At 40.8% G+C, this 44422-nt stretch carries 32 protein-coding genes and 1 pseudogene; 11 read left to right on the top strand and 22 right to left on the bottom strand.

Annotated elements, in window-relative coordinates; translation table 11 throughout:
- The first annotated feature begins 935 nt into the window (after positions 1 to 935).
- Positions 936 to 2885: an amino acid transporter gene (locus tag V7L20_RS22490; protein WP_334746212.1), complete on the top strand. Its 1950-nt coding sequence runs from the start codon at positions 936 to 938 to the stop codon at positions 2883 to 2885.
- 1094 nt (positions 2886 to 3979) lie between these two features.
- Here V7L20_RS22490 and V7L20_RS22485 read toward each other — a convergent pair.
- The 3 genes from V7L20_RS22485 to V7L20_RS22475 all read right to left on the bottom strand — a co-directional run bounded on the left by V7L20_RS22485 (position 3980) and on the right by V7L20_RS22475 (position 7164).
- A complete protein-coding gene (locus V7L20_RS22485; RefSeq protein ID WP_334746211.1) occupies positions 3980 to 4864 on the bottom strand; it encodes a hypothetical protein in 885 nt (294 codons plus the stop codon).
- A gap of 70 nt (positions 4865 to 4934) precedes the next feature.
- Entirely contained in the window at positions 4935 to 5528 is a 594-nt protein-coding gene (locus V7L20_RS22480) for a DUF1517 domain-containing protein (protein WP_334746210.1), read from the bottom strand.
- 58 nt (positions 5529 to 5586) lie between these two features.
- Positions 5587 to 7164 (bottom strand): pentapeptide repeat-containing protein, encoded by a 1578-nt coding sequence (locus V7L20_RS22475; RefSeq protein ID WP_334746220.1) that lies wholly within the window; start codon positions 7162 to 7164, stop codon positions 5587 to 5589.
- Positions 7165 to 7234: 70 nt separating this feature from the next.
- Between V7L20_RS22475 and V7L20_RS22470 the strand changes: the two genes are divergently transcribed.
- Together V7L20_RS22470 and V7L20_RS22465 are read left to right on the top strand one after the other, a co-directional pair.
- Complete coding sequence (locus V7L20_RS22470) at positions 7235 to 8074, top strand: prephenate/arogenate dehydrogenase (RefSeq protein ID WP_334746219.1); 840 nt, start codon at positions 7235 to 7237, stop codon at positions 8072 to 8074.
- A gap of 119 nt (positions 8075 to 8193) precedes the next feature.
- Complete coding sequence (locus V7L20_RS22465; protein WP_334746209.1) at positions 8194 to 8484, top strand: hypothetical protein; 291 nt, start codon at positions 8194 to 8196, stop codon at positions 8482 to 8484.
- A 149-nt stretch (positions 8485 to 8633) separates the two neighbouring features.
- Here the strand turns inward: V7L20_RS22465 and V7L20_RS22460 are convergent, their stop codons facing one another.
- Entirely contained in the window at positions 8634 to 9146 is a 513-nt protein-coding gene (locus V7L20_RS22460; protein ID WP_334746208.1) for a DUF3122 domain-containing protein, read from the bottom strand.
- 916 nt (positions 9147 to 10062) lie between these two features.
- Here V7L20_RS22460 and V7L20_RS22455 point away from each other — a divergent pair.
- On the top strand, positions 10063 to 10983 hold the full coding sequence (locus V7L20_RS22455; protein ID WP_334746207.1) for a polysaccharide deacetylase family protein: 921 nt from the start codon (positions 10063 to 10065) through the stop codon (positions 10981 to 10983).
- 193 nt (positions 10984 to 11176) lie between these two features.
- On the opposite strand, the gene V7L20_RS22450 is transcribed toward V7L20_RS22455, so the two are convergent.
- From V7L20_RS22450 to V7L20_RS22425, 6 genes are all read right to left on the bottom strand, one after another.
- Positions 11177 to 11788: a prolyl hydroxylase family protein gene (locus V7L20_RS22450; protein WP_334746206.1), complete on the bottom strand. Its 612-nt coding sequence runs from the start codon at positions 11786 to 11788 to the stop codon at positions 11177 to 11179.
- A 1226-nt stretch (positions 11789 to 13014) separates the two neighbouring features.
- Complete coding sequence (locus V7L20_RS22445; protein ID WP_334746205.1) at positions 13015 to 18594, bottom strand: translocation/assembly module TamB domain-containing protein; 5580 nt, start codon at positions 18592 to 18594, stop codon at positions 13015 to 13017.
- A 1101-nt stretch (positions 18595 to 19695) separates the two neighbouring features.
- Positions 19696 to 20082, bottom strand: coding sequence for an ISAs1 family transposase (locus V7L20_RS22440; protein ID WP_442943611.1), 387 nt, complete (start codon positions 20080 to 20082; stop codon positions 19696 to 19698).
- A 270-nt stretch (positions 20083 to 20352) separates the two neighbouring features.
- The gene (locus V7L20_RS22435; RefSeq protein ID WP_334746203.1) at positions 20353 to 20697 is read right to left on the bottom strand and encodes a transposase family protein; all 345 of its coding nucleotides are present in this window, start codon (positions 20695 to 20697) and stop codon (positions 20353 to 20355) included.
- A 157-nt stretch (positions 20698 to 20854) separates the two neighbouring features.
- The gene (locus tag V7L20_RS22430; protein ID WP_334746202.1) at positions 20855 to 21970 is read right to left on the bottom strand and encodes a DUF3466 family protein; all 1116 of its coding nucleotides are present in this window, start codon (positions 21968 to 21970) and stop codon (positions 20855 to 20857) included.
- Positions 21971 to 22047: 77 nt separating this feature from the next.
- Positions 22048 to 22446, bottom strand: a complete 399-nt coding sequence (locus tag V7L20_RS22425; RefSeq protein WP_334746218.1) for a glycerophosphodiester phosphodiesterase family protein — start codon at positions 22444 to 22446, stop codon at positions 22048 to 22050.
- 505 nt (positions 22447 to 22951) lie between these two features.
- Here V7L20_RS22425 and V7L20_RS22420 point away from each other — a divergent pair.
- Positions 22952 to 24016: a vWA domain-containing protein gene (locus tag V7L20_RS22420; protein WP_334746201.1), complete on the top strand. Its 1065-nt coding sequence runs from the start codon at positions 22952 to 22954 to the stop codon at positions 24014 to 24016.
- A gap of 496 nt (positions 24017 to 24512) precedes the next feature.
- On the opposite strand, the gene V7L20_RS22415 is transcribed toward V7L20_RS22420, so the two are convergent.
- The gene (locus V7L20_RS22415; protein ID WP_334746200.1) at positions 24513 to 25457 is read right to left on the bottom strand and encodes a hypothetical protein; all 945 of its coding nucleotides are present in this window, start codon (positions 25455 to 25457) and stop codon (positions 24513 to 24515) included.
- 478 nt (positions 25458 to 25935) lie between these two features.
- Here V7L20_RS22415 and ligA point away from each other — a divergent pair, with 478 nt between their 5' ends.
- Both ligA and V7L20_RS22405 read left to right on the top strand, forming a co-directional pair.
- On the top strand, positions 25936 to 27972 hold the full coding sequence (ligA, locus tag V7L20_RS22410) for an NAD-dependent DNA ligase LigA (RefSeq protein WP_334746199.1): 2037 nt from the start codon (positions 25936 to 25938) through the stop codon (positions 27970 to 27972).
- A 46-nt stretch (positions 27973 to 28018) separates the two neighbouring features.
- Positions 28019 to 28249: a DUF6737 family protein gene (locus tag V7L20_RS22405; protein ID WP_334746198.1), complete on the top strand. Its 231-nt coding sequence runs from the start codon at positions 28019 to 28021 to the stop codon at positions 28247 to 28249.
- Between the two features lie 394 nt (positions 28250 to 28643).
- Here V7L20_RS22405 and V7L20_RS22400 read toward each other — a convergent pair whose 3' ends face one another.
- The 3 genes from V7L20_RS22400 to V7L20_RS22390 all read right to left on the bottom strand — a co-directional run bounded on the left by V7L20_RS22400 (position 28644) and on the right by V7L20_RS22390 (position 33588).
- The gene (locus V7L20_RS22400) at positions 28644 to 30134 is read right to left on the bottom strand and encodes an SIMPL domain-containing protein (RefSeq protein WP_334746197.1); all 1491 of its coding nucleotides are present in this window, start codon (positions 30132 to 30134) and stop codon (positions 28644 to 28646) included.
- Positions 30135 to 30947: 813 nt separating this feature from the next.
- Positions 30948 to 31301 carry a hypothetical protein gene (locus V7L20_RS22395; RefSeq protein ID WP_334746196.1) on the bottom strand — a complete coding sequence of 118 codons (354 nt, stop codon included), beginning with the start codon at positions 31299 to 31301 and terminating at the stop codon, positions 30948 to 30950.
- A gap of 667 nt (positions 31302 to 31968) precedes the next feature.
- Positions 31969 to 33588: an ArnT family glycosyltransferase gene (locus V7L20_RS22390; protein ID WP_334746195.1), complete on the bottom strand. Its 1620-nt coding sequence runs from the start codon at positions 33586 to 33588 to the stop codon at positions 31969 to 31971.
- A gap of 668 nt (positions 33589 to 34256) precedes the next feature.
- Between V7L20_RS22390 and V7L20_RS22385 the strand changes: the two genes are divergently transcribed.
- Both V7L20_RS22385 and V7L20_RS22380 read left to right on the top strand, forming a co-directional pair.
- On the top strand, positions 34257 to 34520 hold the full coding sequence (locus V7L20_RS22385; RefSeq protein ID WP_334746194.1) for a hypothetical protein: 264 nt from the start codon (positions 34257 to 34259) through the stop codon (positions 34518 to 34520).
- Positions 34521 to 34537: 17 nt separating this feature from the next.
- Positions 34538 to 35437, top strand: coding sequence for a hypothetical protein (locus V7L20_RS22380; RefSeq protein ID WP_334746193.1), 900 nt, complete (start codon positions 34538 to 34540; stop codon positions 35435 to 35437).
- 239 nt (positions 35438 to 35676) lie between these two features.
- On the opposite strand, the gene V7L20_RS22375 is transcribed toward V7L20_RS22380, so the two are convergent.
- The 4 genes from V7L20_RS22375 to V7L20_RS22360 form a co-directional block, all read right to left on the bottom strand.
- Positions 35677 to 36993, bottom strand: a complete 1317-nt coding sequence (locus V7L20_RS22375; RefSeq protein WP_334746192.1) for a recombinase family protein — start codon at positions 36991 to 36993, stop codon at positions 35677 to 35679.
- Positions 36994 to 37185: 192 nt separating this feature from the next.
- Complete coding sequence (locus tag V7L20_RS22370; protein ID WP_334746191.1) at positions 37186 to 37545, bottom strand: VOC family protein; 360 nt, start codon at positions 37543 to 37545, stop codon at positions 37186 to 37188.
- A 152-nt stretch (positions 37546 to 37697) separates the two neighbouring features.
- Positions 37698 to 38177 (bottom strand): nuclear transport factor 2 family protein, encoded by a 480-nt coding sequence (locus tag V7L20_RS22365; RefSeq protein ID WP_334746190.1) that lies wholly within the window; start codon positions 38175 to 38177, stop codon positions 37698 to 37700.
- A gap of 46 nt (positions 38178 to 38223) precedes the next feature.
- A complete protein-coding gene (locus tag V7L20_RS22360; RefSeq protein WP_334746189.1) occupies positions 38224 to 38853 on the bottom strand; it encodes an MOSC domain-containing protein in 630 nt (209 codons plus the stop codon).
- A 33-nt stretch (positions 38854 to 38886) separates the two neighbouring features.
- Here V7L20_RS22360 and V7L20_RS22355 point away from each other — a divergent pair.
- Positions 38887 to 39123: pseudogene (locus V7L20_RS22355) on the top strand (hypothetical protein); the annotation flags it as partial.
- Positions 39124 to 39665: 542 nt separating this feature from the next.
- On the opposite strand, the gene V7L20_RS22350 reads toward V7L20_RS22355, so the two are convergent.
- Positions 39666 to 40754, bottom strand: coding sequence for a mevalonate kinase family protein (locus V7L20_RS22350; RefSeq protein ID WP_334746188.1), 1089 nt, complete (start codon positions 40752 to 40754; stop codon positions 39666 to 39668).
- A gap of 143 nt (positions 40755 to 40897) precedes the next feature.
- Between V7L20_RS22350 and V7L20_RS22345 the strand changes: the two genes are divergently transcribed.
- Positions 40898 to 41431 (top strand): isochorismatase family cysteine hydrolase, encoded by a 534-nt coding sequence (locus tag V7L20_RS22345; RefSeq protein WP_334746187.1) that lies wholly within the window; start codon positions 40898 to 40900, stop codon positions 41429 to 41431.
- Between the two features lie 156 nt (positions 41432 to 41587).
- On the opposite strand, the gene V7L20_RS22340 is transcribed toward V7L20_RS22345, so the two are convergent.
- The 3 genes from V7L20_RS22340 to V7L20_RS22330 form a co-directional block, all read right to left on the bottom strand.
- Positions 41588 to 41908: a GNAT family N-acetyltransferase gene (locus V7L20_RS22340; protein WP_334746217.1), complete on the bottom strand. Its 321-nt coding sequence runs from the start codon at positions 41906 to 41908 to the stop codon at positions 41588 to 41590.
- Between the two features lie 12 nt (positions 41909 to 41920).
- The gene (locus tag V7L20_RS22335) at positions 41921 to 42073 is read right to left on the bottom strand and encodes a hypothetical protein (protein ID WP_334746186.1); all 153 of its coding nucleotides are present in this window, start codon (positions 42071 to 42073) and stop codon (positions 41921 to 41923) included.
- A gap of 307 nt (positions 42074 to 42380) precedes the next feature.
- Positions 42381 to 44108: a peroxidase family protein gene (locus tag V7L20_RS22330; protein ID WP_334746185.1), complete on the bottom strand. Its 1728-nt coding sequence runs from the start codon at positions 44106 to 44108 to the stop codon at positions 42381 to 42383.
- Positions 44109 to 44422 lie beyond the last annotated feature (314 nt).

Raw genomic sequence — 44422 nt, 5'->3', positions numbered from 1 at the left:
AAAAAAACTTATGGTTATCAAGAAAGAGATGAAGTTAAACGACAATAATTTCGAGAATATATTCAGAAGTATCAACAAGAGTCAATCGTCTATATCTAAATCAAGCAATTAATTCGTCGCTTTTACCTGGCTTGCAACTTCGCTTAGATGATATTCTCCTACGTTGAATGCATGAGAAAGTTGAGGTGCGATCGCATGAAGCGAGATTATGATTCTTAAGGGTGTGTCGCCAGCTTGAACTCTATCAGCAGAAGTGCGTAAGTGTAGGCCGTCGTAGACTTCGCCTGTAGTAAAGTATTAGATGTGATCGCCTGTTTTAAACTTCTCACTAGAAGTGCGATCGCATAAAGCAAGAGTATGATTATTAAGGGTGCATTGCCTGGTTTAACTCTATACCACCAAGTACGTAAGTATAATGAGCAACCTTCCCAATCTGAAAAATTGACACTGTTTGAAAAGTCGCAAAGTATACTATAAACCCCGCTTCTATTTCTTTCCCAAAAGGAAATGATGCTTTGAAACCCCCATTCTCTTGTAGGGAAAGCTCGCTCCGTAGGTCAGGTTTACGCGGCTAAGATGTTACCAAAAATACTTTTTAAACATTCTTTTACAACAACCTCTTAGGACAAATTTGCTAATTGCGTAGCTGCCTTATTTAGCAGTGCCCTTTTTTTAGAACTGATGCAGCTTGAAGGTGCAAACAGTGCTAAAGGGTTAAACCGAAAATATACGGATACAGTATTTATTATTTATATACTGAAGTCTGCAATTTAACTTAATACGCTAGACGGCTACAAACAGCTACGATATATTTTGCAAATCGAACAGGATGCTTAACATACAATAATAATGCTATACCTTTGTAGTTGAAAATTTTAATAAACCACAAAGGCTTAAAAATCACAAAGCCGACTTTTGCAATACAACCGTATTTGATGGCTAAATCAATTGTTTCAACAAAACGCCTCAGCAGACAGTTCATCCACTGGTTGCTTGAAGAAGACCGACGAGAGAAGGAAAGACCTCACCGCAAGCAAGAAATACATCGCCAGCATCCTTGGTGGCAAGTGATGTGCTTGACTGGTGTAGATTATTTCTCGACTCTTGGCTATCAACCTGGGATTGCAGCACTGGCAGCTGGCGCTCTTTCTCCTCTGGCTACCCTGATTCTGGTTTTGCTGACGCTCTTTGGAGCATTGCCAATCTATCGGCGCATTGCTGCCGAAAGCCCTCATGGTGAAGGGTCGATCGCAATGTTAGAGCGTTTGCTCCCTTGGTGGCAAGGCAAATTACTTGTACTGTGCCTACTAGGCTTTGTGGCAACCGACTTTATTATTACCATTACCCTGTCGGCTGCTGATGCTACAGCCCATATCATCGAAAATCCGCTGGCTCCAAATTGGCTTCACAATCAGACGATTGAAATCACCCTGGTATTAGTTGCATTACTAGGTGCAGTTTTCCTCAAAGGTTTCCGAGAAGCAATTGGTATTGCAGTAGTTTTGGTGGGAGTTTATCTGGTGTTAAACTTCATTGTCGTTGGCGTCGGTGTATATCAGATCCTAACTCACCCGGGAGTGATCGCTAACTGGCAGACTGCACTTTTTGCAAGCCATTCCAACCCTTTGATACTAATCGGTATCGCTCTTTTGATATTCCCCAAGCTAGCACTGGGATTGTCAGGCTTTGAGACTGGCGTGACCGTTATGGGTCTGGTAAAAGGGAGCAGCAGTGAGGACACTCAAGAGCATTCCAAAGGGCGGCTTCGGAATACACGCAAGCTGCTCACCAATGCTGCTGTGATTATGAGCTTCTTTTTGCTTACTACCAGCTTTATAACCACTTTACTGATTCCAGCCGCAGAATTTGCATCTGGGGGGAAAGCCAATGGACGGGCCCTAGCTTACCTGGCGCATCTATATCTAGGCAATGGCTTTGGCACAATTTACGATTTAAGTACTATTTCAATTTTGTGGTTTGCAGGTGCATCTGCAATGGCAGGGTTGCTGAATATTGTGCCTCGCTACCTACCACGCTATGGCATGGCACCCAATTGGGCCCGAGTAACACGACCTTTAGTGTTAGTCTACACAGTGATCGCTTTTGTGGTCACAATTATCTTCCGGGCAAATGTGGAAGCCCAAGGTGGGGCTTACGCAACTGGTGTGCTTGTGTTGATTACCTCAGCTGCCTTTGCCGTCACCCTATCAGCTCACCGTCACAGACAGAAGCGGGCAAAACTCGTCTTTGGAATCATCACACTGTTGTTTATATATACTACTGTTGTCAATATCATCGAAAGACCAGAAGGTATTAGGATTGCTGGGTTTTTCATCGGGGCGATCATTTTTACCTCGCTGGTTTCTCGTGTTTGGCGTTCAACGGAACTGCGAACAGAGCGGATCGAAGTTGACGAACTTGCTGGCCAATTCCTTGCCGAAGAAAGCCAGGGAGCGATCAGGCTGATTGCTAATCGATTGAATAAGGGCGATGTCCTAGAGTATTTTATGAAAGAGAAAGAGGTACGCGAGGACAACCATATTCCACCCAACGATCCAATTCTGTTTCTAGAAATTAAGGTATCCGATGCTTCGGAATTTGCGGATGTGATCAAAGTAAAAGGGGTGCAAGTTGGTGATTACCGCATCCTCCGGGCTGAGAGTGCAGCAGTACCTAATGCGATCGCGGCTTTACTACTCTATATTCGTGACCAAACAAATAAGATTCCCCATGCTTACTTTGGCTGGGTTGAGGGCAACCCCATACAATATTTACTGCGTTTTATCTTGTTTGGGGAAGGTGATATTGCTGTAGTCACCCGTGAAGTACTCCGTCGGGCTGAAAAGAATCCCAATAAGCGTCCTGGCGTTCATGTCGGGGGGTGAGGAAGAAAGGAGAGCAGGGGAGGCAAAGGGAGCAGAGGGAGCAGGGGGAGGTAGGGGAAGAGAAAATTTATAGCGATTCTCATTTGAATGAGTACTGGTGAATGGGTACTGGCTAGGGACACGCCATTACCGTGTACCTACGAGTATCTGTATTATCTGGATTGGGATATAGTGAAGCTCACATAACTTCAGGAGTACTCACAATGAATCAGATACAACTGACTTTAAGTATTGTTTACCTATTCATGACATGCTATTTTCTAAGCAATTGGTTAATATTTTCTCTACGTCATCCTACTTCTACTCCAGAAGATAAATTGTTATCAGGTGTGATGTTTTTGGTAACAACTATCTTCTGGCCTCTGATGATTCTAATGTCTTATTTAGAAATGTTTCAAAAAAAGCAAATAGATTTTAATAAAATGGTTCCTGTTCTCTTAGCAATATTTGTATTTAGTATTTCATATTATTTAACCGAATAATTCATAATTAATTCTCACAAATTGCATATATAGCATTCCTAAATCATTTGTGAAAATTATATATCTCTTCCTTTTTTCCTTTGCGTCCTTTGCGGTAGCCTGCGGCAAGCCGATGCAGCGTTTACGTTTTTCTTTCTTATCCTTAAACATGGTTTAGCGCATCTTCATACAGAATTGGCATAACGAGAGGCTGCGCCATCGCGTAGCGTTCTCTAGTGAAGGAAAGGCGGTTCGTTTCCTTATCTATAATTTTTCACAACTCATTTAGGATTGCTATATATAAAGAGAAGCCGGAAACTCACAAGTCAAGTCTCCGACTTCTTTATACACCAGACTACCTTTACTTCTTAGGCAGTCTATTGATTGAATTTGGAATTTTTCAACCTAGTTTGGCGTTGAAGTTGTATAGCTTCTATCAAGCAGCGCAAATGGAAGTCTAAATCTAAATCCCTGTCACAAAACATAATTGCTTAAAGCCTGCGGCATAGCTTTGCTTATAGCGAAGCGGGGCGTAGCAAGAGTAGGAATTGCTCTTTTCTCTACGAGACGCTTTGCAAACGTAGCAGGGCATTCGCTTTTAGCGTCTCCAAGAGTTGCCCATTGCGAATTGGTTTAACGGCGTCTGCTGCCGAAACCAGTTGAGCGGCGGGGTGCTGAACTACGCCCACTACCAAAACTACTACCAGAATCGCGTCTAGGTGAAGTGGCTCTGCCAGATGGCCGTAACGTACTACCACCAAAACCAGAACCAGAAGGACGGTTATTACCTGTAGTGCTACGCGGTGTGTTACGTATAGTTGAATTTCCTGGATATGACCTTCTAATTGTTCCTGTACTGCGAAATGCAGTGCGATTTGTCACTGCTGCTGGTGGTGCATTATAGCGAGTTTGGTAGCTCTCAACTGCTTGGCCATAGCTTCCGCCATATCCACCGAAGCCAGTTAATCCTCGGCCTGATTGATAGACAGGGGGTACATAATATTGGGGTCTAAACAACATACTACCAATTGCCTGACCAGCCAAGCTACCAGCCACAGATCCAGCAAATGGTGCCCAGAAGCTATTTTCTCGACGAACTACAACAGTCTCTTGTTGTCCTGTTTGAGGATTAGTTTTATTTTCCGTGACGTTGTGGACGTACTCAATTTTAAAGTCTTCCGTCAGATATAAAATTGGTTGACCTTTTTCTATCTTTAGATAAGTTTTCTTACCCTGCTTGATTTCATCATCACTTAACCGTGCCATTTGCAAATTTTCGGTTGCAAAGGTTGGGGGGTTATTGTTAAGTAAAAACAAGCTGTATTCACCAGTTGCATCGTCATAAGTAGCTTGTTGTATTTGATACTGACCGTCACTTAGCTTCGTGTTAGTAGAGTTTTGACTAACGTTCCTAGCTGGGGGATTAGCTTCGTTTCCCCCACCACAAGCAACAGTTGTCATACACAAACTCAGAGCTAAAAAAACGGCTGTAAATTTACGTACTATCGTCATGATCATTGGATTATTGTCCTATCTCTGAGCTTAACAATTTCTGGATGTGAGTAGTAAGTACGGACTACCCAACATATTATAAAGGAATCAATTCCGGGTAATATTGCAACAGTTGATCGCTAGTGAGTTCATCACCTAATTGTGCTGGTGAAAAATGTACCTGGATTGCTCTAAATCTATGTTTATAATGCAAATTTATCAATGCTTTGAAGCCTTCCTTAAGTGCCTGTACGTTAGAAAGATCAGTTTCTAACTGTGGTACTTCTCCTTCATAAGCTACTGTAATCATCACAATGACGTTGCGGGTTACAGGTATAGATAAAGGCTCGTTCAATCCAGAGTCAGAACTGTAACCTAGATCGCTAAGATATCTTTGGGCAGAGTCAGTAAATAATTCATTCACATAATCTCCTGCCTCGCCTTCATCAAAAAATACATCACCTTCGTTGGCAGCAGAAAGCCAATATTCATCGTATTGCAGCAAGGTTTGGCTAATTTCTACCAATCCTTCTCCCAAAACTTCTAAGTTGCCATCGGCATCGATCGCATCTCGTCCAGCACTATTTAATACTCCCAAAATTGGTGCTACCTCGCCTCCTCCTAAGTGCAGAAATAGGCGAAAGACTACATAGCGAGTTCGACCGATCATTTTATTAAAGGTATCGCGCATTCTTTCCTCCAAAATTCATTTGTCATTTGTCATTTGTCTAATGCCTAATGCCCAATGACTAATGATTAATATAGTGAAATCCTTTGACAAAATCTATAACCATATTTAACGAAGGCAATATATATTTTATTGGTTCACTGGATATATCATCATAAGCTGAAGCAGCATTGAGAGCGGAGCGATTAATAAATCTTTTTCCAAATAGAGGATTGTCATGAACAATCAAAGTGTGGGCGCTGGAATTCGTTAAAATTATTTGGCTAGGTGCTTTACAAAAATTTAACTTTGCAGCTACTTCAATATTTTTTTTCATCTGTTTAATGGTTGTAGCCTGACTCATCGCTTGCTCTACAAGAATATTTAATTCTTTTACGATTTGTGGTGATTTTAGCGATTTTAAATTTTGGTTATCAACAACTTCATTGTTAATCATTTCCATCATCCTGGAAATATTCTTTTGGGTAGATACCGCATCTAGAAAGGGAAGAATCACAATGTAAGCAGTGGGAAATAATGCTTCGTCGCTATCTAGATAAAATGTGAAAACAGTTCGACGGGCCCCACTTTCCATGCTTGGGGGTTGTTTCAGCCCCCGGTATTCTTGAGCAATTTGATAATAAGCACCAGCAAGAGCAAAATTGGCTTCGTGTTCTATAGCTGCATCAACAATAATTCGGATTGTTGGCGGTGTTTCGTTAAAAAAATCTCGTGACTCTTGGGAATGGAAGTTTTGGATAATGGAGCGATCGCCTGCCGGGCTAAGATCAACCCATTCACAAATCATGCCTTCAGTTTTTAAACCAAACCTGGAGGTGGCATAAAGTTTTGCCCCAGTTAATGTTGCTCCTGTTAAGTCAGCACCAATCCATTCCGCTCTGATTAATTTTGTCTGAGTTAAATCGGCGTGGATGAAAATTGTATTCGTTAAATTGGCATTGCTTAAATCTGCACCAATTAAAGTAGCTCCGCTCAATTTTGCGCCGCTCAAATCTGTCCACCGGAGATTTGCGCCGCTCAAATCTGCCCATCGGAGGTTCGCGCCGCTCAAATCTGCTCCGCTCAAGTTAGCATGTCTGAGATTTGCTTGTCTGAGTTCGGCATCTCGCAAATTTGCGCCGCTAATGTCACAACGACTCAGGTCACTGGCATTTAAGTTAGCCATCTCTAAGTTGGCTCCCGTCAAGGAAGCGCCTTTCAATAGGGTCTCACTCAAGTTAGCGTGACGGAGATTGGCTTGGCGGAGTGTCGCCTCCCGCAAATCGGCACTGGTGAGATTAGCCTCCAACAGATCGGCGCGACTGAGGTCAGCACGAATTAATTCAGCGCGGATCAATGAGGTTCCTTTAAGTTGAGCACGGGCCAGATCGGCTCGAATCAAATTAGCGACGTTAAGACTGGCGTTGTTTAAGATAGCGCTACATAAATTTGCGCCACTCAGTCTTGCTACATTCAGCTTGGCATTGCTCAAGTTAGCTTCACTCAGATTCGCGCCGCTCAGGTTGACTATACTCAAATTAGCATCGCTAAGATTCACGCCACTGAGTTTAGCCCCACTCAGGTTAGCTTCTGCGAGGTCAACACCATTAAAGTTTAAGACTCCTGCCGCGTATTGTTCCAATAATTCGTCTACAGTCATCGATGCTACCCCTTGGATGCCAACTTTAATAGTTGGTAAAGTCATAAAAAACGGAATGTCAAAATCAAAAATGAATATTGGGATTTTAGGATTGGGACTGATAGGCGGATCTTTGGGTTTTGATTTGCGATCGCTTGGACATCATATCTTAGGAGTCAGTCGCCGTGAATCCACTTGTCAAAAGGCAGTTGCTCTGGGCTGTGTCGATCAAGCATCTGTTGATCTGAGCCTATTGGCAGCCGCAGAGGTTGTATTTATTTGTACACCTCTAGCGCTTATTGTGCCCCAATTTCAGGAAATGATCGCTTATTTGTCTGCTTCTTGCGTTGTTACTGATGTAGGTTCGGCGAAAGCACAGATAGTCAAGGCGATTTCTCCTCTTTGGGATAATTTTATCGGCGGTCACCCAATGGCGGGAAGAACAGATAGTGGCATAGAAGCTGCACAGCGAGATTTATTTGTTGATAAACCTTATGTACTAACACCGATAACTACAACAAAAACTAGTGCAATTACAGTTGTGGAGGAAATTGTGCGATCGCTTGGGGCTAAAATTTACTATTGTCAACCAGAGCAACATGACCGCGCTGTTAGTTGGATTTCTCATTTACCTGTAATGGTCAGTTCCTCGTTGATTGCTGCTTGTTTGAGTGAAACTGACCCCGATGTTTTGGAATTAGCTCAAAAGTTAGCTAGTTCAGGTTTTCGGGATACCAGCCGTGTGGGTGGTGGGAATCCAGAGTTGGGTGTGATGATGGCCCGGTATAATCGTCAAGCATTGCTGCGATCGCTCCAACAGTATCGTCACAATCTCGATGAGTTGACTAACTTAATTGAGCAAGAAAATTGGGCAGTTTTAGAGCAAAAGTTGAAATCAACCAGAAAGGCACGACCTGATTTTGTTGATTAGTTTTAGGGTGCGTTACATTATTTACAACGCACCTAATACTGCGTAGGTTTTGCCTAAAAAAGCAGATTTTATAGTCACCAAACCGATGTACTATACAGATAAATTTATAAAAATAAACAATGGTAGAACGCCCAATTAAGAAATCGGAACGTCAGTCCCAAGGAAGCACTGACAACAATTCCAAAAATAAGGATTTTATACCTCCTATTGAATCCAACCCTAAAAGCTCAAAACCGAGCCGTAATCGCTCGTCTGACAAGGGTAAAAAAGCATCATCTGGAGAAGAAAACAGGCAGCAAGGGAATCCTGCCCTAGCACGCGGTCCAAAACCTGTTAAACCTCCAGTCAAAGTTAAAACAGAAGAACTTGAAACCGAATCAGAACCTAATTCTGAGGAGTCTCAAGACTAATATTACAAGTGTTGCATGTGATGTGGGAAGCTATCAGCGCATGAAGACTGGGATTTCTAGCTTGAAGGCAGTTATCATACCCCACATCACCATTGGTTTATTTTTATGTTGAATCCTTTTAGATTAAACTTTACCATTGGTGGATACAGTTAATCAATTTCTGTAACTAGTAATTGCCACTCAGTTACTACAGTGTTAGATATATTAAGAACCAATTGCTGTCCACTAGAGAGTGGCACATAGAGTTTAAGTCCATCAGTTGTTGGCAATTTAGGCAAGATATCAGTTAAGTTATATTCGCCTACATTAGGAACGGGTGCATTTAAAGCGTATGCATCCGATGCATTTAGCAATTTTCCTACTGCTGTCTCAATCAACAATGGTTGGGGGTGAACAATTTCAACAACGCCTGGAAAAGCAACCAAGCGCAACCGCAACTCTTTTATCGGACTATTGTAATTCTGTTTGAACAGTAGCACTTGCCAAGCATGTCCTTTTTCATCTTTGATAGATACTTGTGAGTGGTAGCGTAAAACACCAGGAGAATCATGGTGTTGACGCAGCAGTGCTTGTGCTGACTGCATATTCCATCCACATCCAGTTAATGCCAAAAACACAACTAAGGCACAATGCCAAAAATATTGTTGGAATTTTCGCTTCATTTAATACATTTTACAGTACAAATCAGGAGTAGAGCCACGGACGCTTTGCGTCTATGCGGTTCGTTCTCTTACCCCTCAGAATTAATAATATGAAGCATTAATACTAAGGCTGCGATATATACTGGGATAAAAAGCGATGCCTACGATGGGCTATTTGGCGTTCCACAATTTGGCTAACTCTGTTAATTAGTGGTGGATTAACAAGTTTAGGGAACACTAAAAAGTAAATTATCCAATTTTTGGAATCAAAACGATTTTTCCTCCCCCTGTTCCCTACTCCCTTGCCCTAAAAGTGATGAGATATTTTTTTATTTGTCAGTCCCTTAGCTGCTGTATGCAAACTTTTGGTCTCTTTTGTTCACCTACGGACTGGCATTTCTCTTAGTTACGGTTATACTGCCATTATTAGTCGATTAAATCCACTGGGTATTATTTTATTCAGCTTACTAAAAACACTTTTGTACATAAGCGACCAATTAGTGTAGATTAAATTGGGACTTTCTTTAGCTTTAGCTGCGATGTTTCAATGTATTTTATTCTTTTATTCTTTTAGCAACAGATATATTAATTTACAACCAAGTACGAGTGAGGTAACAGGGAATTGGAGAATAAGAAGTAAGGGGGCAGGCAAGGCAAGGGAAGGTAGGGGGGAGATTAACTATTGACTTAATGACCAATACTTCGGCTTACCTCGGCTCTGGTTCCATCGAGCGAACTTGTACTTACCTTGTCCTGAGTTCAGCCCGAGCGGACTTGTACTGAGCGACTTGTACTGAGCGTAGTCGAAGTCAGTCGAAGTAGCCGAGGGGCGTAATTGAAAGGCATAGTCGAAGTAGTCGAGATGTTCGGCACAAGTCGTTCAGTACAAGTGACTAATAACTAATGACTAATGACTAAATATTTAAGGAGATTTAATGTGTCTAATCGAAAATTATCGCTGTTACTAAAGGTAGTAACTGTTATATTGGCTGTTGGTGTCAGTAGTGTAAGTATTAGTCTGCTTGTAGGCATAACTAGACTTGACCAACTGTTGGGAATTCAAAAGCCAAAAGGCGAGAGTGCTAAAACGAATTCAGATAGGGTAATGAGTGCATCTGCTGTGGCTATCACCCTAGCCACAGTCAAGATGAATGAAGTGCCAAAGCCTTTTGAAGGAACAATTGTTTATCAAGCGAAACTAAAAGCAAATGAGAAAGTCATTGCCCTGACTTTTGATGATGGCCCTAGTCCCAAAAATACGGCGCAGATTTTAGAAATTTTAAAGAAAAATAATATCAAGGCGACATTCTTCATGGTTGGGCAAATGGTGAAATATTTTCCCCAAGTTGCCAAGCAAGTGGCTGCTGATGGTCATGTAATTGGCAATCATACATGGCATCATTGGTATTTTCAAATGGATGGAGCCACTGCATCTAGTGAAATTGATCGCACAGCAGACATCATCTACAAGACGACAGGAGAGAAAACGACTCTATTTCGTCCCCCCGGTGGCTTTCTGAATAATGGACTAGCCCAATACGCCAGAAACGAGAAGTACGCTGTCATGATGTGGTCAGAACAGTCGGGAGACGCTGAACGTCGTTCGCCTCAAGTGCCAATGCTGGTAAAAAATGTGCTCAAACAAGCAAAACCAGGTGCAATTGTACTGTTGCATGATGGGGGCGGTAATCGTTCCAAATCTGTCAAGGCTTTACCAGAGATGATCGCAGGTTTGAAGGCCCAAGGCTATCGATTTGTGACGATTCCCCAATTACTGGAAATGCAAGCCCAAGAAGAAAGTGTGGTAACAGCAGTATCATCTGTAACCACAAATCATGAACATCCAAATCATCAGTGATAGGCTAGAGGTAGTTACACTTCTAACTTTGCTGACAATATTGGTCTGTCTGATTAATTTTGCTGGGTTCATAATAAGTACTTCAGCGCTTAAAAATCTAGGACTTTAGTCCTTATTACGAACTTACTTATTCACTTTTTGTAATTAATAAGACATACTATTAAGTGAATTTAGTGACTGATAAAGCGGGGTGTTAAACCTGAGCGTTGAAGGAATGATGCTGGTTGAGGCTGTGACGGTACATAATATCTGAGCGTAAAACGTACTTCCGTCCTTGGATAATAGGAGCGCCTTCATGTAGTAATTCATGGACAAAACATAAAACCATACCTGTTACGGGAATCACAGCAATATTAGGCAAATCTTCATAGTATCGGCGAGAAAGATGAAAAAGGGTATTACCGCCTTCAAAACCTTCATTAAGGTAAATCATGAAAGTCAATAGACTTTCCTCACCGTTAGTCCGCCGATAAGAACCATCATGATGAAGCGCAAACCTCTGACCTGGGTCATAGCGATAGAAACGAAAACGCTCATTCAATCCTACCGCTTGCCATCGGCCAATGGTACTAGGTATATAATTTGATACACGCTGCCATAAATGAAAAGCCCGTTCCTGGTCATCTAGGATGACACGCTGATTATTGCGAATGTCGGGACGTATTTCAAAACCTCGGATGGTAGTAATAGGAGCATCTGTATAACCAATGTTTTCGGTTAAAGTAATATACTCAGCACATTCTTGTGGTGAAAGAATATTGTCTAATGTGAAAATTTCGTTGCCAAGCAAATTTTTCTTGGTCATGGTTGAGCCGATTAAGATTTAAGTTTTCTGATAATGTAAACTAAGCATTTGTTTTGGGAAGCACAGTTAGTTTCGATAATCTATCTTCAAACTATAACCCCAGCATTATCGAGATATCCTCCCGCAGTTGTTTAATCCGTTTCAAATCTTTACATACAATCTAAAAGATTTCATAATGCGACACCTCATATACTCCAGCCCTACAATCACAAGCACACGCGATTGTAGGGTTTTTTATGTTGAATGCTTTTACCCCAATACGCTTGGGTTAAGCAAATTTATCTGTTAAGGCAGGATGAGAGAAAAAAGCTTAACTAAACTATATTGGCTTTTACCCCACATTCCGCACTTCGTTTTGTAATATACAAATATTACAATTCTTGTCCTAATGATAGTTGAATAGCAATGTCTACGACGGGCTATCACGCTCGTTCGCGCAGCCTACCGTAGGTAAGAGTCGCTATCAGCATCGCCAAAAGCCTAAATTACCTCAGTGTTAATACTTAAAAATTTATTATTTGTAATACTTTTTGAAGCATTTAAGAATGACATTTTGAAGTGCAGAATATAATATAATGATGTTATGATGCATCAACTATATTGCTATTTGAATGTTATGTATTTGTGCGATCGCTCTCTTGCCATGAGAAATGTCATTGTCATGATGTAACAAAGTTAGCAGCTAACTGTTAACAGCAAATAGCTTTGGAAAAGCGTCTTTCATGTCATTTCTAGAAGGAAGGAGCGTAGAAGGTATCTTTTTCTAACCTTAAAAATTGGAACCATATTATGTCTGTTCGCCGTTTTAACCTGTCATAATTTGCAATAATCCAAGAAATTCTCGATCTGGAGAACAACAGTCTCAAAACACCGATCCCATTAAACGTTGGGACTGGCATTATACCTACTAAGATTTCCTCTAATTTGAACTCTGCTGCCAATACCATGACAAATTACTAACGATAAAATATCCAGAAGTTGCAATAGAATCTACAAATACTGATTATACAAAATTGGCAAATCTTCATCAAACAAGAAGACATTGAAACATCTGTTAACTTTATTGCGATATAGTACAATACAGTTGGGTTAAGGCTAAAACTCTTTATCAAAGTCAATTAATTTTTTAATGTAGACGCAAAGCAGCTTACTGCAGAGGTACAGAGGAAACAGAGACAAGAGAAAAAACTTTTAGCCCGCCACTACGAAAGTTAAACTGTATTTATCTAAAATCTAGTTTCATACTCAACTTGTAATTGATTTTCATCCCCTAAATTAGTTGAGCCTCGCATCAAAATTTCATCATTGAGTCTGTAAAGCACGTTATAACGAAAAGACTCATCTGTAGATAAAGGCCGTGATAAAGAGGCAGAGAAATTTCTATTGATGTCAAATACACCTTCTGCTGATAAATTCAGAACTGAAGCTGTCCTTGTTTCATTACTAGTGGTAGGCGTGGGAAATATCCGAAATTCGCTGAAACCAACAGCCTGTCCGATCGCAGTAATAGTTCCTTGCAAACCACCTAAAATAGTAGAGCTAGCGAAATTAGTCAGCCCTTGTCCTGCATCTGCTTGTTGACCAAAAGAATTCAGAATCGAGCCACCCAGTAAAGCAACTATTTCTCCCTTACTACGGCTAGGTTCACTTGTCAACTCTAGACTGTCGCCTAATTTACTAGCAGGGCCGTTGACCCTGGCTTGAACGGTAACGGTACGTAAAGTCCCAAAGTTGCTAGCAGAAATATCGCTGACTTCAGCAGACAATGGTGATTCCAAAACTTGACTGTTTCTTGCTGATGTTTCCGGTACAATTGCGGTAAGTCGGACATTCAAAGTAGGGTCAAGCCCTTGACTTGGAGTAAACCGCGCAGTTTGTTCGTAACCTCGGGCTAAGGTAAACTCAGTGGAAAATAAGCTGATTCGTCCTCCTGTCAAACGAATTACTCCTTCAGGAAGCGGCTTGGCTAATGTACCATTAATCGTCAAGTCACCTTTGGCGTCAAAGCTCAATAGCGGCTGACTGAATACGGCTCCTCCTGGTATAAAGTCGAGTGGTGACTGAGTAATAACACGAATCTTGTCGTCTAAACTTAATCTTAAATCTCCAAACTGTATAGGTAAATTGGGTGGAGTTACTGCACTAGCGTTAGTATCTGCTGTAGTAACTGGGGTAGCATTACTCTCTGCTGTAGGTGTGAGATTAACTGTAACCTCTTCTCTATTTATGACGTTAGTATTAGCTTGCTCTGTAGCTGCTGATTTTTTTGTCTTAGGAGTAGAATTTCCAATGATTACCTGACCATCACTGAGCTGAATCTCTCCACCAATTACAGGTTTTAGTGCTGTTCCGCGAATTACAATATCGCCGCCGACACCGCCTTGATACAGTCCTGGAAGCTTAAAATTGAGTTTGTCTGCTATTGATACTGTCAGGGGATTCGCTAGGGCTTGCTGAGGATTTAAAATTGGCAGGATACCTGACGCATTTATTTGCCCCTTATTGTAAATACCTTGGATACCTGAGACATTCACTGTATCACCATTAAACTGCGCTGTCCCTGTGACATTTGTTAGGGGTTCAGATAAGGCTTGAGCGCGAAAAGTTGCATTGTTGAGTGTAGCATTTCCGTTAATAATTGGTTCGTTTAAAGTACCCCGAACGTTTAAATCTACTTGCCCTTGACCGTCTACCCAAGCGACTTGATTGTTGGTCAACAGGTTTAACAGTGCCAACCCTTCATTGTTCACGTTGGCGTTGATGTTGATTTGATTGCTATCTGGTTGCACTTTGGCAAAAGGCAAAGCAGCAGGTACGCTACCTGTAACTGTAACTGGTTGGGTTCCAGTCACTAACAAAGTACTGTCAAAATTCAAGCGAGCATTGTTGTAGTCAAAGTTCACCTGTCCTGTTTGCACAGGTTGCTTGTTGAGAGTTGCATTGGCTAGTGCCACTTTTCCTTGCACTCTCGGATCTTGTAAATTACCTCCCAAGGTGGCATCAGCATTTACATTACCAGTGATATCTATCGGGTATTTTTCTATAAAAGGTTGTAAAAGCGATAGAGGTAGACTTGCTACATTCAACTTTCCAGATAGTTGCTCAGTTCCTAACTGTCCGTTAAAAGCCACCAGTCCTTGATTTATCCCAATACTCAAGGGCGAAAGTGTGACTACACCATCAGCAAAATTGCCTTGAGCAACGACTTGATTAATGGAGTATTCACCCCATTGCCAATTAGCACCTTGGAAATTAAAGCCGACATTTAACCCAGATTTTAACGAGCCATTAGCTGTAATTCCTCCGCTCAAAACACCCGTTAATTCTGCAAGGGTAGGCAAAGATGCCTCTTTTCTGGTTTCTTGTTGCTGTTGTTTTGCTACGGATGTTGCAATATTAGAATAATATGCTAACTGGGTTTTCAAATCTGCATTGGGCAAACTGACAGGATTGGTATCAAGTACTTCTGCTCCAGCCAACTTCGGAGGCTGCAATCCTGTACCAAGGTCTTTATAATCAAAGATATTAAACGCTTGTAGAAGTCTTTCAACTCTGGCTTGGTCTAAATTAGCTTGGAATTGAAATTGCGGGTCATTCCCTGTTTTTACATTTCCACTCAGGGCAATGTTGCTATCTGCAATCCGCAATTGACCATTAGTCAAGCTAGCAGTACCATCAGCATAATTGATGCTGCCGCGAAATTCATCTGCTGCGACTCTGGCAACACGAGGCCCAGCGATCGCAACGTCTCCCGCAATGGCATAATTATTCAGATTGACAACTAAATTCCCCGATAGTTGCCCCCCCAAAGGTTTCAATTGATTGTTAGGTAAAAAGCCGCCAACCAAAGCTATAGGAAACTGTTGAGCGTTGATGAATAAGTTATCTCCCTCAGTTCTACCTGTGGAAACTGCCTCACCCCGCTTGACTAAAAATGAAGTCGGACGATAATCTGCACCCACGTTAAGCGCTATCCTATCTTGCTTCCCGCCTAATCGCAGACTTCCTCCTTGTCCTCCCTGAAAATTCACGTTTCCAGTTAAAAGTGGGTCAAATTTCAAGTTACTTACATTGAAATTCCGCAGGCGGATATTACCGTTAGCTTGCGGTACATCTGGAGTACCTGTAACTTGCCCATTAAAATCAAGTAACCCCGCTATGGCTACATCTCCAAGAACTTGAAAGCCTGTATTTTTTAAGTTGAAATTCTGTGCCAGTACATTTAAATTAAATCCGGCAATCTGAGGTGTGCCACTTGGTGGAGACTGAATAGCGATCGCACCATTAGCACTGAATCCTGAGGTACTTGCGTTTTCAACGATAATCTGCTGTCCATTCCACTGAAATTGTGCAGTCAGTGGTTTTGCCAGCTGCGCTACTCCTTGGGGAAGGCTGATTTGTCCGGCGGCGCGAATATCTGCAAGCTGGAAAGATTGTGTTGTGCCTGTTAACTTAATATTGCTATTGAGCCGTCCTCGTAGTTGTGGTGAGAACCGGTTGAGTTGAATTTGAGAAGCGTTGACAACCCCTTGCCAGCGACCAGCATCAAGGTTAATATTGCTGACATTAACCGCACCTCCTGCTACATTCAGTCTTGCTTGCCCTGTAGCTTGAATGGTTGAGGGTTGGAAAGAAGCAGTGCTTCCTGACAAATTCAACGCCGCATTGCTTAAAACTCCCTGGAACTGGGGTGGTATCTGTTTAAAACGGCTCAATTGCAGCTGTTGGGCATTCACAGAAGCCTGCCAGCGTTGTTGTGCAAGTTGACCACTAGCTCTGATTGTCCCACCTGCTACGTTCAAAACCGCATCTGGAAAGACGATATTCTGTCCTTGTTTGGTAACAACAACTCGTCCGCTAGTGGGATAGGTGGCTTTCGGCGCTTGCACCCGCGCTACTGTTTGCAGATTGCTCAGTGTACCAGAAATATTGGCATTTGCTGATACATTCCCAATGGTGATGGATGGTGATGAGTTGTATGCTTTTGCGATCGCATCTCCTGGTAAATTTTGTGCTTGGACATTCAACGCCACCCTACCTTGCGGTGCAAGCTGAAGTTGACCGCTAGCTGTTACTTGCCCTCCCACCTCTGGATTTGCTTGAACGTTAGCAACATTTACGTTTAATGGTCTATTTAGAGAACCAGTAACTTTGGCGTTTGCAGATATACCACCAATATTAATTGGAGTTGAAATACCGTAACCTTGAGCGATCGCATTTCCTGGTAAATTTTGAGCTTGAATACCTAAAGCTACTTCACCTTGGGGAGCTAGTTGAACTTGACCACTGGCGGTAATTTTTCCTCCTGTTGGCGGCGTTACTTGAACACTGGAAACATCAAGTTTTAATGGTTGTTTGCCAAATGAACCAGTAACTTCTGCTTTTGCTGAAATATTGCCAACTGCGATCGGTAGAGCAACGCCGTAGCTACGCGCTAGTATATCCCCAGATACACCATCAACTTGAGCATTAAATATTACGTCATGTTTGGCTCCGATATAAGCTTGACCGCCTCCTGTGATTTGACCACCTGCTGCGGGGACTATTTTCAGATTAGAGACAGCAATTTGAGATACAGTTTGAGATACATTCAAGCGGAAATCAGTATTTACGGCTGTGAAGAGAACGCGATCAACTTGAATAGGTTTTGTATTGCTTACCGTACCGTTAACGACTGGTTGCTGTAGTGCGCCGCCTACCTTAATATTTGCTTGAACTTCGCCACTAGCTGGGATTGACGAATTTACATTCAGCGTGTCTAAGATATTTTTCGCGCTAACAGGTTTTATTTGAGCAGAGAGATTAAAACCTGTTTGGGTATTAATTGTTCCATTAGCCACAAGAGGAACTTTGCCAAAGTTCGTATTCAGATTTTCTAAAGAAACCGTCTGACCTTGAAATATAAATCTGCCATTTAAATTAGAAACTTGCTGAGGAATCTTAGAAATTTTAGCAGCGATTTGATTAGCTGTAGCTGTTCCTGTAACGGCTATTTCTGACAGTTTTGGTGGAATTTGAACCCCTAAGTCAACATCTAAACGCCCTGCTTGCAAGGCAATTGGCAACTCAATTAATCGACTTATATCAGATGCTTGTAAATTTTGTGTTTGCAGCTTTAGGTTAGTTTCTTGAGCTTTTGTTTGTGTCTCACCAGAGATTTTAACTGTACCTCCTCTAGCAAGTTGACCATTAATGTCATAACCAATTCGTTGATTTTGATCAAAAAATCGGGCAATACCACCAAATTGATTTAATATTACTGACCCTTTCGGTCTAGTTGGTGCGGAGGCTGGGGATAACTCTACATTCCCATCTTGAATTTGAAGTGTTTCCAACTCAGTTTGAATAGTACCTTTTCCTTCCGCAGCCTTAACTTGGGCTGTGACCCAGCGGCCATCTTGATCCTGTTGGATGTAGACATTGGGTTGAACTAACGTAACATTTAATGCTAATTTTCGGGTAAGGAGGAGTTGCAAGGGCGAGAACTGCACATCTAAGGCTTTTGCCACTACCTGATCTGGATCGGTGGAAGTTGCTGGTATTGATAGAGAGCTAAATCTTAAACTAGTTAGCGAAAAACGATCAACTTTCCCTACTTTTACTGGACGTCCAAGCAATTGTTCGAGATTTTGCTGTACTAATGGTGCTAAATCTTTATATATGTAGTTTCTAGCCCACCAAGCACCGACTGCAATTCCAACCAGCAAAACGACACCGAGAGCCAAACTGCTACGTCCTAAGATCAGGAGCCATAAACGACGATTAAATGGTTTCTGGTTATTTTCTGATTTTGGAGAGTGCTTCATTATAGTTACAACACTTTTATCTGGAATAATCCGAGAGACAGGCTAGTACCGCAAGGCGCAAGTCAAAAGCTCTAATTTTGGACTTTGGCTGTAATGAAATAGTAAGTTTATTTCCAGCGATCTGTGCTAATAGGAGTTGGATCAGTCAGTCACAAGCAATATCTATCGAATAACAAATTATTACCCGAATTAGTTTTTCTCGCCTTTCAATTTGGAGATTTAATCTAGAGTATGGTACTTAATTAGCACTTCCTCAATCTGAGCAGTAATTAAGGCTATTCTCTGCTTCACCTTTTGAAAGTCTATAGTCATCCAAATAGTTGTCTGACAAATTGTCCCTCCTTTCTGTTAGGCAAAGTAGATGATTACCATGTCTTTTCTCACAATACTTATATTGTGAGCAACTATCTTTTGTACAAAGAATTGATATCTTAAGATAGATTTTCTTTGCTTAACGATTATTCATCAGAGTTTAGATAAAAAATCGTTAAATATCAAACTGCTCCATGATAACTCTTGTAAATACAACGGTGGTTATAAAATTCAACCCTGTATAATCTTACCAAGTAGTGATGACTTTGTTATAGTAAGTGCCTAAAGTTTTTCTACCAGGAAGGAGTAACCTATATAGGGTAATGTAGAAGGAATTTATTTTGTGTCAGAGTAACTTAAAGATTAGGTTGCCATTGTTACAGGTGCAGTAAAAGGTATTGGTCGGGCAATTGTGTTGACTTTAGAGCCAAGGTACGACTACTTTTGCTGTTGCCAGTGCTGATTAAGCCCTTCTACCAATTCCGCATCCTTGGCCTTGAGGTTGTTGAGAATTATTTGGTTCTTTACTTGAGCGATCGCCTATCAATACGGTTCAGTTAAGATCCCCCCGCCTACGGCGACCCCCTTAAAAAGCAGGGCTGTTTCATTCCACAAGGGATAAGAGTTTGTCAATATCATTAAAGGTAAATCTCTGGGCTTGGGTGATGGAGGAATAACTATTTCGGCGCAAAATATTGAGTGCGTTAGCGAAGCTTTGCCGAAGGCATCGTTCGCATAACCGACAGATTTGCAGGGGCGTTACCCATACGTATGGTCGAATGATCTTGATCAAAAATTACATCCTTGAACGGCAGTCGCCTCAAGTCGGGAAACCCGCCCACAGCGCTCGCTGCCTCCCCAATGAAGACGATTCTCAATACCCCAATGTCCGTGAATCCCCTTGGCAAAATCAATTGCTGAATAGACCTTGCTACTGATGTAGTAAGCAACTTGGTGATATGGTTTGCCTTCACGAGTGCCTATTGTTTCAACTTTAATTAAGGATTCTAACCCAACCCATTCTCGACTGATACCAGTTAAATCATGAAAAACTTCTACAGTACGCTTTGTAACTCGGTTCCCTTGTTTTTCAACTGTGATGTAGCGACTTGTTGACTTGGAGTTCTCGGTATTTTGTCGAATTTGGCAATACAAGTTTTTTTGATTTGCTTTCAGTGCGATAAGCCCAACGGCATGGCTTCGCTTACCGCATAGTCATTGCCACCATCAATAATTAGCTGGCAAGTTTTTTTTGGCAATGTAGAGCATCTAAACTGAAAACGACATCCTGAATATCTAATAACGCAATTAAATTTTGGACTGTGCTAATTTCACTACCCTGCTTGTTCTCCAATTTGCCCATACTTAAGACTAGCCCTCTTTTATCAGTAAATATCGGTATAATATATAAAAACTTTGATACTCAATTCTCTATTCTTTTACAGTTCATTTAATACTTTTACCATCAATTCCAAACCACTCAGATGCATCCACATGAACGTAGTTTTGCGCCCACTGATTGAAGATTTTTGCCAGAATATCAAAGTCTACTCCTATTAGTATCCTCCTGATCGTCGAGTAGGAAGGCACGCCATGTTTTTCAATTCCAAATTTCTCGATCAATACACGACGATGGCGTTTGACAAAGTCCCCCCATGCACGATAACCTACGTAGCCACTCATTGTTCCCATAATCACAAACAGCAACACCAGCCACAATTGGTGCCTTTGCCCGTCCTTAGTCCGAAAGTCTTTAACTTGCCGCAGTTGTTCAATCAAGTTTGCACCCATGATTTTTCATCCCCTAGATGCTTGTCATTTTACGCCTTTTAGGGGATGAAACAGCCCTGCTTTTTAAGGGGATCGCTGTAGGCGGGGGGATCTGAATTTAGGACGACTCAATCTTTATCTGAGAAGTATTGAATACAGACTAAATAAATCCGTATTCTCAAGTAATCGCTTTGTTTACCTGAAGTTTTTGTTGTATGACTGCACTGGTAGAGTGAAGTTGGCGCTTGAGTGATGCAAATAAAATTACAACAGCACCGAACGACAAAATAGGAAAGCCTGAAGTTGGTTCAGGTACAGAGACAGATGAGGTTGGCGTCAACAGGAAGGCATGTAATTCACCATTAACTGCACCACGACCAGCAATTTGTCCCTTATTATTAATGGCAGATGCTGCTGTTAAGGTAAAGCCAGCGTCTGAACCAGGAGCAATCAGGTCATTTAAGTCGTACAAAGTGTTATCACTATAAAGAAAAGCCCGCAAACCATCACCATCTGTTGTAAAAAAGTTACTGTTACTCCCAGAAAACCCAACTGCTTGACCTAAATTATTGATCCCTACACCAAAACTGAACAAATCTGTAGGACGTAACCTACCGAGGTCTTGGAGTCCCGTGCTGGAATTATACAGAAAAGCACGACCATCATCTACTTCACTGAGTCCAGAACTACCTACCACTTGTCCTAAGTCATTAATATCATTTGCTACGCTGTACTGGTAAACTGGCAAAGTTCCCAAATTAGTAGTTAGGCCGTTTTGGTAGAGAAAAGCTGTGTTTGAACTGAGTAAGCCTACTATTTGTCCCAAATTATTTATACTGTAGGCAACATTACCAGGAGTTCCGATGCTGGTTGCTGTACCATCACTGTATAAAAAAGGCCCAAATCCGCTTGCTCCTCCTACTATTTGGGTGCGATCATTAATGGCATAAGGAATAGCGTTTTTGATAGCGAGGGGTTGGGTGATGCCGTTGCTGTATATGAAAGGGTTATTCGCAGTAAAGTTATTACTATTAACCGAATTACCGACTATTTGCCCCAAGTTATTGATACCAGTTACTGAAAGTTGATTATCGCCAGGTAGGGGACTAATTTTTTTAACTGAACCATTGCTGTAAAAAAAAGAACGACCCAAAGAATTAATGGCTACCTCACCTGAGTCATTGATGTCTGTAGCGTAACTGTAGGTTTCTCCTGTAAGACTGCCTAAGTCAGTAACTGAGTAAAGAGATACTGCTAATGCCGACTTGGATACAGTAAAACTGATTGCAGTCAAGGTTATTGCTGTTATACAGGATTTCCACTTAAGTAAAAGCATCTGACTTTTCCGTAATTTTTTATTCCCTTATTAAATTACCACTGAACAGTAAAGTGAAAACCTGTTGTATCTGGATAGTCACTAAATACGCCATTAACACCTAAGCTGAAAAATAGTTCATATTCGCCTTGGGGATTTCCTTGAAAGTCCAGTAGCAAAAAACAGTCTTCATTGCAGAAAGTCCAGACATGAACCAGCAAACCAACTGCATGAGCATTGATGACTAGAGATGTTGGCGATCGCAGCTTACCACTGCTGTCTTTAGGAACCAACAAATTTTTATGAATACCAACCGCCTGTGCATATTTAGCAATTTCTTCTAAACCTGATGCTGTGACTAAATCTATATATGTGCGTTCATTAGCACTAAGTATCTGTCCGAATTCAATCAACGACTGCCTGAATTCAATCAACGACTGTCCGAATTCAATCAACGACTGCCTGAATTCAATCAACAACTGCCCGAATTCAATCAACGACTGCACCAATGCAAAATTCGCCCACCCTGCGGGATCTTGCTACATCCCCCAACCCCCAATACTTCTCGGTTAGCGCAAGGGAGCAATGCGATAAAATCGCATTGCTCCCTATGCAAGAAGTCTAATATAGGAATTTAGCAAACTTGCTTTTATTAAATACAAAAGCGATGGCTTTGCCAACGCCTGCCGTAGGATGCCCGAACCCGAGTGCGTCTCTTTTAGGAGAAGGACTCTAGGGCGATCGCAAGAATTGAACCAAAGCCTAGACGTTGCATCTGCGAGTCAAGAGACATCGCACAAAAATGTACATCAATTCCTCATGTCTCAATCTATGTAAAAATACTTATAAAAATATTAAAGTATAAAAAAATACTCTTATCTAAAGTAAGAAAGGTGATGCCGATTGTGTGCCATTTGTAATTTTGTAAGTTAAAAATTAAATATTAATTTAGGTAAGCGGATGACAAGTAATAACATTGAGATTGTTTTCAGTTTTGATACAACTGGAAGTATGTATCCTTGCCTTACCCAGGTACGGCGAAAAATCAAAAATACTGTTACCAGACTGATTGACGAAATTCCCTTGATTCGGATTGGGATTATTGCTCATGGTGACTACTGCGATGCAGGCTCAACTTATGTCACCAAAATATTTAATATATCCGGTGATGTTGATGCTATCTGTGATTTTGTGCAAAATGTCGAACCTACTGGTGGTGGAGATGCACCAGAATGTTACGAATTGATATTACATGAATCTCAATCTTTATCTTGGTCAAAGTCAGCAACAAAATCACTAGTTTTGATTGGCGATGATATTCCCCATCCTCCAGCACACAATCCGAAAAAACTGAATTGGCGCAAAGAGTTAAATAAATTAGCTGAGGCAGAAATTACAGTTTACGGAGTTCAAGCACTCAATCGCCCTCATGCCACTCCTTTTTATCAAGAACTTGCAGAAAAGTCTGGCGGTTTTCATATCAACTTAGACCAGTTTTCGTATATTAGTGACTTGTTTTTAGCAGTTTGCTACCAACAATCATCTAATGACCAGCTCCAAGCTTATGAACAAGAAGTAATTGACCAAGGGCGCATGAGTCGGGGGTTAAATAAAATATTTAACACCATGATGAATCGGGAAGCAACATCCTATTACGAATCAGCTGATTTACGGGCAGTTTCTCCAGGACGTTTCCAGATTTTAGAGGTTGAACAAGATATTTCAATTAAAGCGTTTGTTTTGGAAAATGGTTTGAGTTTTAAAGTTGGGCGGGGTTTCTACGAATTTACAAAAACAGAAACTATCCAGGCTCAAAAAGAAATTATATTAATGGATCGAACAACGGGTGATTTATTTGAAGGAGGTGCTGCACGAGAAATGTTAAATCTACCGATGGATGCAACGATTCGGATTAAACCGAGTAACCTAGAAAAGTATGTTGTGTTTGTCCAAAGTACCTCTGCTAATCGTAAACTGATTGGCAAAACTCGATTTTTATATGAAGTCGAAGACTGGGATCGCTAAGTGCCAACCACTAGGGACTGTTTTCAAACTCGAAGATTCTAACCCCCTTAAAAAGCAGGGCTGTTTCGTTCGCTCAGGTCAAAATTTTGTCAAGGTCTCAGCCAGAAATTTTAGTGAGTTGGGAATCGAAAAATTACTGTTTCAACCAGTAAATTTAAGTGCGTTGGCAAAGCCTTGCCGTTCGCGTAGCGTCTCGTAGAGAAGGCATCGCCAGGCTCATAAGCTTTCTAAACTTTTGAACTAGCTGATTTTTTTGGTTGATACGCTTGTAAATTAGGGTCTTTCAGGGAATGAAACAGCCCTGCCTTAAAAAGGGGAAAAGATGCCTGACTTTTCACGGGATGTGGAAAAGCTCATTTTAGGGGTTTCCCAATCCCTTATTGTTCGGTTAGCTATTTTCATTAACTCAGAGCTATTGAGAATTAACTTGTGGAAAAAGCCACGTTTTTTTGAGGCTTGATGACTTCCCGTGAAAAGTTAGGAAAAGATGCTTGTATTAGTAGCCACTAACATTAACTAATCGATATCCTTGACCAACCAATTGATCAAAAGTCGCTTGATACTCGGCTGAGGTTAATCCATGTCGCGCCTGCCAAGCCGAACCACTAGACTGTTCCCAAATAGCAGCATATCTGTCTTCCCCGTTTACACGGTAACCACTAACGTGAACTAATCGATATCCTTGACCAACCAATTGATCAAAAGTCGCTTGATACTGGGCTGAAGTCAATCCAGATCGCGCTTGCCAAGCTGGACCACTAGACTGTTCCCAAATAGCGGCGTATCGGTCTTGTCCGTTGACATCATAACCACTGACATCAACCAACCGATATCCTTGACCAACCAATTGATCAAAAGTCGCTTGATACTGGGCTGAAGTCAATCCAGATCGCGCTTGCCAAGCTGGACCGTCAGACTTTACCCAAATAGCAGCATATCGGTCTTGTCCGTTTACACTGTAACCACTAACGTGAACTAATCGATATCCCTGACCAACCAATTGATCAAAAGTCGCTTGATACTGGGCTGAGGTCAATCCAGATCGCGCTTGCCAAGCTGGACCACTAGACTGTTCCCAAATAGCAGCATATCGGTCTTGTCCATTGACATCATAACCACTGACATCAACCAACCGATATCCTTGACTAACCAATTGATCAAAAGTCGTTTGATACTGGGCTGAGGTCAATCCAGATCGCGCCTGCCAAGCCGGACCGTCAGACTTTACCCAAATAGCGGCATATCGGTCTTGTCCGTTAGCTATTGCTTGTCTTATGCCTTGAGGACTTCTCTGTAACTGGATGACATTTTGACCAAGTACCTTTGTCTTTGTCTCGGTCTTGCTGACAATATTAGCAAAGTTGCTGGGAGTAGCAAAAGCGGAACTGACTAAAGTTAAAAGCAATACTACACTAGAGGCAGTATATGTTAAAGAGCGCATGAACATAATTAGTGAACTAAAACTATAACATTGGGTTTTTGGGCTGCACTAACTAAATATATTGGCATTTGTTTTTTATACAATACTTCTTAGCAGTACTAGCAATTGTGGATACACTCGATTTACAGACAATTTCGAAAATCGTAATACTGGTATTATTACTTATATATTTTATGTATGGTATTGGTGCTTTGATTTGAGTCTAGAAGACTTAGTATCTTAAAATTATCTATATAAGAAGAAAAAATTATTTTGAGGTATTGAACAGGAAATGATTTCTTGTCAGGAAGTGCTACACGTAAAATGTTAGATATACCGTTAGATGCAATGATTGGGATTAAATTGAGTAACCTAGAAAAGCCCGTAGTGTTTGTCCGTTGACCCGATGACAGAAAGTCGCGGCTATCCAAACAAAGCCTGTCAAAGCAGGTTTGCTTGTCTTTAAATTGTATTTTCTAGGTATTTTGTAATAAGTCTAATGACCCAGATTAAGCCTGAAGTAAAACGTACAGAAGAATTGCGCCAGTTATTGCAACAAGCCAGCTATGCTTATTACGTTTTAGATGCTCCAATTATGGAGGATGCAGTCTATGACCAGTTATATCGAGAATTGCAACAACTGGAAATTCAATATCCAGAATTGGTGACTCCTGATAGTCCGACTGTGCGCGTGGGTGAGAGGCCAGCAACGCAGTTTACCTCGGTGCGGCATAATATCCCCCTGTACAGTCTAGAGAATGCATTTAATATCGATGAGTTGCAAGCCTGGGATCATCGTTGGCGGCGACAAGTACCGAAAATAGAATCGGTGGAATATGTCAGTGAACTCAAAATTGATGGTTCTGCTTTGGCTCTTACCTATCAAAATGGCATTCTAGTTAGGGGTGCAACTAGGGGTGATGGGGTGACGGGTGAAGATATCACCCAAAATGTGCGGACAATTCGCTCAATTCCCTTGCGTTTGAATTTTGAAGGGTTAGAAATTCTAGAAAGGGTGGAAGTACGTGGTGAGGCATTTTTACCATTGGAAGTATTTAAACAAATTAACCAGGAAAGACAAAAAGCAGGTGAGCAATTATTTGCCAATCCTCGTAATGCCGCAGCTGGTACACTCAGGCAATTAGACTCGCGCATTGTCGCTAAACGGCGGTTGGATTTCTTTGGCTACACGTTACACATCCCTGGTAGAGATGACGCTAGTATTGCCAATACCCAATGGGAAGCATTGGAGTTATTGGAAAAGATGGGTTTTCGAGTCAACCCTAACCATAAACTGTGTGCCTCGATCGCAGAAGTGGCAAAATATTACGAATACTGGGATACGGAACGGCTGAATTTACCCTACATGACTGATGGGGTAGTAGTAAAGCTGAATTCTTTTAAACTTCAGGAACAGCTAGGGTTTACGCAGAAATTCCCTCGCTGGGCGATCGCTCTAAAGTACCCAGCCGAAGAAGCACCTACTCGTGTAGAAAATATTGCTGTGAATGTGGGACGAACAGGGGCGTTAACGCCGTTAGCCGAGATGCGCCCTGTGCAACTGGCGGGGACAACGGTTTCTCGCGCTACTTTACATAACAGCGATCGCATTACTCAATTAGACATTCGCATTGGCGATACTGTGATTGTCCGCAAAGCTGGAGAAATTATCCCAGAAGTGCTGAGGGTATTAAAAGAACTCCGTCCCTCTGACACTGAACCTTTCGTTATGCCCACCCATTGCCCAGTTTGTGGTCAACCAGTGGTGCGAGAATCAGGTGAGGCGGTAACTCGGTGCGTCAATGCTTCCTGTGCAGCGATTCTCAAAGGTTCTATTGAACATTGGGTAAGTCGTGATGCCTTGGATATTAAAGGCTTGGGCGAAAAGCTGGTGCATCAACTCGTTGATAAAGGTTTGGTGCATTCTGTTGCCGATTTATATGAGTTGACAAAAAGCAAATTGTGTGAGTTAGAAAGGATGGGGGAAAAATCGGCAGAGAAATTAGTGGATGCGATCGCTCAATCGAAAAACCAACCTTGGTCAAGGGTATTGTATGGTTTAGGCATCCGTCACGTTGGCAGTGTGAATGCCCAATTGTTGACTCAGAAATATTTCACTGTAGATCAGTTAGCTACAGCAAAGCAATCAGATATTGAAGGAATTTACGGTATCGGTGCTGAAATTGCCCAATCTGTATACCAGTGGTTTCGGATTGATGCCAACCAAAAGTTAATAGAACGCTTACAAGCAGAAGGATTGCAATTAGCTGCCACAGAGGAAACAAAAACAGTTGGTGATGGTAATCAAAAGTTAGCAGGTAAAACTTTTGTAATTACGGGAACATTGCCAACCTTAAAGCGAGATGAAGCGAAGGCTTTGATTCAAAAAGCTGGTGGTAAAGTGACTGAATCAGTGAGTAAAAAAACAGATTATTTGGTAGTAGGCGAAGATGCAGGTTCTAAATTAGAAAAAGCGGTTTCCTTGGGAATTACGCAATTAAGCGAGCCGCAGTTGTTAGAGATACTGGAGGATTGATGCATATCTTGCCAACTCGTAACACTCATATCAACAAATAAAACCAATGTCTGAACAAAAGCCCATAAGTCCGTGGAACTACAAACCTTGGTGGTGTCAGCCTTGGTCTATAGTTCTCACAGGTATAACTCTGATTGGTGGTAGCTGGTTACTATTTAAAACTATCTGGCTAACAGTTCTCGTCTCTATCCCTGTAATGATATGGATGGGATTTTTTGTGTTGTTTTGGCCACAACTAATGATTCGCAGTGGGATTTTGGAGTCATATAAGGACTAAGTACAGCATTTCATTAATTCGTAGTGAATTAAATTTGGCGATACCTTGCAATGCCAACCCATCGGCTAACAATGCCAACCCGTCCCCTTGCATTAAAAACGCTACGATTTTATGCAAAGCTGTCAGGACTTACGCAATAACTCTCTGAAACTCTTATTCCTTTGTGTTCTTTGCGTCCTTTGCGGTTCGTTTTATCATGATTTTGCGTAAGTCCTGGCTGTACTAAGGAATGAGGATTAAATTAGATCCATAACTTTTTTCTAGGGGCATAGCACTCAAATGCTTCTATGCAGGAAATCTGGAAGTTAATAAATCCTCATTCATAATTCGAGTAAAATGTCCGAAATATTCCTATGTCTATGGCCTAGTTGTTTGACAGTTGCGTAAGTTTTGATTAAGTAGATTGTTGCAATCCATAAAGAGCTAGACCGAGAGTACCTGCTGGAGCTGAAGAATAAGCGATATCTAGAGAAACACTAGCTTCTATTGTCTGAGGCCCACCAAGTAAAGGAGTTTTAATACCTGTTGCAAAAGCTTTATCTGCTACTAGATTAAACTCTAAAGGAGATGGGCTAGGATTGCTAGCTGAGTTAATATCAATGTCAATAATCTTTCCAGGGGTTAACTGCAAGGTATTAAAAACAGCGCCAGCCTGAGCTTGAGCGTCCTTAACTGCTTCGCTAAGAACCTGCAAGCGTGCCTGTTGCAATGCTTCGTCTGAGGCAGTGAAGCTGATATTCTGGATTAGATTCGCGCCTGCTTGGATAGCTTTATCAATTGCTGCCCCAGCTTGATCTGTTGGTAACTCAAACTGAAGTGTGTTGAGTCCTTCAAAGCCAGTTAGGGTTTGAGTCCCATCTTTATCACTATAGACAGGATTTAGTTGAATAGATGTAGTTTGAAGTTCTTGCGCCCCAAGCTTTTTTAGCACATCAACTACTGCTGTTGAACGTTGAGCAACTTCTTCTTGAACTTCGGTTGCGGTTTTTTCATCTACTTGAATTCCCAATTGTACCTCAGTTAAAGTAGTGGGAACAGTGACCTTTCCTTGACCAGTAACCTTCAATATCTGAGCAGTGTTTGGATTAGTGCTACCAGTCAGGGGATCGACGATCGCAAGAGCCTGCTTAATCGCACCTGTGAGATTATCAGTAGCTGAAGCCAGAGTGCCTGCTGAATTTGGAGAATAACCAATATCTAGAGAAACACTAGCTTTTACAGTCTGAGGACTACCAATTATAGGAGTTGTAGTATCTGCCGCTTTATTTACTGCTTCAAACAGCAAAGGAGATGGGCTAGGATTGCTAGCTGAGTTAATATCGATGTCAATAATCTTTTCGGGGGTTAACTGCAAGGTACTAAAAACAGCGCCAGCCTGAGCTTGGGCGTCTTTAACTGCTTCGCTAAGAACCTGCAAGCGTGCCTGTTGCAATGCTTCATCTGAGGCAGTGAAGCTGATATTCTGGATTAGATTCGCGCCTGCTTGGATAGCTTTGTCAATTGCTGCCCCAGCTTGAACCGTCGGTAACTCAAACTGAAGTGTATTGAGTCCTCTAAAGCCAGTTAAAGTTTGAGTATCATCTTTAAAGCTATATACGGGATTTAGTTGAATAGATGTAGTTTGAAGTTCTTGCGCCCCAAGGTTTTTTAGCAAATCAACTACTGCTGTTGAACGTTGAGCAACTTCTTCTTGAACTTCGGTTGCGGTTTTTCCCTCTACTTGAATCCCCAATTGCACGTCAGTTAAAGTAGTGGGAACGTTAACTTCTCCTTGACCTGTAACTTCCAATTTCTCGGCAGTATTTGGATTAGTGCTACCAGTCAGAGAAGGGATGATCACAACAGCCTGCTCACTCGCAACTGTGAGATTATTTGTGTTAGCCATCTTATTCTCCTTGCTTAAATGATGTTTTAAACCTGTTGATGTTTTAATCTAAGAAAATGTCTGAAAACTAAGAAAGCCCATCCAACGGTATCCTGTCAGTAGAAAAAATACTTAAGTATGACAGAGTTACAAGAGCCATGAATCCATCATACCTAAGTAGCTTGACTTAATTACAGCAAGAATTGCTATCGAGACTAATTCCAGCAGCTAAAAAAGGCAGTAGAAAACACAGTCTTGACATGTCAGCAGTAGTAAATACAATCTTTTCACGCCATCTGCAACTTAATCTTACGTAACAAGTATATCCAAATTAAAAGGGACACAATTGTAGCAATTAAGCCAGAAACAGAAGGTATGAACTAATACGGTTTAGTTAAGGAAAATTGTAGGCTGGGTTAAGCAAAGCGCAACCCAACAAAGCCTCAGAAATGTTGAGTTTTGTTCCTCAATCCAACCTACACAGTTTAAGGTTTTTGGCATTAACCCAAGCGTATTGAGGTCTGAACTAGTTATTTTGGATAGATAATTTATTTATCAGATAATGGGTGAGTCTTCTTTAAACAAGATTTCATTGAAAGCGACAGGAAACTCCATCCCCGGACTTCATCTTGCTACGCACTCCGTGGATGGACGACGTTGTTCCCCCCGTCGCTTTGGGCATTGGCCAAACAGGTAGTTTCTTCCCCATGCCCCATGCCCAAAAACTCCATCCCGCAAGTAGTGTGGAGTTTTTTATAAGATTTTTGTACTGTTTAATAAATTAACAAGCTGAGGATTTTGTAGGATTAATATTATTACACAATATTCAATTTTTCATAATTCTTGCTTTTGTGTAACAATCCACATCAAATCTAACCACAATTTAGGATAAACCTTCTTAATTTGCGATTTGGGATCGTGTAACAAATTTGTAGCATTCACGCAAACAACTTCAACTAGACCCAGATATGCTGCCACTTCTATCAGTAAATTTTTTTCTGCTACTACAGCAGCAATCAGTCTGTCAGGACAGTAAATTCTTATATATTTGGCATGAGGGATATACGCTTCTTTTGATTTATAATTTAGTACTTTTATATAGCAGTACTGTAGTAATTTCCATGCTCTTGGGTGAGCTTGCTCAATAATAAGGGTAAATTGTTGGGCTAAGTCTTCTTCAGTAATCATTACTCTCTCCATTGCTCTTGTGCTAAAAACTGTAATTTCATCTCATTTGTGTACAGTAAACTTGACGCAGTATTGCTAATGCTGTGTGTATTAATATCTCAGTAAAATTAACAAGTTTTAGTTGAGGTAAAATTTACCCATGCGGCAGAATTTGTTGGAAAGTTTTCTATGGCTTTTGTTACTTTCCTATCAAGAATCAAAGCTGAAACCAATTATTAAAACTGTATCAATCGCTGCTTTAAAGCAAATTAATTGGTATAAAGCGAAGTTACTGAAAAAAAGAATTAAGCAGCCAGAATCACTCTTGTGCAAGTAGCAGATGAATCAGAGCAAAAAATTTGACCCGTTGCAAATAAATTGGCGATATTTATGATATTCTGATCTTAGAGAAAATCAAGAGTGCGATCGCACCCTGTTCTCCCTGCTCTTTTTATGATGATCTCACTTTTTCGCGTCGCTCCCTGGTTCTGGAACTTTTGGCGTGTTATTTATAGTTTTTAGGCTTTGAGTTTCCCTGTATCAAATCATCTCTGCGCTTATGTGCAGAGATGATCGAGAGCGATCGCTCAAGCAGATGGTGAAAAGAGGCAAGAAGATGCCCAAGGCAGGGGGAGCAGGAGAAGAAGAATTATTGATTGATTCTTGAGCAATGCCCCATGCCCAAAACTTAAAGACGATTAATATCTTTTGTAACTAACTTCCAGCTTTCAGCTTCGTCAACTAGCTTCATTGACTCTAGTTCGAGATTGTTGAAAGCAGATGCATGAAGGAGAAAGTAGGGTTGCCCGTTGTAGTGCCAATAATATTCGAGTTCGCCAACAGAGGCGGGTATGATGGTGCGATCGCTATAAAAATCCAACGAGGGACGATGATAGGGAAAAGATGTGTAAATTTTCTTCGTAGCTGGATTTGCCCGCACGATCATGGCGGCGACTGGTTTAACTGGATAAGCTTCCGATAATTCCCAAACCCAGTAGTTAGATTTCATTAACAGTAGCAGCGAAATATAACTTCCCCAAAACAAAATCTTCAGAAATTGTCCATCACCTCGTTCTGCCAAAATAGCTGCTAAGGTCATAGTTAAAGCTACTGCTGCAAAAATCAGTTGTAAGTCTATTTTCGGTGTTGTACCCCAACTGAAATAAATACTACCAGCAGAAGCTGCTATAGCAAGTATCGCCAGACCAGCAACCCAAGCACGGGGATAAGATGAGAGTAAAGGCGAATTTTCTGTATCTGATAATTGGATACCAAAAGCTAAGGCTAAACTAGGGTAAATCGGGAATAAATACCAGGGAACTTTGGTAATCATGAAAGAAATTACCAGCAGATAAACACCACTCCACGCCATTACAAGTTTTGCCCAACTAAGGTTGCGGTTTTCCCAGGTTAAGCGGATAGTTTGCGGTAAGAATAATAGCCATGGCCATGTGTATTTGAGAAGTTCAATAACATAGTACCAAGGAGGTTCAGGATTACTTTCTACAAATGAGCCAATTCGGCCTATTGATGGGTTTACAAGCCCAACTTGGGCGAACATATAACCATAGTGAATTAGTTGGGCACTATACCAAGTAGCTACAGGCAAAATGCCAATTAAGATTGCTATCCACAGATAGTAACAAGTGAGCAGTCGTGGTGTATCCCAAAACAGAAATATGATCGCGATCGCACCTAGTAATACACCTAGCAATCCTTGAGTCAGGCAAATCAGCCCAAAACTAACACCAACACCAAGGCAATAGCGTAAATCTCGGCGTGATCGTAACACGCACAACATCATCACCATCAAAAAACTTACCATCGCCCCATCCAACATTGCCAACCGCCCATGACGCACCACAGGCAGCATTGTTAGATAAATCAAGGCGCTATAAATAGCAGCCCAACGTTGGCGAAATATCTCTCTAGCTATGCAATACAGTAAAGGTACAGATGTCGCTGTTAAAATTGCTCCCGGTAGGCGCGTTGTGAACTCATTTTCGCCTCCAAGAGAATAAGCCCAAGCAATTAGCAAATGCATCAAAGGCGGCTTGTTATGATATGGTTCACCTCCTAACGTTGGGTAAAGCCAACGCATTGAACCTGCTGGAGCGTGCCAAATCTCACGAGCAATTTGTGCCACAGTCCCTTCATCCCAATCTCGCAACGGCAATCCTCCCAGATTGATGCTAAACAGTAACACTGCTGCCAATAGCAATATTATTAGCCATACCCAATCAATCCATTTGCCAACCGTGCGATGCTGTTTTTCTAGAGGACTCCAAATAAAGCTTCCTTCTTGCATATTCTATGTTAATCATTTTACTTTCTGGTTTGATTACATAGAGACATCTAGCGAATCTCCAATGTTGTCACCCAGTAACAACGTATGTTATTAACAATTGCTAGTTTCCAAGATTAACTCAATTTTCTCTAATTAGCCCTATTTTTTAAAAAATTTATATTGGTTGTTTAAATAACATTTTAACCAAAAAATGATAAAAATAATACATCCGATAAATTATTTGTTACCTGTTGCACAGTCCGTAAATCAACTTGTATTCCTTTGAAAGGAACGCTTAATTTAAATTTTATATACTTAGTTATTTGTCTGTTTAAATTCAGTAAAATAAAAAGCAATTGCTACATAATATTAATAACCTGCTTAATTAAGAAAAAATCTATGTTTTTGATTAATAATTTTATAAAATTTTATTTTATAATTCATAATTGTTATAATTCAGCACTCCCGAGTCAGAAATTAGAAGGAATCTAGAATAATAAGTATATTTATTCATCAAATTTTCTTTTGATTATCTAACTATTATTTATCCAGATTTGATACTTATTGTCAATGCGTAAGTCTTAGTTTAAATTTAATTAAGTAATTATCTAATTTAAATATCTATGTTATAAAATTTTGTCAAAGTGTTTTTAGAATAATAAACCTCGATAAAATCATGGGAGCTGTCAATGAATTTACCTGTGGTTGTGGATATCACTATTGGTTTAGTTGTTATTTACTTGATTTTGAGCCTGATAGCTTCTGAAATTCAAGAGTTGATTTCTACATGTTTACAATGGAGAGCTAAAAATTTAAAAAATTCAATTGAATTACTTTTAGCAGGTGGTAGCGAAACTGAAGAATCAGATATTACTAAAGCAGAAAAGCTGGTAGATAAACTTTATTCTGATCCTTTGATTAATACCTTAAATCAACAAGCGAAGGGAAAATAGAAAAACAGTTTCAGGGAATGAGTAAAAGTATTGATATAAAAGGACTAGGAGGAAAACAAAGCGGCCCTTCATATCTTCCTTCTGAAACATTTGCAATTACTTTATTAGATACCTTAAAACTTCCCCAGCTAATTAATTATGTTAAACATCCTAGTGAAGATACTAAAACTAATTTGCATATAATATTAGCATTATACAGACAAATTAAAATAGGTATTAATAATCCAGATAGTGAAGAATACAAAAAAATCCAAACAATTTATGGAGATATCGACCAAAAATTTATAGATTTTGTTAATCAAGATTTACCGGATGATGTACCTGATAATTTAATTAAGAGTCTTAGCGTAATTGCTCAACGAAGTAGGATAAAGATTGGTGACCTTACCGAAGAAATGAATCAGTTTCAAAATGAAATTGAAACATGGTTTGATCGCTCTATGGATCGAGCCAGTGGCGTTTATAAGCGCAATGCCAAAGGTGTCGCAATTTTAATTGGGATATCAATCGCCATATTCACCAATACTGATACATTTCACCTAGTTAGTAGATTATCGCAAGATTCGATTATCCGCTCTGCTATTACTCAAAGTGCAAGTGAACGAGTCGATTTTATCAAAGTTCCAGAAGCCAGAAGGCAAATTGAAAAAGTTTTAGGAGATAATTCTGTTCCTATTGGATGGCAAAATATTAATCAACAGTTTAAGTTATTAGATGTTCCAAACTTTAATAGTGAAAAGGTTTTATTAATCAGAACTTGGCAGGGTTTTAAATTAATTTGTGGTTGGATTGTGAGTGGTTTGGCTATTGGGATGGGTGCGCCTTTTTGGTTTGATTTCCTGAATAAACTTGTCAATGTGCGAAATGCAGGGCCAAAACCTGTTGCGTATACTAAAGATCAACCGCCTCAGAAATAAGTTTGGCTTTGTGAAAAATTGCTTTGTTAGGTTAAGCAAAGCGCAACCCAACAAAGCCCCCGAAATGTTGGGTTACCCTGCAAAATCTTGCTACGTTGCTCAAACGCCACTTGCTACCCTACGGGAACGCTAAGAGCGAACAAGTCAGGAAACCGCTAGGGTGCAGTGGCTCCCCAACCTACACAGTTTAAGGTTTTTAGGGTTAACTGAACTGTATTGCCTCAGAAATAGCGTTTTAATTAAAAAATAAAAATAACTTGGAGTTTTAATTCTTTATTCTCAACAGTAATGTCAATTTGCCTGATAAATTCTCGAAAGTAAAATCTTCGCTCTGTTTCTGACAAATCTAACCAAAATTGTGGTATTGAGACAGCTTGAGCAACAGAACGCAAGTTGACTGGGGGAAGAGTTGCTAACTTTGCTTCGAGTGCAGAAATTTCTGTGCGGAGTTTGTAAGCCCTTAACTTTGCTGTTTCAACATCTAAAATTCCAGTTTCAATTAAAGTAGGTAACTGAGCAAGTATTTCTTGCTGACGAGCGATCGCTTGCCCTAAACTATTCTTGACTGCATCCAACTGGGGAAAATTCATCCCCGCTACAGCTAAGGGTAAGTTACAGCAAACGGTTTCAATTGTATGTTCTAAAACCTCTTGGTAGGGAATAGCCTTACACTTGGGGTGTTGAGGACAGCTAGTAGAACGTAAATAAAGATACTCCTTATCTTGATTGCGTTGGGTGACACGAGTAACTGTCAGATGTGACTGACACTCAGCACAGACAACCAACCCAGCTAAAGAACGCCTAGCACTAGCAGTTCGGGATGGTAAACGGCTGTTACGGCGTAAAAGTCGGTCAATTTGGGCAGCTTCTTCTTTAGAAATTATTGGAATATGGGTATTAGAGATAATTTCACCATTTTGGTAAGCTGTATTACCGCGATAAACTGGATTAGTTAGCCAGCGTCTTCCTGTGGTGACAGAGATTTTTTTGCCGTATTTTTTCGCCAAGTAACGAACTGAACCCCGCAGGGAACCATAGAGTAAAAAGTGTTCAAAAAAATCTTTGACTACTGGTGAAGTACTGCGATCAATAGTATATTTTCCGTTACCTCTGCGATAGCCGTAGGGAACTTTGCCCGGTGGCGGTGCAACCTCAAGACGATTACGGGCGTGTCCTTGACGGATGCGACGGCTACGTTGCTGACGTTGGATTGCGTGTAGCAAATTCAGCAAGTCTGCGCCCAGAGGATAACTTTCGGAAGTGTAGGGTTGCTCTGTGGCGATTATCGCTACTCCCATTACTTCGAGTTGATGTAAGTGATCGCTAATTTCCTCTACAGTATCCCCTAATTCTTCTAACCGACGAATCAAAAGATAATCTGCTGGTTCAGTTTCGCAATCAGTAAATAATTGTTGTAATTGCCTTCGCGTAGCGTGTCCAGAAGACTCTGGTTTACCCAAATCTTCATAAACCCGATCCACCTCCCATCCCCAATCAGCTTGATCGGGAGTAGATTCTAATAGCGGATTGGTGTAAGAGTAGGCAATTATTTTCATTGGTCATTTGTCATTGGACAATTCAATTTTAGATTTTGGATTGACGATAGCGCAGCCTATAAAGCCAACTCTTAAAGACGCTACGCGTAGCTTGCTTAAGAGCAGGGGTACGCTTAGAGCGAGTCTGCGAACGGCTTTTAGATTGAAATTAATCCAAAATCCAAAATCTAAAATCTAAAATTCATACTCCCCTCACTGCTGACTCAACTCAACAATATTGCCATCAGGATCTTGAGTGAACAGAGCAGGGCGGCCTGAGGCACTGGGTTGAATGGGATAATTATGATTGAGCAATTCTTGTTTGGCGGTATCTAAGTTATCTACTGAGAAGGCGAAGTGGGGGTTGCGCCCCCATTTTTCGTTTGGGTTTTCGGTGGGGACAGTAGGTGCAACTATCAGGTGAATTTGATAGTTGCCGACTTGATACCATGCACCAGCGTATTTCAGGGAACGATCTATTTTGGCTAATCCTAAGATTTTGCCATAAAAGTGTTCAGAGCGTTCTAAGTCAGTCACGAGAATTGCTGTATGGAGACTTTGGGTAATCTGCATCGTCGGTAAGTGCGATCGCGTTTATTTAAATTTTGACGTAGTTTGATATCTTGCAGGGAGTGGAGGTATTTCGCCTTTCTTCCTGAAACAAACGCAGCACGAATGCTTCGGCTGGAGTTTTTCGTTACTTGGACGTAAGTGCAATCTAATTCTCAAAGATTAAGGTTGGACAATCCGGGATGATCGTTGGGACGACGACCAAGTATCCAGTGATATTTGCGTTCGCTCTTTAAAATTGGCAAGTCGTTAATGCTGGCAATACGCCATCGCATGAATCCGTGTTCGTCAAACTCCCAATTCTCATTGCCGTAAGAGCGGAACCAGTTGCCGGAATCATCATGCCATTCGTAAGCAAATCGGACAGCAATTCGGTTGTCTCTAAAAGCCCAAAGCTCTTTGATCAGACGGTAATCTAATTCTTTAAGCCACTTACGGGTCAAGAACTCTACGATCGCCTCACGACCAGATAGAAATTCTGATCGGTTGCGCCAAATGCTATCTGACGTGTAAGCAAGTGATACTAGTTCTGGGTTACGTGTATTCCAAGCATCTTCTGCAATTCGGACTTTTTGGATGGCGGATTCATTATCAAAAGGCGGCAGGGGTAGTCGAGGATTTTCGTGGTTATTCATAATGCATATTTATAATGACTTTTCCTTTCTCTTGATTCTGGCGCGTTCATTGTCTCTGGAAATAGTCGCGCCAACTTTGGGGTAAGGCTTCAAGTTGAGCAGCACGGCGAAGTAACTCTGGATTGTTCTGATCGCGCACATAAAGTTGAGTGATATTGGCAACCGTGATATTATTACTATCCCGGCTGATCAACTCTAAAGTGTCTCCGGCTCCAACTTCGCCCTCCTGCAAAACACGGAAGTAAAATCCGGTTCGACGACTTGCGAGAAATTGTTTAACTATATTAGGTTGTCCAAAGCGAATCCCCAATTTGTAGCAGGGCAAGCGAGGTTGTGTCACCATTAATGTTACAGTGCCGATACGAAAGCGATCGCCAATGTTCACTTCCTCTTCTCTAAGTCCGGTGGTCGTAAAATTTTCGCCAAATATGCCTAGCGACAATTCTGTGTCAGGCAATTCACCTCGCCAGTAATCGTAATGCTCAAACGGGTATAGATAGACTGCTTTATCTGCTCCTCCATGAACGGTTAAATCAGCCTGTCCATCTCCGTCTAAATTAAGCGATCGCAACATGACGCGATCGTTAACTGGCTCTTTAAAAATTCCAGTAATAACTGTTTTCCCTTTCCAGGTAACTTCGCGTGGAAGTCCGACGTTGAGAGAGATGAGTTTCATGTTTAACTCCGAAATTTTGGACTGTATTCGATCAAAAATACACGTTTACGTCATTATCTAGCACGCTTACACCGTAAAACATTGTGCTATTCCAAAGCACTAGATATGCTTAAATACTCAATTCGATTGTTACTTCACTATTTAAAGTATAGGCAAATACCCGTGTTTAACTGGTTCATTCCGCATTTATGCAACGCCAATAGGATTGTTCCCTGGGGTCCCTCATCCAGTCACGAGGTTTTGTCATTTGTCCTTTATAAACACTTTTGACCGAGGATATAGCTCAACCAGTGCAAAATCCCTTAGATAGTGACAATATTTTAAACTCGCTCAAAACCTTACTCAGTAATATAGAAAAGCTACAAAAAGTCCGGCAATAAGCCAATACGGTTCAGTTAAGGCTGTCTAAAGTCAATTTTTTTAACGAACCGCAGAGGCGCAGAGAACATACAGAGAAGAGAGAAATGGTTAACTCAACTGTATTGGGCAATAAGCAGGTTTCAAAAAGAGAGAATTACCACATCAACTTTTTTACATTCATTTAGCTCTGTATATTTTTGGTTGAAAATCGAATTTTCAATTTAAAAAACCCTGGTTTTTACCAGGGTTTTCTTTTATATGCGGTTTACTAAATGCCAGCTAAAAACGTTTGCCAGCGCTTTCTATACACATTATCATCGCTCAATCATTTGCTCAAAAATACCGCAGAACTACCCAATTTTTACCCATCTTACCTGGGTATTACCTTAATACTTTCTTTAGATTTGCATACCCCTCTATCGCAAACTTATCAAAAACTTGACAAACATCCTCTAATGCTTTTTGTCCTCAGCTAAGTCAATCATAGAAGTTGGTAGTTTTGAAATAGTTAACTGTAACGCTTGCATTTGAGGAAAATCTCGCTTAATAATTTTGATAGCTTTTCTTTGACTCTTTTGATTTTTAACGATTAGTTGTGCAGTGCCATCGCCCTGAGAACCTACGCCTTTTCCTCCGAAGATATAAGGCTCAAGTGGCTCGTGATGAAGAAGGAGATGCAGCTTTTTTGCAGTTAATTGATCAGGACAAGCCGGAACTACGTACTGATCAAATTCCGCTTGGGCTTTTGTCATTAAAGCTCCAAGAAGTTGAGCATCTCCTCGTTGTATTGCTTCAACTGCCGCCTGGGTAATTTCAGAGCTAATAGAACCAAAATATTTTTGAACATTTTGCTGTATTGGATTAGTAGCAAAAGGATAACACTGATTCAATCTTTGTAATATTTCTTGTGTGTTTTTGCTACCGCCGAGATCGACAATTATAAAAAACAAATCCTCACTAACTTTCAGTTCGAGCAGGTCGATTTCTTCACCATCAAATATCATCAATATTGGGCGATTTCCATAAGCACAAGCCTGATCCATACGACCGCAAAGACTAGGAGTGGTTCTTTCTCCCAGGTAGGCAAACTCCATTTCTTCACGAATTGTCATTTTCAAGTCATACAGACGATTAAAAGCCCTCGCAATCAAAACGCAAAAGGCAGCACTCGAAGATAATCCCTTTTGGATAGGTAAGTCGGTTAGATAATTATCAACCTCAAGTCCGCCGACACCATAGTGAGTCAGAATTTGATATGCCGTACCAGCAGCATAACTAAAAAAACCGCCCTTTGTTGCTATGCATTTCAGGGTATTAGATTCCATAGGTAATCTTAGTGGTCCATAACCTGTGCCATCATTAAGAGAAGCACGAATAATTAACTCAGTAGAATTTGGTTTGACATCAGCATAAATTCCTTGATTAGTACCAACAATTAAGGTGTAGCCCTTTTCGATATGAGGATTAACACTGCGATATTCTCCTGCCCAATCGCTATGTTCTCCGAACAAACAAAGACGCCCTGGAACAAAAATTCTCATTTGAAGTTTCCTGTTGTTAATCGGCGTATATGTTATCCTGATTAACTTGAATCAACAAGACACCACTTATCACTCCAATAGCCAACATTAACAGTTTATAATATTGCTTTATTTAAAGTTGTAACTCTTAATCCAAATCAATTATGGCACAAATGAGCGAAATACTTCTTGTAGTAGATATGCAAAACGGGTTTATGTCGGAGAAATGCAGACATGTTATTCCTACTGTAATTAAACTAATTGAGCGTTTTTTAGCGGCTGGTAAACTCGTTGGATTCACCAGATTTATCAATACTGCTGACAGTAATTATGTCAAGCTAATTCATTGGTCAAGGTTGATAAAAGAACCAGAAACAAGCATTATTGATGAACTTCAGCCATATATAAATAATATTTTTGATAAATATTATTACTCAGCGTTTACAGAAAAATTTTCGAGTTTTATTTTTCTTCATCAAATCAGCAAAATATATCTTTGTGGAGTTGAAACTGATAGCTGTATTTTAAAAACAGCAATTGACTCTTTTGAGCGTAGTATTGAACCAGTCATTATCGAGGATGCTTGCTTTAGTGATGGTGGTCAACAGGCACATGATGCGGGTATTTTTTTGCTGAAACGTAATATAGGAAAAAACCAAATTAAGCTGACTGATGAGGTGATTGAGAAGATGTCATAAGCTGTTCCACATCTAATTTACATTTTGAAAGTGAATGTCTTTAAGTTCCAGCTTGTGTTTGTTCTTGCTCTCAATTCGTTCATATAGTCACCGAATTGGTTTTATTGGCAAACGTTGCTAAATTTACCACATAAACTTGATCGTTTCAATAGAGCTTTAGAGCTTTTTCGTCATAAATACGCTATTTAGATCATCAATGTAGTCAGCAAAAGGGCCTCGGTACTCGAACCCATATCGTATGTACAAGGCTCGTGCTGGGGCAAACTCTGGAATTACCCCTGTTTCTAAATTCAGGCGATCGTAACCACGTTGTTCGGCTTCTTTGATAATGTGTTCAAGAATCTTTGAGGCGACACCCTTACGTCGGTGAGCCTTGGCGGTACGCATTGATTTGACTTCACCGCTTCTTGAATCTAGTTCTTTGAATGCCCCACATCCCAGTAATTCATCCCCCTGCCAAGCCGAAAAGAAAGTAATATCAGGCGATGTCTACGATGGGCTACGCCTACGCAATGCCTCTAAATCAAGAGCATGAACGCTTTGAGGTGGGGTAATCTCGTGCATATTTTCAAGATGTTCCCTCATCAGGTCAGCGATCTCTTTACCTCTGAGGTCATTTAAGCGAATTTGCAATCTACTCATCTCCTTAATTTGCTAAGGAATTCTACAGTTTTTTAACGGATTCGCAAAAGTCCCCACCCTACTTATACCAATTCACTAAAATTCTGAAACAGATGTAAACCCTCAAAGGCAAGTATCTCTAAGTTTTTTAATTGTGAACTTGTACTGAGCGACTTGTGCCGAGCGTTCGCGTAGCGTCTAGTAGAGAAGCCGAGGTTAGCCGAAGTATTGTGAATTGGTATTAAAGGTGGGGATGGACAGAGGGCAACGACGATTGCATCTTTGAGTAAATTTTTCCTGCAAAAATATAAAATATAGAAGATCCAGATTAGAGTTTCAATGCGTATTTAATCAAGTCGGGCATATCAAATTTCTTTTTTTTACCGATTTCGGGTGTCCATGCAGGTGCTTGACGCAGGAACGAGTGACTGTCGTGTAAAAGCAAGCCTACAAATGTTTCTAGGACTATTCGACTACCAACTTTACCAAGGCTTACTGGTGTTTCAGGTTTCCCCCCACCTTTTTCTCGCCAATTATGGGCAGCTTCAGCCAATATATAGTACCAGAGTGGAGCCTTACCACTAAATTCACTATGGATAGAAGACAGGATTGGCAGTGCATCAAACTCCTCAGAAGTAGTGGCTTTCCCTACTTTTAGTTCTTTATCGCTAAGAGGTTGATACCCCATTGCCCTTGCAACATCTTGCCCTGATGGCAGACCCATAGACATTCCACGCAGAAGGTTTCGGAAGGCTAGATTGTTAAATTGTCCTGCTTGAGGCTGAGGCTGAAGTTTACTGATGTCATCTAGTGGAGGTTGCTTATCAATCTTAGAAAACTCTGGCAGGAACGCCAATGGATTAACCAAAGAAGGATCGATTTTGTAAGCAGGCTGAGTGCGATTCTTATTTTTACGAGAATCCTTATCTCCTGTTAAGTCGAAAAATAAATTCCAGTCAATTCCCCATTCCTGTGGAAATTTGTCAAACCCATTAAGTCCACGTTCTTTTAGACCAGCAAAGATGAATTGCCGTCCGTCAATACCTCGCGCCTGCTCATTAGGAGTGGTATTATCAGGATTGTTACCGCCTGTAAGCTTAGTATTGAGACGATAGATAGGGCGCACCATTGAATGTCCAAAACGATAAGCCGCAACCGCAAACTCAATGGGCATAAAAGCATCATTACGCGGTTTATAGAAGTGTAAACGTGGAGGATACTCAAAAATTGAGCCATTATTATTTAAGTGGGGAAGGATATCTTTGTATACATCAGAAGAAGTAATTCTCGGTAGAAAATCGTTGAGTACTACATACTGATAATGCCAGCGTAATTGACGCTGAATTTCGGTAAAATCCCAATTTGAATGCTCGTCTGCAAGTCGGTTGTGAAATTGTAAAAATACTCCGTGTAATTGAGAAACAATGACATTTTCATCATTGCGCTTGTCTCCAATGAGTGCGCGGTGATGTTCACCATCATCATCAGTCCAGGTATGACGTGGTAAATCTTTGGCAATAACTTTGCCTTTTAAACCTTCTAATAAATCGCGTCCCAACTGAAATTTGCGACCGTTTGCTGTATACATATAGGGTTGATCGTCAGGTCCACTGCCATAAACAGAATCTAGATCTAGGGCTGGGGTTCTAAAATCTACTAAGGCATTGACATCGTTACGTTGCTGTAAGCTGCTGGCAGGATCAAAGGTAATGTCGTGGTCGATAAACTGACCGAAGTAGGTGTACCCCGCATCAATACCGCTATTTTCTTCATCATCGTGAAGACGACTTTCACGGGCTTTACCTTGTTCATCAACATCTTCACGAGGAGCTGTGGGTAAATTGTGCTCATCTTTTTCTGGCTCTGCTGACATTCGATTTTCTTCTTGACCATCGCCTGCTAACTTCCGTAGAGCCTCTTCAGACCAAGTGGCTGCGGGTAAGCTGCGGAAAATTCGCCCAAAGCGTCCCTCAAATTGTGGGGAACGAGGATTAAAGCTTGCTCCACGAACACCACCGTGTGAAGAACTGGTTTTATTTGGTAAGTGAGTACTCATATATTCATTCCTGAAAACTAAGACAGTTGCCTGATTATTTATTATCGGATTTAAGAGCTTAAGACTTAAGTACAGTGCAAAGTTCTTTATGTTGATTGACTAAGCCTTGTATTGCCCCTACCACAACGAAAAAAAGTCGGCGTTGCTGAATTAAAGTATGAATCAGGATGTAGAGACGTAGCAGTGCTACGTCTCTACAAAGATTTTGGTATTATGCAAAATCATTTTCATACATGGAATCAGCAACGCCAAAAAGTCAATCCTGTTACATGTAACAGAAGTTGATTGAGGATTTATGCAAAAGCATTTGAAAT

Origin of the sequence: Nostoc sp. (assembly GCF_036916735.1) — a bacterium.
GTDB lineage: Bacteria > Cyanobacteriota > Cyanobacteriia > Cyanobacteriales > Nostocaceae > Nostoc.
The sequence above is the reverse complement of the archived record's forward strand: the minus strand, read 5'-3'. Positions and strand labels throughout refer to the sequence as shown.

Bases quoted from the DNA above. Each gene is read 5' to 3' on its own strand.
- V7L20_RS22385 (WP_334746194.1), top strand. From the start codon at position 34,257: ATGAATTTACCTGTGGTTGTGGATATCACTATTGGTTTAGTTGTTATT.
- V7L20_RS22370 (WP_334746191.1), bottom strand. From the start codon at position 37,545: ATGCAGATTACCCAAAGTCTCCATACAGCAATTCTCGTGACTGACTTA.
- V7L20_RS22490 (WP_334746212.1), top strand. From the start codon at position 936: ATGGCTAAATCAATTGTTTCAACAAAACGCCTCAGCAGACAGTTCATC.
- V7L20_RS22420 (WP_334746201.1), top strand. From the start codon at position 22,952: ATGACAAGTAATAACATTGAGATTGTTTTCAGTTTTGATACAACTGGA.
- V7L20_RS22445 (WP_334746205.1), bottom strand. From the start codon at position 18,594: ATGAAGCACTCTCCAAAATCAGAAAATAACCAGAAACCATTTAATCGT.
- V7L20_RS22465 (WP_334746209.1), top strand. From the start codon at position 8,194: ATGGTAGAACGCCCAATTAAGAAATCGGAACGTCAGTCCCAAGGAAGC.
- V7L20_RS22450 (WP_334746206.1), bottom strand. From the start codon at position 11,788: ATGACCAAGAAAAATTTGCTTGGCAACGAAATTTTCACATTAGACAAT.
- V7L20_RS22345 (WP_334746187.1), top strand. From the start codon at position 40,898: ATGGCACAAATGAGCGAAATACTTCTTGTAGTAGATATGCAAAACGGG.
- V7L20_RS22485 (WP_334746211.1), bottom strand. From the start codon at position 4,864: ATGATCATGACGATAGTACGTAAATTTACAGCCGTTTTTTTAGCTCTG.
- ligA (WP_334746199.1), top strand. From the start codon at position 25,936: ATGACCCAGATTAAGCCTGAAGTAAAACGTACAGAAGAATTGCGCCAG.
- V7L20_RS22400 (WP_334746197.1), bottom strand. From the start codon at position 30,134: ATGGCTAACACAAATAATCTCACAGTTGCGAGTGAGCAGGCTGTTGTG.
- V7L20_RS22435 (WP_334746203.1), bottom strand. From the start codon at position 20,697: ATGGGTGCAAACTTGATTGAACAACTGCGGCAAGTTAAAGACTTTCGG.
- V7L20_RS22480 (WP_334746210.1), bottom strand. From the start codon at position 5,528: ATGCGCGATACCTTTAATAAAATGATCGGTCGAACTCGCTATGTAGTC.
- V7L20_RS22350 (WP_334746188.1), bottom strand. From the start codon at position 40,754: ATGAGAATTTTTGTTCCAGGGCGTCTTTGTTTGTTCGGAGAACATAGC.
- V7L20_RS22375 (WP_334746192.1), bottom strand. From the start codon at position 36,993: ATGAAAATAATTGCCTACTCTTACACCAATCCGCTATTAGAATCTACT.
- V7L20_RS22460 (WP_334746208.1), bottom strand. From the start codon at position 9,146: ATGAAGCGAAAATTCCAACAATATTTTTGGCATTGTGCCTTAGTTGTG.
- V7L20_RS22395 (WP_334746196.1), bottom strand. From the start codon at position 31,301: ATGATTACTGAAGAAGACTTAGCCCAACAATTTACCCTTATTATTGAG.
- V7L20_RS22360 (WP_334746189.1), bottom strand. From the start codon at position 38,853: ATGAAACTCATCTCTCTCAACGTCGGACTTCCACGCGAAGTTACCTGG.
- V7L20_RS22475 (WP_334746220.1), bottom strand. From the start codon at position 7,164: ATGACTGTAGACGAATTATTGGAACAATACGCGGCAGGAGTCTTAAAC.
- V7L20_RS22415 (WP_334746200.1), bottom strand. From the start codon at position 25,457: ATGCGCTCTTTAACATATACTGCCTCTAGTGTAGTATTGCTTTTAACT.
- V7L20_RS22330 (WP_334746185.1), bottom strand. From the start codon at position 44,108: ATGAGTACTCACTTACCAAATAAAACCAGTTCTTCACACGGTGGTGTT.
- V7L20_RS22365 (WP_334746190.1), bottom strand. From the start codon at position 38,177: ATGAATAACCACGAAAATCCTCGACTACCCCTGCCGCCTTTTGATAAT.
- V7L20_RS22380 (WP_334746193.1), top strand. From the start codon at position 34,538: ATGAGTAAAAGTATTGATATAAAAGGACTAGGAGGAAAACAAAGCGGC.
- V7L20_RS22390 (WP_334746195.1), bottom strand. From the start codon at position 33,588: ATGCAAGAAGGAAGCTTTATTTGGAGTCCTCTAGAAAAACAGCATCGC.
- V7L20_RS22470 (WP_334746219.1), top strand. From the start codon at position 7,235: ATGAATATTGGGATTTTAGGATTGGGACTGATAGGCGGATCTTTGGGT.
- V7L20_RS22405 (WP_334746198.1), top strand. From the start codon at position 28,019: ATGTCTGAACAAAAGCCCATAAGTCCGTGGAACTACAAACCTTGGTGG.
- V7L20_RS22335 (WP_334746186.1), bottom strand. From the start codon at position 42,073: ATGAGTAGATTGCAAATTCGCTTAAATGACCTCAGAGGTAAAGAGATC.